Raw genomic sequence first — 57,671 nt, 5'->3', positions numbered from 1 at the left:
GCCTGGATCATCACTATCAATTGAGGGGTGTGGGCCTGCGAGTACAAGACGCCCAAGGTTTTGTAGTTGTTCTAGACGAGCTAAGTGCGCAGGGCGGGCAGCAAGGCGTTGTTCCAAAGTATTAACAGCATCTTCAGCGATAATAGCATAGAGCATAGTATTAGTCCTTATGGGAGTCTGAGGGTAGATCTTGCATATGTCGTGTTAAGTAGACACCTTGACCAATTAAAAACAGCACAGTCATTGTCAAGCTACCGAACACTTTGAAGTCGACCCAAATATCATGGAAAGTAAAAGCTACGAAGAGATTCGCCGCACCAGAGAAGATAAAGAACAGCACCCACGCAATATTCAGCCTTCTCCATATAGAATCGGGTAAGCTAAGTGCATGCCCCATAATGCGCTTAATTAAAGGTTGCTGACCAATAAAGTGGCTCCCTGCAAAGCCTAAAGCAAACAACCAGTTTACTACAGGTGCTTTCCACTTTAAGAAGGTTTCACTGTGGAAAGCTAAGGTTAAACCACCAAAAAACAAACACCCAATTAAAGTGAGCCATTGTCCTTTTTCTAAGCGGCGTTGTAACGCAAATAGGGTGCCATATACCACGAGTGAGCTCAAGATTAAAACTGCGGTTGCACTAAAGATGCCTCCCACAGGAAAGACCTGCCCAACCAGCTCAACATCTCGAGGTTCGAGCTTAAAGACAATGAAAAACAAGATAAGAGGGATAAAATCAATGAATTGTTTCACAGTACGCGCCATAACAGAAAGGAAACGGCATAATAGCAAAGACTACAGCAAGCGTAAGCATTGAAAATGGATATAGATCTACATTGCCACAGTACAGCATCCGACGGGGTGCTTACACCTCGTGAATTAGTACTACGCGCCCATCAGCAAGGGGTTAAGATTTTAGCTTTAACAGACCATGACACCATTGAAGGTTTACCCGCTGCACAAGAGGCGGCAAACGAAGTCGGCATAAAGCTCATTAATGGTATCGAGTTGTCTTGCATTTGGGGAGGGGCAACGATCCATATTTTAGGCTATGACTTTGCTCTTGATGACCCCTATATTGTTGAAGCAACCGAGTCATTGCACAAAGGTCGATGGTTACGCGCTAAAGAAATCGCCAAACGCTTAGCAGCTAAGGGTATGCCGAATACTCTTGCCGGAGCGCAAGCTGTGCAAGCTGAGCTCGGGGATAGTTCTAATGCACCGGCTCGACCACACTTTGCCCAGTATCTCGTTAAAGCAGGGCATGTACGTGATCATAGTGATGCTTTTAACAAATGGTTAGGGGCAGGCAAAATTGGGGATGTGAAGTTGCACTGGCCTTCATTGGCAGAGACTATGGCGACCTTAGTTAATGCGGGAGCTGTTATCAGCCTAGCTCATTTATATCATTACAAATTTACTCGCACCAAACGTCGATGTTTACTCAAGGATTTTGTTGATGCTGGGGGCCATGCTTTAGAAGTGGTTAACGGTATGCAGCTTGCTGAACAAGTCGGCACGCTTTCAATTCTTGCCCGTGAGTTTAATTTAAAAGTCACTGCAGGCAGTGATTTTCACTTACCACAAAAATGGTCTGAGCTGGGGCGTTATCGTGCAGTACCCGAAGATTTACCCCATTTGTTCGTACCAGCACAGATTTAATTAGTTAGCTATGAGGATATGACGATGAAGTTTTTTCAAATTCATGCAGAAAACCCGCAAGATCGTTTAGTCAAACAAGCCGTTGACGTAATTCGTAAGGGCGGAGTGGTTATTTATCCAACTGATTCATCTTATGCCTTAGGTTGCCGCTTAGGGGATAAAGCAGCTCTAGATCGTATTCGCCGCATTCGCCGCTTAGATGATAAGCATAATTTCACTTTAATGTGCCGTGATTTATCAGACCTAGGCGTTTTCGCAAAAGTTAACTCAACAGCTTTTCGCTTGCTAAAGGCCTATACACCAGGCCCTTACACTTTTATTTTGGATGCAACTCGAGAAGTGCCACGCATGGTCATGCACCCTAAACGTCGTACCATTGGTTTGCGTGTACCCAGTCATCCAATAGCTCAAGCATTGCTGGCTGAGTTAGGAGAGGCAATGCTGAGTGTAACTTTGATGATGCCGGATGCCAGTGAACCACTTAGCGATCCTTATGAAATTCGTGATTTACTTGAGCAACACGTGGATCTGATCATTGATGGTGGTTATGGCGGTATTGAAGCGTCTACTGTGGTTAGTTTTGTCAATGATCAACCCGAAATAATCCGTGAAGGTTGTGGTGATCCAGAGCCTTTTCGTGCGCAATAGTTTATTGAGTAAGGCATGACTCAAGCAAACCAAACAGTCAAAGCGGAAGCTGCTCAGTCTAAAGCTGAACAACTACCGCTAGCCTTAGTGTACGGTGAAAAATACACCACATTACCGATGGATTTATATATCCCACCGGATGCGCTGGAAGTAATCTTAGAAGCCTTTGAGGGGCCTCTTGATTTACTTTTGTATTTAATTCGTAAAGAAAATATTGATATCTTAGACATTCAAGTTGCTGACATCACCCATCAATATATGGGGTATGTGGAGCTGATGAAAGCTGTACGTTTAGAGTTGGCAGCTGAGTATTTGGTTATGGCGGCTATGCTGGCTGAAATCAAATCACATATGTTGCTACCACGCTCCAAACACAGTCATGTTAACGAAGAAGAGGATCCGCGTGCGGAACTGATACGTCGCTTGCAGGATTATGAACGTATAAAAGCGGCAGCAGAAAGCTTAAATGAAATACCACGCTTAGGGCGCGATACCTTTCTAGCAACAGCAGCTGCTCCTGAGATAAAACAGCGCCGGTTACTAGCTGATGTCGCATTAGAAGAGGTTCTGTTAGCAATGACTGAGATCATGCGCCGTGCAGATCTTTTTGAAAGTCACCAAATTATCCGTGAAACACTTTCGACTCGAGAGCGTATGAGTCTCATATTAGAGGTTTTAAGTGAAGGTCATTTTGTACCTTTTGAGCGCTTATTTACCATAGAAGAAGGGCGACTAGGGGTTATTGTAACCTTTATGGCTATTTTAGAATTGGTTAAAGAGTCTTTAATTGATCTCGTTCAAATTGACGCTTATAGCGATATTCATGTGAGGGCACGCAGTCATGGATAGTCTTGATTTTAATCAGCCTAGTAAGCTTGCTCTTGTGCTAGAAGCCTTGTTGTTAGCGGCTAGCAAGGCTTTAAGTGTTGAGCAAATCATTGGATTATTTGATGAAGATAGGCGTCCTAGTAGCCGCCAGATTAAGGCTGCTTTAAAGCAATTAGATTGTGATATTCAAGGGCGCTCATATCAGTTAATTGAAGTCGCTTCAGGGTATCGACTGCAAGTACGCGATCAGTATGCAGTGTGGGTAAGTCGTTTATGGGAAGAGCGGCCTCAGCGTTATTCAAGGGCAATGTTGGAAACATTAGCTTTGATTGCATATCGACAGCCAATTACACGTGGTGAAATCGAAGATGTGCGTGGTGTTGCGGTCAGCTCTAATATTATTAAAACTTTGCAAGAGCGTGAATGGATACGTGTCGTTGGCTATAAAGACGTACCGGGTAAGCCGGCTATGTTAGCAACTACTAAAGCTTTCTTAGACTATTTTAATTTGCGCGGACTGGATGAGTTACCGAATTTAAGTCAACTTCAAACTATGAAAGCAGAACACATGCAAAAAACGGAACAACCGAAAGTACAAATCTGGGCAGCAGAAGAGCCACAGGGCGCAGCCAGCGCCGAATTCAAGCAAGATACAGACAATGCATCACGAATAAGCTTTGGAACGCTTCTAGATGAGCTTGAGAGCATGGAGAGCAATTTGACTACAGACTTTCAAGACCTACAGAGTTCGAACATAGAAAACACATAAAAAAATAGTTAATTTCCAATTTTCTAAGAGTTTTCATATATGCTATAATCAATATTATGTTAAATAGGATGTATCAATAATAGTCATCAACTCCAATAGTGCTGCACTTTGCCACATGCCAAGCATCATATCAGCATGTTAAATTCAATCCTAAGACGACCTGTTTTGTAATGACTCGAGGATTAAGATGCGTTTAACTGCCCTAGCTTTCAGTATATTTGCTTTAACTTTTGCTGCTACTATACCTACTTATGCTACTGACCACACTGAACATGCTCGTAATGAGAAAAAAAATCAGGCCCAACAATACACTGCCTTGCATGTCGACGCAGCATGGTCACGAGAGCTTCCACCTACCGCAGCTGTTGGCGCGGCTTTCCTAACCATCAGTAACCCTACTGATCAAGCCGACCGTCTCATCCGTGCTTACAGCCCCATAGCTGCTGTCACTGAGTTGCATGCTCACATTCATCAAGACAATATAATGCGTATGGTTAAAGTTGATAACATCGAGGTGCCTGCCAATACTCAATTAATTTTGGTTCCAGGTGGTTATCACATTATGTTGATTGATTTAAAACAACCCTTAGTAGCTGGCGAGCAATTGCCACTCACTTTAGAATTTGAACACGCTGGTGAAATTGAACTGATTGTCAGTATTAAAAGCAGCGCCGCTGGAACATCAGCTGAGCAACATGAAAAACATATAGTGAATTAGTGAATCATGCTGAGCGCATGATTCACTAGTTTCTACCGCTCTATAATCAATGCTTTAACGGGTGACAAATAAAAACGGCGCATATTCTTCGCCGTTTTTATTGCTCTTAGCTATAAGAGCTAGTCCGTGCTTGGTGTGCGCATAGTGACAAATTCCTCAGCTGCACTTGGGTGAATACCAATGGTTTCGTCAAAGACTTGCTTAGTGGCTCCGGCTTTTAAAGCTACGGCTAATCCTTGAATGAGCTCTCCCGCATCCGGTCCAACCATATGACAACCCAATACTCGATCCGTCGCTTTATCTACAACCAGTTTCATAAAAATGCGTTCTTGTTGATCGGATAAGCTCAACTTCATTGGTCTAAAGCTGCTCTTATAAACATCAACATCATAACCTTCAGCTTTAGCATCTTCTTCACTGAGCCCTACTGTAGAGATGTTTGGAATACAGAACACTGCTGTTGGAATCAGATCGTAATTAACTGGTTTATACTCTTCCTTACGGAATAAACGACGTGCTACCGCCATTCCCTCTGCTAAAGCAACAGGTGTTAGTTGGATTCCGCCTGTTACATCACCTATCGCTAAAACACTTCTTTCAGAAGTTTGGTACTGATCATCCACTTCAATATAGCCACGATTATCCAGTTTCACCTTGACATTTTCCAATCCTAAATTATCAAGCATTGGGCGCCTGCCTGTTGCATAAAAAACACAATCTACTTCACTCGTTTGACCATCTTTGAAAGTGATTAACAAGCTATTATCATCTTGCTTATCAATACGTTGTACATCACAGTTAAAGCGAAGTGTCATGCCTTTTTTCAGCAATTCTTGATGTACATGTTCACGGACATCAGTATCGAAACCACGTAAAAACAAATCTCCACGATAGGCTAGCTGTGTCTCAGAACCTAAGCCATGGAATACCGAGGCGAACTCAACAGCAATATAGCCCCCACCAATAATTAAGACACGCTTAGGTTGCTCTTTTAAGAAAAACACCTGGTTTGAATCTGTTGCGTATTCACGACCAGGAATATCTGGAATTTGCGGCCACCCTCCTACAGCAATAAGAATGTGCTCAGCTGTATATTGTTTGCCTTCTACTTCAACGGTATGGGTATCAACAATTTTAGCGTGGCCATTAATTAACGTTACCCCACTATTTATCAGTAATTTTTTATAAATTTCATTTAAGCGCTCAATTTCAGTGTTTTTGTTACTGATTAAAGTGTTCCAGTTAAAACCTTTTTGCTCAACACTCCAACCAAAGCTACGACTTAAAGCAAACTCATCTTGGTAGTGTGCTGCATACACCATGAGTTTTTTAGGCACGCAGCCAACGTTAACACAGGTGCCGCCCAAGTAACGGCTTTCTGCAACCGCTACTCGAGCACCATAAGACGCTGCAAAACGGGATGCACGAACTCCACCTGAACCCGCACCAATGACAAACAAATCAAAATCATAGGACATACATTACACTCCAGTTCAGATGGCTCAACACAACATAAAATGATTATAGCTTTATCTTATTCAGAATCTGTTTTATAAAGATTTTCATAGCAAAAATTAGTTGCTTCAATATAACCTTCGACACTGCCGCAATCGAAGCGCTTACCTTTGAATTTATAGGCTAACACACAACCACTTTGAGCTTGCTTCATTAAAGCATCAGTAATTTGGATCTCACCGCCCTTGCCTGGCTCAGTTTCAGCAATGAGATCAAAAATATCAGGAGTTAAAATATAGCGACCAATAATGGCCATATTCGAAGGCGCATCTTCAGGTTGTGGTTTTTCTACCATCGAGGTCACTCGATAAATATCATCACTGATTCGTTCTCCAGCAATTACACCATATTTAGCTGTATCTTCATCAGGAACTTCTTGAATAGCAACAATAGAACAACGGAATTGCTTATATAGTTTAATCATTTGTTGCAAAACGCCATCACCTTCAGTGTTAATGCACAAATCATCGGCTAAAACTACTGCAAAAGGCTCATCACCGATTAAAGTACGACCTGTCAGAATAGCGTGCCCTAACCCTTTCATTTGAATTTGACGTGTATACGAGAAAGTACAGTTGTCAATTAAACGACGTACACCTTTAAGGTATTCCTCTTTATCGGTACCTAAAATCTGCTGTTCCATTTCAAAGCTGATATCAAAATGGTCTTCAATGGCACGTTTGTTACGTCCGGTCACTACTGCGATTTCTTTTAGACCTGCCTCTAGAGCCTCTTCTACACCATATTGAATTAATGGCTTGTTAACGATGGGCAGCATTTCTTTAGGCATAGCTTTGGTTGCCGGTAAAAAACGGGTGCCGTAACCTGCGGCAGGAAACAAACATTTAGTAATCATGACTTATCCTTGTGAAATAAATACGCATGTGTTGAAGCATGCCTTAACAAGCTGAGTTCCATGGCGAGAACACAGCCTTGCAAATAAAAAGCCCTATTGTAAACCAATAGGGCTTTTTACTACACGCTATCCTGTGAACTTACTAATCGTTGCTAGCAAAACCAAGAATGCTCAATAGGCTTAAAAAGAGGTTATAGATAGAAACATATAAGCTGATGGTTGCCATGATGTAGTTACGTTCTCCACCATGAATAATGGCGCTAGTTTGATACAAAATAGCAGCTGATGAGAATAGGACAAATCCCGCACTGATAGCTAATTGCAAACCTGAGATTTCAAAAACAAAACCAGCAACCATAGCAGCCAGTAAAACAAAAAAACCTACAGTAATAAAACTACTGAGAAAGCTCATATCTTTACGACTGATCAAGACAAAAGCAGATAAGCCAGTAAAAACAAAAGCTGTCATAGCAAAAGCTGAAGCAATGACACTCGCGCCGTTGGCCATACCCATATAAGCATTTAAGATAGGCCCTAAGGTGTAGCCCATAAAACCCGTTAATGCAAAAGTAGTGAGTAAGCCCCAAGCAGAGTTACGTAGCTTCATAGTTAAGAAAAACAAACCGTAAAAACCGATTAAGGTCAACATAATGCCAGGGTGTGGCATATTCATTTGCTGAGAAAAATAAGCTACGAGACCACTAAAGGCTAATGTTAACGCCAGTAGACCGTAAGTGTTACGTAAAACGGAATTGACTTCCGTTCGCACTGCTCTAGTGCTTTGTTCGAACTGATAGTTCTGTGGTTCACGCATCGTTAAACTCCAATATAAGTGTTCTGTTAGCCATCATAGCAATAATCTTATTCTTTATGCGAAAAAACATTTGACACAAAATATTTATCCGCTATTATAGCCCCCGTTGTTACGGAGGAGTGGCCGAGTGGCTGAAGGCAACGGTCTTGAAAACCGTCGATGGGCGACTATCCGTGAGTTCGAATCTCACCTCCTCCGCCATATTTAAAAGCCCTTGAGAAATCTCAAGGGCTTTTTTTTGTCTTTAGGTTTTATAAAACATAAAGACATTGGCTTTGAGTAGCTTTAGGAGTACTTAAGGAAAATACAGATTAAGAGCCGAATCAATAGATTACTGATTAGACTCATGGCCAACAGAAGATAAAAAGGAATAGTTAAAGACAAGAACAACTAAGAGTATTGTTGTTTACTATCTTCAAATCGAGTAAATGATAAGCAACAACGCTGATTACAGCTAAACCTGTATGCTGTAATCAGCGATACATCTGGTTTTACGAGCGTAAGGCTGCTCTAGTAATGATTTCTTTCATTTCTCGAACCGCTGAAGAGAAACCAACAAAGAGTGCGTGAGCAATAATTGCATGACCAATATTAAGCTCATTGATACCAGGTATGGCAGCAATAGGTTCAACATTATGATAGTGCAATCCGTGTCCGGCATTCACTGTTAGACCTTGCTTTAAAGCAAATTCAGCAGCTTGGCGAATCAATCGCAATTGATGCTCCTGATCTTCCGGCGTTATAGATTCCGAATAATGACCTGTATGCAACTCAATGGTCGTTGCACCAACGCGCTTAGCGGCTAAAATTTGCTGCTCATCAGCATCTAGGAAAATAGAGACTTCACATCCAACATTTTGCAAACGTTCAATCGCTGCAGCTAAGCGTGCTTCTTGAGCGACTACGTCAAGCCCCCCTTCAGTGGTTAACTCTTCACGAGTTTCAGGAACTAAGCAAACATTTTCAGGACGAATTTCTTCAGCCATGCTCAGCATTTCTTCAGTAACACCCATTTCAAAATTCATAGGTGTACGCATTACTTCACGTAAAACTCGGATGTCACGGTCTTGAATGTGACGACGGTCTTCACGTAAATGCACTGTAATACCATCGGCACCGGCTTGCTCTGCGTCTAATGCTGCTTTAACCGGATCGGGGTAAGACGTGCCGCGCGCCTCACGCACAGTTGCGATGTGATCAATATTGACACCCAATAAAATACGTTTTTTTAATTTCATTACCTTGACCCTTTCTGCACCAAAAATAACTCGCGACTCATGAGTGGCCGGCCACCTAAGTGGGCAGCTAAAGCTTGACGCATGAGGCGTTTTGCTGTGTGAAGTACGTTTTCCTGCTGCCAGTCTGCAGCTGTTAAAGCTAAAATGTCAGCACCTAAAAAAACACCCGGCTGTACTTGAGAAACAGAATCAAAACCGCTTTTAGGTACTAGACGATACAACATTTGCTCCTGAAGTGCCTGCCCCGAAATATCGAGTTCAAAAGAAAAACCATAACCGAGCTGCTCTAGTAAGCGCCATTCAAAGGTTCGTAATAATGGCTCTATTGGTAAGTTCTGTGCTAACCCTTGTATCGTAAGTATGTAGTGCTCAAAAAGTATCGGTTGCGGATCATTCAGTGGCAATAAGCGCACTAGCAACTCATTTAAATACATCGCGCAGAACAATCTCTGTCCTTGTAGCAAGTTAAACTCACCAGCAGGCTCTATACGACTGATTGTTTTTAACTCACTGCGTCCACGCAGTTCAATATCCAAAGGAGAAAAAGATCGTGCAACGCTACCAAGTTTACCGCGTGCACCGCGCAATACAGCGCTTAAGCGCCCTGCGGGAGTAAATACATCGAGCAGAGCACTCGTTTCTTTGTAGGGACGGCTGTGCAGAATAAAGGCTAAAGAAGAATGCATAGTGCAGCCTCTAGGGCAGTATGCGCTTCATTATGGGATCAGACACATACTTCCTTATAGGATCAATACTCTTGATAACCTAGAGAACGTAAGGCTCGCTCATCATCAGACCAACCACCCTTTACTTTAACCCACAGGTTAAGCATGATTTTAGAGCCAAACATGCTCTCCATATCTTTACGAGCTTCTTGGCCGATGCGTTTAATACGCTCCCCCTTTTCCCCAATAATTATTTTCTTCTGTCCGTCGCGCTCCACTAAGATCAGCGCATGAATATGTAGAATACGTCCTTCTTGTTTAAACTCTTCAATTTCTACTGTGATTTGGTAAGGCAGTTCTGCGCCCAGTTGACGCATAATTTTTTCACGCACCAACTCAGCAGCCAAAAATCGGCTGGAGCGATCAGTGATCTGATCTTCCGGATAGAAATGCTCGCTTTCAGGCAAGAAATTACTGACTAGCCGTTCCAGAGTATCTAAATTCTGACCGTGCAAAGCAGACATAGGTACAATTTCTGCTTGAGGGAGCTTTTCCGCTAGCCACTCAAGATGACTTAAGAGTTTGCTTTTATCGTCTAAACGGTCGGCTTTATTGACGGCTACAATCAATGGGCAAGATAGGTGCTTGATGCGATCAAAAACCAACTCGTCTTCTTCTGTCCAACGCATTCGGTCGACCACAAAAATAGCTACATCAATGTCTCTAAGTGCAGTAAGTGCACTCCGATTCATAAAACGATTGAGTGCTGTTTGCGCATTAGTGTGTAAACCAGGTGTGTCAACGTAAATCGCTTGCACCGGGCCTTCAGTTTTAATACCTAACATATTATGCCGAGTAGTCTGTGGCTTGCGTGAGGTAATTGCTAATTTTTGGCCAAGAATATGGTTAATTAAAGTTGATTTGCCCACATTCGGACGGCCAACTACGGCAACATAGCCGCAGCGGGATACTTGTTCAGTCATACTGATTTTTACTCTCTACCCCGAGCGCAACAAGTGCAAGTGAGGCTGCTACTTGCTCTGCTATACGACGACTAGCACCTTGTCCTCGGGTTTTCTCATTAAGTAAGCTCACCTGGCACTCCACGGAAAATGTACGACAGTGCGGTTCGCCTTGAATATCCACCACTTCATAGTGTGGTAGCTCGCTGCCACGGGATTGTAAAAACTCCTGCAATCGAGTTTTAGGGTCTTTATTCGTATCAACCAAAGTTAGCTCTGAAAACTGCTGTTCTAACCAACCCAATACCCGCTCTCGTGCGACCTCCATACTGGAATCTAGATAAATCGCACCAATGATGGCTTCTGTGGTATCTGCCAGAATAGATTCACGACGAAATCCACCGCTTTTTAATTCCCCTGAACCTAGGCGTAAATATTCACCCAAACCAAACCCCCTAGCTAAAATAGCTAAAGTTTCACCTTTTACTAAACGTGAACGTAATCGGGATAGTTGTCCCTCTTTTGCTTGAGGAAAGTGATGAAATAATGCTTCACCAGCAACAAAGTTTAAAATTGCATCGCCTAAAAATTCTAAGCGCTCATTATTACGTCCGGCATAACTACGATGCGTCAAAGCTAAAGTTAATAAGTTGACATCGTTAAAGGTGTAGCCAATTTTTCGCTGTAAAATCTGTAGTGGATCACTCACAGGGCACATACCCGTTATTGTTTATCAAAGGTTATCGCCTAATAGGCACTGGATCTATGCGCTGTAACTCACCAACGACGAAAGCGCACAAATTTATCGACAACAGTATACACAGGAGCGCCCGTTATTGAGTGTATTTGTGTGCATTAAATACCAGTCATATTGTTTATTCACTAACTGCTAGTGGATTAAACCGACACGGCTGAAACTTGGCAAGGTATTGAATTTTGGACCTGCCCAAGTTAACCAGATGGCAAAGGCCTTACCGACAATATACTCATCTGGAACCATACCTTGTAGCTCATAAGGAATGCTAGGATCGTCCCAATAGCGACTATCCTTAGAGTTATCCCTATTATCTCCCATCATAAAGTAATGTCCTGCAGGTACATGCCACTCTCGAGTAGGCTCGATACGTCGGCGCTGTTCTTTTCGAGTAAAATGTTCTTGTTCGCCAAGTAGTTCAGTATACAAACCAGCACTACCTAAACTGCCAGGCTCTTCACCTAAAAACCGCTCAGGAACAACCACACCATTAACCAGAATACGCTTATCTGCGGTATAGGTAATCACGTCACCGGGTAATCCAACCACACGCTTGATGTAATTGATGCGGGTGTCTTCAGGGTATTTAAACACCATGACATCACCACGCTTAGGATCGCTGACCTCGATAATTTTCTTATCAATGACAGGTAAACGTACACCGTAAGAAAATTTATTCACTAGAATAAAATCACCAACCTCAAGTGTAGGGATCATCGAACCTGACGGGATCTGAAAAGGCTCTACAATGAAAGAACGCAAAACAAATACCACAGCCAAGACAGGGAAAAAAGACTTCCCATATTCAATTAGTAGCGGCTCCCGCTCTAAACGCTGCCGGACTTGCTCATTGGGCGCCACTGCTTCTTGTTCATATTGAGCAATTGCTGCACGGCGACGGGGAGCAAAATATACCCAGTCGAGTAAGGCTAGAAAACCTGTTAAAAAAACAGCAATTACCAATATTAATGGAAAATCAAATGCCATGATTTAGTCATCCACTCTGAGTACTGCAAGGAAAGCCTCTTGTGGGATTTCAACATTACCCACTTGCTTCATACGCTTTTTACCTGCTTTTTGTTTCTCAAGTAATTTACGCTTACGACTGACGTCACCACCATAACATTTGGCCAATACGTTTTTGCGCAACGCTTTTACGTTGGTTCGTGCTACGATTTGACCGCCTAACGCAGCTTGAATTGCAACATCGTACATTTGTCTTGGGATCAGTTCACGCATCTTCTCAACTAACGAACGCCCTTTACTCGCCGCCTCATCGCGGTGAACAATTAAAGCCAAAGCATCCACTGACTCTCCGTTAATCAATACATCTAAACGCGAAAGCTTAGACGCTTGGTAACGATCAAAACTATAATCTAAAGAGGCGTAGCCGCGACTTACTGATTTAAGTCGATCAAAGAAGTCCATAACCACTTCGTTCATAGGCAGCTCATATACCACTTGTACTTGGCTGCCTAAGAAGTGCATATCAACCTGAACGCCACGCTTTTCAATACACAAAGTGATGACATTGCCCAAATGCTCTTGTGGCACCAGTATAGTTGCTTTAACAATAGGCTCACGCATTTCTTCAATCAGTGATGGGTCCGGCATACGTGACGGATTATCCACGTATAAAACCTCACCATTTTTCTTCACTATCTCGAAAATCACTGTTGGAGCGGTTGTAATCAAGTCTAAATCATATTCACGCTCTAAGCGCTCTTGAATGATCTCCATGTGTAACATGCCTAAGAATCCAATACGGAATCCGAAGCCTAAAGCATCAGAACTTTCAGGTTCATATTCTAAAGCCGCATCGTTAAGCGTAAGTTTTTCTAGAGCATCACGAAAATCTTCAAAGTCGTCCGCACTAACAGGGAATAAGCCTGCATATACTTGCGGTTTAACGCGTTGGAAACCTGGCAGCATATCCACATCTGGAGTGCTTGATAAGGTTAAGGTATCACCGACAGGTGCACCTTGAATATCTTTAATACCAGCAATAATAAAACCCACTTCGCCAGCTTTCAGCTCAGCTGTTTGGGTATGTTTAGGATTAAATAAGCCTACGCTGTCCACTTGATGGACACGCCCAGTAGACTTTACTAGGACTTTATCGCCCTTTTTAATCCGACCATGTTTGATACGCACCAAAGAAACAACACCGAGGTAATTATCAAACCAAGAGTCAATGATCAGCGCCTGTAACGGAGCATCAATTTCACCAACAGGAGGCGGAATCACTTGCACTAAACGTTCAAGTACCTCATCAACACCCAATCCTGTTTTAGCACTGCAAGTCACAGCATCAGTAGCATCAATGCCGATCACATGCTCAATTTCCTCTTGAACACGAATAGGGTCAGCTTGAGGCAGATCGATTTTATTTAGTACCGGCATGACTTCAAGACCTTGCTCAATAGCTGTATAGCAGTTAGCTACAGACTGAGCTTCAACCCCTTGCCCAGCGTCAACTACTAAAAGAGCACCTTCACAAGCTGCTAAAGAACGGCTGACCTCATAACTGAAGTCTACGTGGCCAGGCGTATCAATAAAGTTTAACTGGTAGGTTTTGCCATCGCGAGCAGTGTAATTTAAGGTCACGCTATGTGCCTTAATGGTAATGCCTCGCTCACGTTCGAGATCCATAGAGTCCAAGACCTGAGACGCCATTTCGCGTTCAGTCAAGCCACCGCACATTTGAATAAAACGGTCGGCCAGAGTGGATTTACCATGGTCGATATGGGCAATAATGGAAAAGTTACGAATATGACTCAAGTCGCTCACTGAACATCACTCTACAATTAAGTCCGTCGGCAGACTGCCAACAGAAAATAGTCAGAGAGTTTACCTGATTAGTGGCCTACAAGTCATCTATCCATCTCTGAAGAGCGAAAAACTCTTACATTCGGAGTGTATACAAACCCAAAACAGGTGCACCATCGAGACTACCCACTCCAAGGTTTAACTATCAAGTTTAGTCGTAATTTCTAAGTGTTGCAGCTTTTGTAACAAACTACCGAGGCAAAATAAACATTGTCAGATGTACCAACAACAACCAAAGCCTACTTGACCGATCTGATAATACATTTCATCCAGATAAAGTGGCAGTTCACCCATCTAGCCAATGGGTGAACGCAAGGAAGTTGAGAAAGAGTGCAGCGGTGGCAAAAGCTCAAGTCGTTACTGGTTCAGAACTCATTCTGCTTTTCACAAAGCAACTGAGCCATTCACCGCGCATATACAAGACATTTTAAACCAACCTTTTCACTTTACTTGGAAAGCAATATGAGCAGGATTAGGTTTTATTTTAGAAGCCAGCAATTTAGCTCGCGCCGACGAATAAAACTGATGCACTTGCCTAAGGTTGCTTATATACCCATTAAGAATTGCAACCTCATCTGTTATTTCTCTAGAAACCATCTATTGCTCGAAAAACTGCTATGCCAGAGTCTGCTGATATACCTAAGTTCATCAATATAACAACATTTTTCGACAGGAATGGCTTCACCTCCCTGCTTAACCTCTATTTATTTTGCCAGTTTAAAGGTAATGAAACTTGCACGCCCTTGTCGCAATACTCGCATAGAAAGTGAGCGGTTATTGGGCAAAGCTTTTGCTGTTTTAGTAAAACTTTTAGCTGAGTCGATCACTTGATTATTTAAGTGAGTTATTACATCACCGGGGCGTAAACCAATCATAGCCGCAACACCACCCTGTACTTCTTGAATCACTACGCCACCTTGCAAGTCCATTGTTTTTTTCTGCTCAACAGTCAAATCAATCACTGACATACCCAAGCGATTATCTTTGCTTGATGCAGTAGAAGTGCTAGCCATTTCCTGCCCTTCATCTTCACTTGGCAGAGAACCCACTTTAATTCTTAAGTTTTTACGCGAACCATCACGCATTACAACCAGATTAACTGTTGTACCCGGTTTAACTGCACCAATTAAGTGAGGTAGATCAGCAGACATAACGATCGGATGATCGTTCATATGCAAAATAACATCTCCTACTTCTAATTTCCCTTTGTCTGCTGGACCATCTTCTAACACCTGAACAACTAATGCCCCTGCTGGCTTATCTAAGCCAAACGACTCAGCTAAGTCTTTATTAACCTCTTGAATCACTACACCTAACCAACCGCGATCAACCTTACCTTTACTCTTTAGCTGATCAGATACGTTGAGTGCAACTTCCATTGGGATGGCAAAAGATAATCCCATAAAACCACCGGAGCGAGTAAAAATTTGCGAATTAATACCAATCACCTCACCCTTAAGATTAAACAGAGGACCACCTGAGTTACCTGGGTTAATAGCTACATCAGTTTGAATAAAAGGTACATAATTATCATTAGGTAAATTACGGCCCTTAGCTGAAACAATGCCTGAGGTTACTGAATGATCAAAACCAAAGGGCGAACCAATAGCTAAGACCCACTCACCAACTTTTAAATCTTTAGATTTACCTAATTTAACGGTAGGTAAATTTTTCCCATCAACTTTAAGCAAGGCTACATCTGTGCGTGGATCAGTTCCTACAAGTTTAGCCACCAACTCACTACGGTCTGCTAAACGCACGATGATCTCATCCGCATCAGCAATCACATGATTGTTAGTTAGCACGTAACCATCTTCTGAAATAATAAAGCCCGAACCTAATGACTGTGCTTCCCGTTGGCGCCCCTTGTTGCGACCTTGTGGAGCTCGAGGCATAGGAATACTGCGCTCAAAAAACTCACGAAAGATCGGTGGTAAACCTTCTAAGTCAGGAAGGCCATGAAACGCACCAGGTCCACTTTGAGCTTGCACAGTCTGGCGTGTACTGATATTTACTACAGCAGGCGCTGCTTTCTCAACTAAAGCCGTAAAATCAGGTAGTTGAGCTTGTGCAGATGGCATAAACAGCAGCATAAGTGTCATGCACGCGCTTACCCAAAACGAAGTTTTTTTATGCAACATAACTTTCTCCATGGCTATTTTAAACTTCAAGCACTGGGTTGAGTTTTACTTGCGCTTGAAGCACTACAGGCTGCATGGCTGCAGCATCTAGATAATGATCACTGTAATGGCGCACTCCAAAAGCTCCTGCTAAAAAACCTAAAGCCGCAGAAAAAATAATCCAAGGCTCAGAAACCTGCAGGGCCGATACAGCTAAAGCAGCAATAAACATTGTAAGCAAGGGCAACATATACACAATAAAAGCGCTGCGCACCAAAGTGTTTTCCGCTACGCCCAAGGTCACTTGATCGCCTTTCTTAAGTTTTAAATCCGAGCGAACTTTGATCATATGTGGCTTTTTATCGGCCGACAAAATAGTCATGATGCCTTGGCCGCAGGTGGTTTTAGCAACGCAACTGCCACATGTACTTTTACGTTGAGTTGCGACCCAAACTTCATCCTCATCCACACTGACCACAACCCCTGTCTCTTTAATCATCCTTACTTTCCTGATCTGATTGCATGGATAGTGCAATACGCTCTGCACTTCCGAGTGGAATTTCACCAACTACAGTAATCATTAGAGGGACTCGGTCGTGCATAACCCTTCTAGAAATAACCGCAGTAGGCCCAAATTGGTGTCGTCCACCTTCAATTTCAAGGTTATGAATTTTCTCATAAAATACTGAAAAATGTGCTAACCCATCAGAGTAGACTTGACTTAAAACATAACCATCATTATCCACTGAGGGACGATAATTGCTTCTTTGCAGAACAAATCCGGGTGGAACCCAAGACACATTTAAATCAGCACGCCCCATAGCAGTAGCAGCCCACTCAGGATCAGTAAGCTCTTGTTGAGTGTTGACAGGCAAACAATTAATGCTTGCCGTATTGCCTCTCTTTTGTTCGCTATCAGCTGGAAGGGGCTGAAATTGCACAAACTGGAAGCGCTCTAATAGTTGCCCCCGCTCGTTGAGCAACAGTGAGCGTAGAGGTACCGCGGTAGCTTGATCCAAGTAAAGCTCTACTGGATAACGATGTTGGTCATTAGGGGAAAATAATAGTACAGCTGTTGTGCGCCCTGCCGTACGCGTCTCCCCTAAGACTATTACGTCGTACCATTGGTGCAAAGGGTCTAGAGCAATATTGTGCGTAGGCCACACTTCTATGCTGTTGACCTTGTCAGCTATTGCGGCACTTATACAAGTCACTTGCCCATTTGTACGTACGACCTCATGAGCAGGACCATTCAACTGAAGAAAGTGTTCCGTTAACTGTCCAGTCGAGCTCGAAAAACGGGTCATTTCATGGGTTGAAAAGGTCCCTTTACGCTCATAAACAAAAGCACCTTGGTAACTTTGTGTACTTTGCGCTTCTTGCAAGCGTTGCAACCACTGCTCTACTGATACATCTTGAGCAGCAAATACACCGCCTGTCAAAGCAGCCCAGATTGCTACACTGGAACACAAAACCTTAAGTCGCATGTATTACTGACCTTCTAAACTAGCAGTACGAGCATAAGGCAGACCACTCTCTGATTTATTGACACTAGTTTGCTGCGCATGTTGACGTAAATAACTTGGCAGACGGCGCTCATACCAAGATTCTTGTCCTGTGGCCGCTTGTGCAACAGGTAGTGGTGTATTCGAAGCGTTATGACTTGCCAGAACAACAGGACTCGCAGCTGGGGTCATTGCTGGCAAGCGATGCTCCGTTTGCGTAAGCATAATATCTTGCTGCAATATATCTTGATTATAAAAACGCACACCTCCCAATACCGCCAAGGTTACTGAAGCTGCTACAGCGACACGTCCTAACCAAGAGATCTTTCGCGCTTTTTTTGTCTCTGAAGCTTGCAGTATAGGTTCTTTATCGATAGCGGCCATAATATTGGCAGATAAGTCCACTTGCGCACTGTAATTCTCATTATGCATAACTGCACGTGCAAGGTGGTAACGAGACCAGCTAGCACGCAGCTCTGGATCATGGCTAGCATTCAGCACACGGCGCAGCTCCAGTTCATCTGCCTCATTATCAATAAGTGCTGAGAGCGACTGTTTTAGAATGTCTTGACTCATGTTAGATTCCTCTTTTGGCTTGCGTTGCGCACTACTGGGCGTCTTGCAATAAGGGCCGTAAGGCTTTGTCCACAGCCTCACGTGCTCGAAAAATGCGCGAACGCACTGTACCGACCGGACACTCCATTACCGTTGCAATGTCCTCGTAACTCAGACCATCAAATTCCCGCAAAGTTAGTGCGCGGCGCAAATCATCAGGTAGCTGTTTAATACTCTCTCTGACAGTTTCATCTATTTCATCACGCAGCATTAAGCGCTCGGGGGATGCCATATCTTTTAAGCCGTGATCACCATCATAAAACTCAGCGTCATTCGCATCGACATCGCTGCTGGGCGGGCGACGATTACGTGATACTAAATAGTTTTTTGCGGTATTAATGGCGATACGATAAAGCCAAGTATAAAAGGCACTATCACCACGAAAATTCGCTAGCGCACGATAAGCCTTAATGAATGCTTCTTGAGTCACATCCTGAGCCTCATGAGGGTCATGTACAAAACGCACAACCAAACCTAAGATTCGATGTTGATACTTTAATACTAATAAATCGAAGGCCCGCTTATCACCACCTTGTACTCGCTTCACCAGCTGCTGGTCGTCATCTGGCGTCATGCAAAATCCCTAACGAGCCATCTCGCAACATGATTTCTAATAGCACAATCATTGTGCGCCATAATTTTTCTCCGCAATAAACATATACAGTACCCAGTTGGTGTCGAAAACTAGACCTATCACAACTGTGTTCTGCCCTCACTCTACTGTAACGTTTCCCACTTTTCTGCGTGTTGCTGATTAATATTTATCTATTGAGCTAGCAAGTGCAGTAAAAGTTCCCAGCATTGTCAGTATTATTAAAAAGCAAAGCAGCGCTATACTAGTCGACGTCTTTGCAGTGGATTGTTCTAATGAGCCAATATTACCAGTATGACGTTCTAATTATCGGTAGCGGTGCAGCAGGTTTGACCACTGCCTTGACGCTACCACAACATTTAAGTATTGCCGTATTAAGTAAAGGAAACTTATCCAGTGGATCTACCTACTGGGCTCAAGGCGGTGTTGCCGGAGTCCTTGATGAAACTGATACGATTGAATCCCACGTACAAGACACCCTGGTAGCAGGTGCTGGCTTGTGTAATGAAGATGCGGTGCATTTTACAGTTGAAAACAGCCGCAGTGCCATTGATTGGCTCATTGAGCAAGGCGTTCCCTTTACACGCAATGAGCCAAGCGAATCAACTAACAGTTTATTTGATTATCACTTAACTCGTGAAGGCGGACACAGCCACAGGCGAATTATTCATGCGGCAGATGCTACCGGAGCTGCTATCTTCTCAACTTTATTAGAGCATGCTCGACAACGCGAAAATATTCATCTTATTGAACAACAGGCTGCAATTGACCTGATTACAAGTAAAAAACTGAATCGTGACACTCAAACTGATGCGTGTCTAGGCGCCTATGTGCTTAATAGCGCTACCAATGAAGTGGACACTTATGCAGCACGATTCACTGTTTTAGCAACTGGAGGCGCTGCTAAAGTATATTTATACACTAGCAATCCGGACAGTGCATGCGGCGATGGTGTTGCCATGGCATGGCGTGCAGGTTGCAGTGTTGGCAACATGGAGTTCAATCAGTTTCACCCTACCTGTCTGTATCACCCTGAAGCAAAAAATTTCTTAATTACCGAAGCTTTACGTGGTGAAGGAGCCCATTTAAAACTACCTAATGGTGAGCGCTTTATGTCTCGCTTTGATAGCCGTGAAGAACTCGCACCACGTGATATTGTCGCGCGCGCCATTGACCATGAAATGAAGCGCCTTGGAATAGAATGTGTCTACCTTGATATCAGCCATAAACCGGCAGACTTTATTAAAGAACACTTTCCAACGGTTTACGAACGCTGTTTGTCTTTTGGTTTCGACATCACTCAAGATCCTATTCCCGTGGTGCCCGCAGCACACTACACATGTGGCGGTGTCGCGGTAGATCAACATGGTCACACCGACTTAGCCAATTTGTATGCAGTCGGTGAGACTAGCTTCACAGGTCTACATGGCGCTAATCGAATGGCTAGTAATTCATTGCTTGAATGTTTTGTATATGCACGAGCAGCCGCCAAAGATATAACACTCCTTGACTCACAAGTTCCTTTACCATCCGATTTACCACATTGGGATGCTAGCTTAGTTAGAGACTCAGATGAAGACGTTATTATCACCCATAACTGGGAAGAGTTACGGCGTTTTATGTGGAATTATGTTGGCATCGTGCGTACAAATAAACGTTTACTCAGAGCACTACATCGTGCTCGTTTGTTGGAATATGAAATCAATGAGTTTTATAGTAACTACCGTGTCAGTCGAGACTTGATTGAGTTACGTAACCTTGTTTTAGTGGCAGAATTGATCATTCGCTCAGCTATGAAACGAAAAGAAAGTCGAGGCCTGCATTATACTTTAGACTACCCCAACTTAAGTGATCAGCCTCAGGATACTATTTTGTCACCATTGCCGCGCGCCAACGCTGACGACTAAACCTCAAACGTACCCGCAGGCGACGATGGTCGTCTTGCGGTAAACAATCAGCTGGAAGTACAACTGCTCGATACAGTCGCTGCCCAGCAAAACGATAGCGCAGTAAAATCAATGTTGGAACAGCAATACTATCAGAGCGAAGCTGTATACACCTCCACCCCTGCTGTGCACACCAAAGCTGCCAACCAGTTTCAGTACTATATCGAAGACCTAATCTAAGTTTAGGAGTGGAATAGTGTAGTAAAATAAGCAGGTGTCGCAAGACATGCATGCTCAATAGTAACACTATTCCAAATTTTACCCCCCAATGGCTATTTGCTATAAAGACTGCAAAATAGCCTAGGCTAGAAATCAATAACACGGCCCATGACAGCCTTAAGGAAGGCTGCCAGAAACAGTGCAAATCTTGTTTATTTCGGTTTAGCATGTTCCAAAACTAATTCTACAATGCGCTTTAAGTCCGGATTATCAGGCTCAGAGCGCAGCATGCACCAAGCAAAAATATCTTGATCTTCACAGTCAAGTAAAGCGCGGTAACGTTCACGATCAGCTTCATCCAATTTTAAATACTGTTCTTCAACAAAAGGAACCAGTAGTTGATCTAGCTCCCACATGCCTCGACGGCTGTGCCAATAGAGACGTTTTACTTCGACTTCAGTAGACATGGTGCACTCCAAAAATTAATAGTATTAGTATAAGACAGGTTTAACAAAGACGCATGCGCTGACAAGAGGCTTTAAGCACTCTATGATAGACGCACGCATTATTAACAAGCGAGACAGTCATGACTGGTTGTGCAAGTTTTACAGTATTAAATCACGAAGGCGTTTTAGCCGTACGCGGCGCAGATGCTAAATCTTTCCTCCAAGGACAAGTCACCTGCAACCTTGCCTACATCAACGATGAGCGCAGCAGTTTAGGTGCACGCTGTACGCCAAAGGGACGCATGTTATCAAGTTTCCGTGTACTTTTAGAAAATGATGGCTATTTATTAGCTATGGATAGCAAGATTTTAATCGAACAATTGACAGAGCTGCAAAAATACGCAGTTTTTTCCAAATCGAAACTCACAGATGAAAGTGCGTTATGGAGTCGTTTTGGGCTGTTTAAAGCAGATGATGTTTTAGATACTTTAGGCATTGAGCTGCCAACTGAAATCAATAGCACTGTACACCACAATCAAATGATTGCAGTGCGTGTTTCTACCGACTTAGTAGAGCTATGGTGTAAATCTGATGAAGGCCCCTGCTTACGTAAACGTTTATTAAATCTATTACCGCAAGCCCCGCTTAATACATGGCAACTAGGATTGATTCGCAGTGGTATTGGTCACGTGACTTTACCTGTGCGCGAAAAGCTTATTCCACAAATGCTGAATCTTCCCGCTCTTGACGCCGTTAGTTTTAAAAAAGGTTGTTACACTGGCCAAGAAATCGTTGCGCGAATGCAATACCTGGGTAAGCTGAAGCGTCACATGTACCGTTTTAAATGGGTCGGTAACGAGTTACCTGAAATCGGTGCATCATTACTCTCTCCAGTGCATTCCAGCGCTGTCGGTGAGGTCATCAATGCCGCGGAAACTGAAGGTGGTATTGAACTATTGGCTACAGCGCTAGATGACGCTGTAAATGATGGTCGTATTTATCTAGAAGGCAATGAGAAAAACCTACTTGAGTTGCTAGATTTACCCTATAAACTTGATACTGAACGCGAAATTTTACGCTAAAAACTTATCTCTCATCATCGCACTAAAATGAAGCGCCCTACTGCCAATAGAAGGGCGTTTTTGGTTAGGCTGTACACTTAATATACGTACAAGACGTAGTTTTAATATGCAGCGGCTTCAAGGAATTAGCCGAAACCAACCTCCTCTATATATCTATATGGGTATAGATCTGCTGACTACAAAAGCATATTAGCCTTTCTCTGCTCCTAAATATCTTGAGCATGTCTTCATCACGATCTATTATCAAAATTGCATAAGACTTCGTACTTTTAGTGCAGGGATGGATAGCGAGGGCTGCGTAAGCAGCCCCTTAACAGACTGCTAAAGTCTTTGCAGTATAGGTTGGTACTGGTATTGTATACAGCATAATAAGGCACACCAAAATATTAAAAGTCCGAGCCCGAGTCCGAGACAGGCATGTGCCCCTGCTAAAAAGAGCGTGGTGTGTTTTTGTCTGCTTTTGATATGCATCCCTACACTAAGGGCGCAGGTAAAGAGCTTGGGCTGCACAGTCAAACCTTACAGTGCATTACAGGTGAGTATGTCACACGCCGCAAGCAGTTTAATAAGGTGCGGCTGAACTGGCGCAAATCAGGCGGTGTACGCCGCTCACTGGGCTGGATACCCGTCAATACCGGTGCAGCTCAATGGAAAAACGGGCAGGTCTACCATAATGGCCACTACTTCAAGGTGTGGGACAGCTACGGCCTGAGCCAATATAAATTCCGCTCTGGTAGCTTCAACGAAGATGCCCGTGGCCGCTGGTACTTTAATGTAGTGGTTGATGTGGAGGTTGAGCCAATCAAAGACCAAGACCGTATTGGTATTGAGCTTGGTTTGACCGATACTGCTACCTGTTCGAGTTGTGGCAGCTTGCCCGAATCGAGGCCGAAAGGTATCGCAGGACTTGAAATAAGAGAATGGACGTGCAGTGGGTGTGGTGTCACCCACGATCGCGATATCAACGCGGCACGTAACATTCTCGCGGCCGGGCATGGTCGTCTAGCAGTAGGAATCCCTGTCCTTTAGGTCGGGGAAGATGTCAATCTTTTAAATATTGCTGGAGCAGGACAATGCAAACAGTTTTACAGATCAACTTTCCTTTTAAGGGGCCTTTCGGCCCTGAAATGAGTCAAGCAATGAAAGCATTAGCCGAGTCTATTGCTACAGAACCTGGACTACTCTGGAAAATATGGACAGAAAACGCACAAACTCAAGAAGCTGGCGGCTTATACTTATTTAGCGATGCAGAATCTGCACAAAGTTACTTAAAAATGCACAAAACTCGCTTAACAGCTGCTGGTATTACAGATATTAAGGCCAAGCTATTCAATGTAAATGCTCCCTTAAGTAAAATTTGTAAAGGTCCCATTCAATGAGTACCAGTAAATTAGATCAAATTCTTGCTCATCACTATAAAGAACGTGAAAGCGGTTATCGCCATAAAGCACTGAAAATGTACCCACACATTTGTGGGCGCTGCAGTCGAGAGTTCAGCGGTAAGGGCTTAAGTGAGCTGACAGTACATCACCGCGATCATAATCATGATAACAATCCATCGGATGGTTCGAATTGGGAATTATTGTGCCTGTACTGCCATGACAATGAACACCAGCGTCAAGTTGATCAGCATTATCAAAAAGAAGAACTTGCTGGTAAAAAAAGTCCGCAACAAACTTTTAAAGGGTTGTCCGGCTTAGCTGACTTATTAAAGAAAAAAGATAACCAATAAAGATCAGCGTCATTCTACAGTAAAGTTAATACCCCTAAACTTGAGCATGTGGAAGATGCTTAATAAATTATTATGGAAAAGCCATCAATTTGACTATATAGTCATACCGAGAGCGATTGTTTTGGTAATGCTCCATTAGAAATAACAAAGCATTAAAATTAGCGAATAAGGAATGCTCATATGAAAAAAATTATTGCCAGTATCGTTTTAGCTTCTGCATCTACTGCTGCCCTAGCAAATCCGGCAGGTTGCGGCCTCGGATCAACAGTAATTTTCCCTGATGCCAACGAGTGGCACGAATATGTCTTGGCAGCTACAACCAACGGCACCTCAGGTAACCAAACCTTTGGTATGACCTCAGGTACACTGGGTTGTGAAGCCGCTAATGGACCACTGAGTTCTGCACTCATGTTTATGGATGAAAATATGGATCAACTAGCGGCTGATGCTGCTATTGGTCAAGGTGAAACCCTTGCTGCTCTCGCTGAAGTTATGGGCGTTGAGCCACAAGACACCCCTACTTTTAACCGTGTAATTCAATCCAACTTTGATGCACTATTTAGTACGGAAGCAACTTCTGCCTCTGCATTTGAAGCTATGACAGCTGCCATGGCGCAAGATAAAGACCTGCAGAAGTACTTAGGTTAATATTCTTAACAGAATATCAAGCCCGCTTCGGCGGGCTTCTTTCATTATTGCTGTTGAATAAGGTGTTCAGCATGATTGCACGCTCCTTAGTTGCAGGCGTTATTCTTTTTCCCCCCGCAATCTTTGCTGATAACACGCCTTTACTGTCTCATGAAAAGCTCACAAGCCTTGCTGCTCACCAGCAATGGGCGCATCTTTTACATTATCGTAACCACACATTTACAGGGCGTTATATTAGTCAAAATGATAGTCCAAATTTCTTTCTATCTCCGAATGGTAAAAGCTCACTCACGAATGAGCTAGAAGCAAACTTGCAAGCTTTTATGCAAACCAACTTAGCGGATAATCAATCAGCTCAATGCCGATTCCCTGCCCGTTATTATTGGTTAAAACAGCAATTACCAGAGTTAAATATGCAAGACCAACCGTGCTCTGAGTTCCAAAAGTGGCAACAAGAATTAAATACTGATCACTTAACTTTAATTTTTCCAGCTTCGCATATTAACTCACCCTCATCCATGTATGGTCATACACTCATTCGCTTGGATAAAAAAGATCCACGCAGCAACAAATTGTTAGCACATAGTGTCAACTTTGCTGCTAACCCTGACCCTAATGACAATGAAATTGTTTTTTCTTGGAAAGGTTTAACTGGCGGGTATCCAGGAGTAGTATCGGTATTACCTTACTATGCAAAAACCAATGAGTACTCTCACATGGAGTACCGCGATATTTGGGAGTACAAACTTAATCTAGATAACGTAGAAACCAATCAGTTTGTGCGTCATATCTGGGAAACTAAAGATACGTTTTTCGACTATTTTTTCTTTGACGAAAACTGCTCTTACCGCTTGTTAGCACTACTTGATGCAAGCTCTGAACGCATAGATGTCACCGATGATTTTACTTTTACAGCTTTGCCCGTAGATACAATTCGTGCATTACAACAGCGCGGCTTAATTGGTGAAACGGAGTACCGGCCTTCAGCGGCTAGCGAGATGGAACATAAAAGCCAACAGGCCTCAAAACAAGTGTTGAGCCAAGCTCGGCGACTTGTTGAGCAAACAGAACCGGTGACTACCACCGTGCCAGGGTTAAACCAACAAGACACCCTTCAGGCTTTAGAATTGGCTTATGCTTATGCACGCTACTTGGCTGTCCAGAAAAAACAAGCCAGCCCTGTATTACGTCAGCGCACTTTAGAAATATTATCTGCCCGGGCCAAGTACGCCGAACCAACTGCATTCTCGCCAATTTCTAAACCGAATCATCGAGATGATGAAGGTCATTTAAGCCAACGTTTACAAGCGCAAGCTGGTACGACTTTTTCTGATGAACATAAACATTCAAATAAAGATCGTTTAGGTTTTGTTGATCTGAATTACCGCGCAGCCTTCCATGAGGTAATGGATCCACCACAAGGTTTTGTCCCAGGCTCACAAATTCAAATGGCTAATGTAACTCTACGCTTATGGGAAGGTGGTAAAGCTCGTTTACAGCAACTGCAAGTAGTCGATATTTTATCATTAAGTGAGCAAACCTATTTTCAGCGACCTATTGCATGGTCTGTCAGTGGCGGGTTAGATCGTTTTATTGGTTCAGAAGCTGGACTCTATGGTTATTTACATACTGGCTTTGGAAAGGCCTGGCTCACTCCAGTAGGACGTTTTTATACTTTAGCCCAAGCACATCTAATGGCTGACAACCAATTTGATAAGGGGGCTCAACTCAGTGTTGGCCCTCGTCTTGGTTGGTTATGGCAAGGTGAACAATTTCAAGCGCAACTAGAAGCAAACTGGCAAAGATTTAGTTGGTTAGATAAAACAGAGCGTACAACAATTAAAGCTAAACTAGGTTGGCGTTTAGCAACCAATACACAAATTAAGCTTGAAGCAAGTAGTCAACACTTTAAACTCAGCGATCAAATGAGTGAGCAATATGAGGTTAAACTTGGTCTTAATTGGTATTACTAACACTGTGATAGATAAGATTAAGCGACTGAGCTCAGCATTAAGTGCAAACATCTGTCTAATCTTGAGCATTTCTTTTTTATCTGGATGCACCTCACTTTCAACTTTATTTTTCTATCCACAACGCAGCTTGGTTGCTACCCCTCAAGAAGCCCAACTTGACTATCAGAACGTTTGGCTAAGGGCTACCGATGGTACTCAATTACATGCTTGGTGGATACCTGCTCAAGGTGACGTTACTGACACCCGAACGATGCTGTTATATATACACGGTAACGCAGAAAACATCTCCACCCATAGCCGCAGTATTTATTGGCTCCCCCAACAGGGAGTCAGCGTTTTAGCACTAGACTACCGTGGATTTGGTGCCTCATCAGGTCAAGCCAAACTGCCTGATGTGCTGCAAGATTTAGAAGCCGCAGTGGTTTGGATGAAGCAAGAATACCCTAATAAAGAACTGATGATTTTAGGTCAAAGTATAGGTTCTGCTTTAGCCATAAATTTTGCTGCACAAGCTGCAGACAAGTATCAAGTACAAGGCTTGATTTTAGATGCAAGTTTTACTGGTTTTGCTACAGCTGCACGCAGTGCCATGAGTCAAAGCCTACTCGGATGGTTAGTATGGCCTTTTACAGTCTTAATCCCTAGCCAATGGGATCCAATCAAGCATGTAGACAAGATTGACCTGCCTGTATTATTGATGCACAGTCCAACAGACAATATCATCCCTTACCGGCATGGTAAAAAACTCCATAAGCGATGGCAGCAAGCCTATCCAGAACAACAACTGTGCTGGTTGGATGCTAAAGGTCGTCACGTAATGTCTTATGCCTTCCCTGAGTTAAAACAAGCAACTTTAATATTTATTACACATAAAAACTGCGCGTTCACCCACTCAAAATCTGCCCTTCTCAAGCCTTAAGAGTTTTGGATGAGTAAACATGCGCGTAAAGATGCAGTCTCACCAACGATCATTTAACGCTAAGAGTCTCACTCACTGGGTGGGTGATGTAAAAGTTCAATGCTTCTCTATAGTGGATAAAGGTACTTTTCAGTTTGATCTAAAAATCAAATGTTTTTCCCAGTCATCAGCTGCCACATCTAACTCGCTGACCATGCGTCCAATACGTGAAATGCCTTCAGCGTGTACAGCATCTGCATTACCGCAAACCAAATGATGCCAAGGGAATAAGTCTTTCCCTTCATGGACTAAACGATAAGCGCAGGTCGTTGGCAACCAACGAAAAGCATCTGTTTGATCAGCTGTCAATTGAATACAGTCGGGTACAAAGCTTTTACGTTGGCTGTAATTACTACAGCGAGCAGTATCTAAATCAAGCAACTTACAAGCAATCTTAGTGTAATAAACACCACCATCATCTTCGTCTTCAAGCTTTTGCAAGCAGCATAAGCCACAGCCATCACACAATAACTCCCACTCTTCTTGAGTGAACTCTTCTAAGGTTTTGCGCTTCCAAAACGCTTTAACAACTGCTGCCATTTCTCTACTCTACCTATCGCTAATACCGTGTTTAAATACTTAAATTAAACGGGATGACACTCAATTCGGATACGCGCCTTAATAACAGCTGTACTAAAACGCACCGTTAAGTGTGCCACCCCTTTGGCCATCACTTGCGCCTGACGAGTACGCGGAGTCTCTGGCCCATTGCTAAAACGTGCCTTACAGATAACATTGTGCTCACCAAAATTATGCAAAGACAAGGATGCTGTGTTGTTCCCTAAATCCAATGTTTGTACTTCAATTTCTGTGCCGTTAAGCTGTTGCTGGACCTCAATAGGAAATGCCAAAGCAGCCACTGGCAGTAATAAGCCACCTAAAAATATCAGTGCTCTCATATCATTCTCTTTGGTTAGTGCATCGATACAGTCTACCCTATGGGCAGACTATATCGAGTTATGGATAAGAGAAAGATTAAAAACACTTTTTCAATGAGCTCTAACATTTAATATCAACGATTTTATGGGTCTTCCTTTCCATTAGCGCAACACTTAGTCAGTTATGCAGATATTTAACACCCTCACTTACACCCTTAATAACTTAATGTAGGGAGCAACCATGTTGGTTGCTATTTTAGGCTTGGGCATACTCTTTATAGCCTCATTTAAATTTATGCCTATACTGAACATTAAACAGGAATTATTGAAGCTTGGGCGCTCAAAAAAGGAAGCGCTAGTACCGATGAAGTCAACCCTTTCTCAGCCCCTCCTTGAAAGTGTTGATCACTTTAGTGATTTTAGGCGGTATTCTGCGTATTAGTGCTGCAGTACAAACCGCAGAGCCTTTCCAATGTGCCTGTTTACATTTCAGCTAGTCTTTATATTCTAACCACTTATGCTAGCGCTATTCCTACATGTTTTGTTTTAGTCTGCTTTATGCTGATCACGCTGCTGTGGATGGCTTAGCCGGAGCAGCGATAAATTACTCTTGTGCATTTCGAAGTGGCTCGAAAAATCTTTTATAATGAAGTTGAATTAGGCAGCGCCGGTATTGCATAAGTGACAGGTACTCACAATAATTCGGTGGGGTGAGGCTTAATTGGAATGATCAGTGATTTAGTTGTCTGCACAATAAACGGCTTAGCTATCATTTATTCAGGTGTCAGCAAGCCATGGCCCTACGAAACCGAACGACTTTACTCTTATCAAGCCCCATAGTCATAAAATTGACCAATGAGTATTTTCTCAACGTAAAGCTGCAATAAAAAATCATTAAGTACTGGTAAAACTTAAAGCGGATGCTGGCAAGAGGATTTTACGGTAGCATTCGCCTTTATGATTGTTTTATTCGACTGATTGGAACCCTGCATGATTGACCGTCTTACTTTACTGCGCCCTGACGACTGGCATATTCACCTACGTGATGGCGCGATGCTAAATACTACCGTAGCTGATGCATCACGCACCTTTGCGCGCGCCATTATTATGCCCAACCTGGTCCCGCCCGTACGTAACACAGCCGAAGCCGAGCAATATCGCAAACGTATTTTACATGCACGCCCGACTAACAGCACATTCGAACCTTTGATGGTTCTTTATTTAACAGACCAAACTACGCCTCAAGACATTAAAGCAGCTCAAGCTAGCGGTTTTGTTCATGCAGCCAAGTTATACCCCGCTGGTGCAACTACAAACTCTGATTCTGGTGTAACTCAGTTAGAAGCTATCTATCCTGCTTTAGAAGCTATGAGTGACCTGGGAATGCCACTGCTAGTTCATGGTGAAGTTACTCATTCCGATATAGATATTTTTGATCGTGAAAAACGCTTTATTGACGACCAATTAATTACTTTGGTTGCTCGCTTTCCAAAGTTAAAGATTGTTCTTGAGCATATCACTACTGCTGATGCTGCAGAATTTGTACGTTGTGCAAGCGACCATGTAGCAGCAACTATTACCGCACACCACTTGCTCTACAACCGTAACCACATGTTAGCCGGAGGTATCCGCCCTCACTTTTACTGTTTACCCATCCTTAAGCGAAATATCCATCAAGAGGCTTTGTTAGATGCGGCAACCAGTGGCTCGAATAAGTTTTTCTTAGGTACGGATTCTGCGCCACACGCACAAAGTGCTAAAGAAGTCGCCTGTGGCTGTGCGGGGTGCTATACCGCTTATGCTGCAATTGAGCTTTATGCAGAGGCTTTTGAACAACGCAATGCTCTCGATAAGCTAGAAGGCTTTGCCAGTCATTTCGGGCCTGACTTTTATGGTTTACCAAGAAATACGGAGCATATCACCTTGATTCGTGAACCATGGAAAGCACCGACCACTTTAAAGTTTGGCGAACAACATCTCATACCTCTTCGTGCTGGAGAAGCCATACAGTGGCGCTTACAGGAGGGGCAAGCATGAGTCAAGATATTTCGGATTATGCACGTGATTTTTTAGGCAATGAAAATAACGGCCAAGAAAAAAATGGTAATAACAACGGGTTAAAGACCCCTATGGCGCGTCGTTTTCGTGGTTACTTGCCAGTAGTAATTGATGTAGAAACAGGTGGTTTTAATAGCGCTACTGATGCCCTGCTAGAAATTGCCGCAGTAATTCCAGCAATGGATGATGGCGGATTACTCTATGCTGAACACAGTCTGTTTTACCGCGTGGAACCTTTTACTGGGGCAAATATAGAACAGGCAGCACTGGATTTCACCGGTATCAAACTTGACCATCCATTACGCATGGCTGTATCAGAAGAGCGCGCTTTAGCGGAAATTTTTAAAAGTGTTCGTAAATCTCTAAAAGCCAGTGGTTGTAAACGCGCTATTTTAGTTGGTCATAACAGCCACTTTGATCTAGGCTTTTTAAATGCAGCAGTTGAGCGCTGCGGTATTAAGCGCAACCCTTTCCACCCCTTCTCGAGCTTTGACACTGCAACTTTAGCCGGGCTAGCTTATGGTCAAACAGTGTTAGCCAAAGCCTGTGAAGCCGCGGCTATCAATTTTGACAGTCGTGAAGCACACAGTGCCCGATATGATACTGAAAAAACAGCCGAATTGTTTTTTGCTATTGTAAATCGATGGAAAGAAATGGGGGGATGGGACGATTAAACTAAAGATATTCAAGCCTCTACTAGAGGCTTGAATATTTGGATACTGGCAATAAAAAAGCCGTAAGCATTACAATATGCTTACGGCTTTTTGGTTAGGTTTTTCAATTAAATTGGCGGAGGAGGTGAGATTCGAACTCACGGATAGTCGCCCATCGACGGTTTTCAAGACCGTTGCCTTCAGCCACTCGGCCACTCCTCCGCAATAATGGAGGGCATGATAATGCACTGTTGAAAAAAAATCTAGCCCTACTACCTTAAAATCATCATCGTCACTTAAAGCGCCGCTCAATTCCCTTTTCGACCAAAATTTTCGCAGAAATTTCTTCTACGGAAAAATGCGTCGTATTAATAAAATTGATATTTTCACGCTGGAATAAAGATTCCACTTCCCGCACTTCAAACTCACACTGCGCATAACTGGCATAACGACTATTAGGCTTACGCTCATTACGAATCGCTGCTAAACGATCAGCATCAATGGTTAAGCCAAACAGTTTATCTTGATAGGGTTTCAAAGAAGCTGGAATTCTCAGGTCTTCCATATCATCTTCAGTTAATGGGTAGTTCGCCGCACGAATACCATATTGCATTGCCATATAAAGACACGTTGGAGTTTTTCCACAGCGAGAAACACCTACTAAAATAATATCAGCACTGTCGTAATGCCGAGTACGTCCACCATCATCATTATCTAATGCAAAATGGACCGCCTCAATACGCTCCATATAGTTCGCACTGTGGGTGATCGAGTGTGACTTACCAACGGAATATGACGAACGATCATTGAGCTCCTCTTCCAATGGCGATAAAAAGCTTGAGAAAATATCCACCTTAAATGCGTTGGCAGTAGCTAAAATATCGCGGATTTCAGTATTGACAATGGTATCGAAGACAATTGGTCGCATCTTTTCAGTATCCGCAACCTCATTAATTTGCTGTACCATAGCCTGTGCTTTTTCGACACTATCAATATAAGGTCGAGTTAAACGGCGAAAGTCGATATTATCAAATTGAGCCAGTAAACTTTGCCCTAGCGTTTCGGCAGTAATACCTGTTCCATCTGAAATAAAAAATGCTGTACGTTTCATAATTTGCCAAAAGCCTTAAGTCGTGAAGTTTTCTCAGTTATTATAAGCAGGTTTTTTGCCAGACATATTGTCCGGCGACATTGTGACCCATATTCCCCAAACAAGGCCAATATATTATTAACTGGTCTTTTTTCAATACAAACGTGGAGAGATCACCTTGGTTGAGTACGTAGTTTCCCTCGATAAGCTCGGTAACCATGATGTTGAGCGTGTAGGGGGCAAAAACGCCTCCCTAGGCGAAATGATCAGCAACCTTACAGGCGCCGGTGTTTCAGTTCCCGGTGGCTTTGCTACCACAGCTCAAGCTTACCGTGACTTTATTGATGCCAATAACTTAGATGCCCGCATCCATGATTTACTGGACAGTTTAGATACAAACGACGTCAACGCCCTTGCCCAGGCAGGCACACAAATTCGTCAATGGATTCTAGACGCAGATTTTCCAGAACAACTGGACACAGATATACGCAAAGCCTTTGCTGAAATGGCAGATGGTAATGACAACATGGCAGTAGCGGTTCGTTCCTCTGCAACAGCTGAAGACTTACCTGATGCATCTTTTGCCGGACAACAAGAAACCTTCTTAAACATTCGCGGTGTAGATAATGTGATCTATGCAGCCAAAGAGGTTTTTGCTTCTCTATTTAATGACCGTGCTATTTCGTACCGTGTACACCAGGGTTTCGAGCACCGTGATGTTGCCCTCTCTGTAGGTGTACAACGTATGGTTCGTTCTGAAACCGCCGCAGCCGGTGTGATGTTCACCTTAGATACTGAATCAGGCTTTCGCGATGTTGTCTTTATCACAGGCGCGTATGGTTTAGGAGAAACCGTTGTACAAGGTGCAGTAAACCCAGATGAGTTCTATGTGCACAAACCTACTTTGGCCGCCGGCCGCCCAGCAATCCTACGTCGCAATCTTGGAAGTAAAGCGCTCAAAATGATTTACGGCGCCGATGCTAGTGCTGGTAAGTCCATTGAAACCATTGATGTTGATCCAACTGAACGTATGCGCTTCGCCTTAACTGATGAGGAAGTAACAAATTTAGCTAAACAAGCAGTGATCATTGAACAACATTACGGCTGCCCGATGGATATTGAGTGGGCTAAAGACGGTGATGATGGCAAGCTCTATATTGTGCAAGCACGACCTGAAACAGTTAAAAGCCGCAGTAACCTGAATGTCATGGAGCGCTACTTGTTGAAAGAACAAGGGAATGTCCTAGTTGAAGGTCGCGCCATTGGTCAGCGTATTGGTGCTGGTACCGTACGTGTGATTAACGATATTGCCGAAATGGATAAAGTACAAACAGGCGATGTATTGGTTTCTGATATGACGGACCCAGACTGGGAGCCGGTAATGAAACGAGCTAGCGCCATTGTAACAAACCGTGGTGGTCGCACCTGCCATGCTGCAATTATTGCTCGTGAACTCGGCATTCCCGCCGTGGTAGGTTGTGGTAATGCCACATCAGTTTTGCAAGACGGACAAGGTGTTACGGTGTCTTGCGCTGAAGGTGATACAGGACTTGTTTTTGACGGTGAGTTAAATTTTGATGTACGCACCAACTCTGTTGAAGCGATGCCAGAAATTCCGTTCAAAATCATGATGAACGTAGGCAATCCTGATCGAGCCTTCGATTTTACTCAGTTACCGAATGAAGGTGTGGGTTTGGCACGCCTAGAATTCATTATTAATCGTATGATTGGCGTCCACCCTAAAGCCCTCTTGAACTTCGACAGCCTGCCAGCTGATCTGAAACGTAGCGTAGAGAAACGCGTTGCCGGTTATGCGAGCCCAGTTGATTTTTATGTGGATAAATTGGTTGAAGGTGTCAGTACTCTCGCTGCTGCATTCTGGCCTAAAAAAGTTATTGTGCGTTTGTCTGATTTTAAATCTAACGAATATGCGAATCTGATTGGCGGTAAGCTCTATGAGCCAACCGAGGAAAACCCAATGCTTGGTTTCCGTGGTGCTTCACGCTACATCAGTGAGTCATTCCGTGATTGCTTTGAATTAGAATGCCGTGCTATGAAGCGGGTGCGCGATGAGATGGGGTTAACCAACGTCGAATTGATGGTGCCTTTCGTGCGTACAGTCAATGAAGCTGCGCAGGTTGTTGAACTACTTGGCGAATATGGCCTGAAACGTGGTGAGAATGGTTTGCGTGTAATCATGATGTGCGAATTGCCATCCAACGCCCTATTGGCTGATGAGTTCCTTGAGCACTTCGATGGTTTCTCCATCGGTTCTAACGATATGACTCAATTAACACTTGGTTTAGATCGTGATTCAGGTGTCATTGCACACTTATTTGATGAACGTGATACAGCAGTTAAAAAGTTACTATCAATGGCTATTCAGGCTTGCAATAAGGCTGGTAAGTACATTGGTATTTGCGGTCAAGGCCCATCAGACCATCCAGACCTTGCACGCTGGCTAATGGATCAAGGGATAGAGAGCGTCTCTCTTAACCCTGACTCCGTATTGGATACTTGGTTTTTTCTTGCAGAAGAAAACTGAATAACTCAGTAGTCATACACGCCTGCACACTCTTGAATAAGTGTGCAGGCATGCCCTCTCCCACTACATACTTTTACAGTAATCTCTCAGAAAATTTTAGTCGATATTTATAAACTGGTCAGTTATAAAGATCGAACTCCATATAACCATATGCTAATTTGTTACTTCTACCTAAGCCGATGTTATGCGACCATTAACGCATAAACTTAGGAGTTATTCTCATGAGAAAATTATACGCCAGCTTGGCGTTTTTTTTGTGCTCGCTGTTTAGCCATGTGCAAGCTGAAAGCTTTGCCCCCTTAATTGAAGCAATAGAACTTTCTACGGCTCTTAATGACAATATAGCAATACAGCTTGTAGACATTCGCAGTCCTGAAGCCTTCGCTAGTGGGCATATTAATGGTGCAATATCAGCACCTTATGCTAAATGGCGCGGTCCAGCACATAACCCCGGCCAGCTATCTGAGGATTCATACTTTCAACAACTACTTCGAGAACTAGGTCTAACTCATCAGAAACCAATAGTAATCTATTCCACCGGTGCTGATGAAACGGATTTTGGCGCTACAGCTCGTGTGTACTGGACGCTAAAATATCTAGGTCTTACTCAACTGAGTATACTGAACGGTGGCTTACAGCAGTGGGTAAAAAACGAAAGCAACCTCACCACTGAAACCAAACAACCGCAAACTAGCACAATTGAAGTGCAAAGCAACCCAAAGTTAGTGATCTTTAAAGATGAATTGCTGGAAAAAATTACCCAGCGTGATAATACTTATCAACTGCTAGATGCGCGGCCTCCGCTATTCTTTCAGGGTCAAGTTAAGGCTCCCACGGCTAGCACGGGTGGTACTATCGCCACTGCGCAAAACACCCCGTTTGAACAATGGTTTAATAAAGATGACACTCGAGTCCGTCCCGCTGCTGAAATTAAACAACTAGTGCATGAGCAAGGCTTAGACTATGCACAAGAGACCGTATCTTTCTGTAACACTGGGCACTGGGCTGCGACCAACTGGTTTATCCTATCGGAGATTGCTGATTTGCCCGGCGTACGCCTTTATCCCGCCTCTTTAGCGGAATGGACACAAAGCCCTGCGAGCCTACCTATGGAAAACACGCCAAGTCGTTTAGAACAAATTAAAGCTAAGTTTTCACAGCTAGTGAGTCAATAACATGAAGAATCGTTTAGCTTTAAGTGCAATTTTTATAGCCTTTGCGGTGTTTTTATTTTGGTTTGTTTCTATTCGGCAAAGCCTACTGTTTATTGTAGGTATAGGGTTAGGAGCAGTATTAGCAGGCGCACGCTTCGGCTTTACTACCGGATGGCGCAACTTGATTGAAAAACGCGATGCCAGTGGGGTTTTTGCTCAGCTCTTACTCTTAGCCATTGCTGCGGCCTTCTCAATGCCGTTATTGGCCAGTTTCCCAACTGAGCTTAATGCTGCTTTAGGTCCACCTAGTATCAGCCTTTTGGTCGGTGCTTTGGTATTTGGTGGAGCCATGCAAATTGCTGATGGCTGCGGTTCCGGTACTTTGTACAAAGCCGGCTTAGGTATTCCATTAAATATGGCCATCTTACCGGTGTTTGCTTTGGGTAGTTTCCTTGGCTCAGCCCATTTAGGCTGGTGGCTGGATTTAGGCCATACTCAGCCGATCGGGCTAGTCGATAAAGTGGGTTTAAGTAAGGCCTTAGGTATAACATATCTAGGCTTGATCTTAGTTGGCCTAGCTGCGTGGTGGTGGTCGAAAACTAGTGGTGTATCCCGTAGTATATTTAATAAAACGTTAGTCATAGGTGCTGTCCTCATCGCTTTACTAGCGGTATTAAATCTAATTATTGCCGGCCAGCCTTGGGGGGTCGTCTATGGCTTTGGCTTGTGGGCTGCAAAAATTGCTCATGCTGGCAATTTATTTGATCCGACAGTCAACGCATTTTGGAGTCAACCGGTGAATGCCACTGCTTTGGAGCAATCAGTATTTTTGGACCTAACGTCAATTACTAATATTGGTATTTTAGCTGGTGCACTCTGGATTTTTTCACGCAACAAAACAGGTAAAGCCAACAAGCTCAATACTCAGCAGTGGGTCGTCGGAATTATTGCTGGTTTTTTATTGGGTTACAGCTCACGCTTAGCTTTCGGCTGTAATGTTGGTGCTATGGTCAGCGGCATATCTACCGGCAGTATTCACGGTTGGATTTGGGTTCTAATGGCCTTCTTAGGCTCACTGATCGGTGTGCGTATTCGCCGTTATTTTGGATATTGAACTGATATGAGTTATTTACGTATTGTGGCTTTTTGGACTTTACTCATTGGCTTCTTTGTGTGGGACTGGAATCACTCTCAACCGGTTAACCTACGTCTAGAGGCGCCAATTATTGCTATAGGTTCAGGCCAAACCCCTTCCGGCGGTCATTGCGCAACTTTTTAAATAACCATACATGAGTATAACTCTTGACTCACAGCTGTAGCGGAAACCGAGTTCGCTGCAGCTGTGGACTTGAATCTGCAGTTAATTTTCTAGGGTTAATCCATCACCTGTACTGCCGGTGAAATTTGCTTACTACCAACAGCAGGCAATAATTTACCCTCTTGGTAGACTGAAACAAACAAATCTCCTTCTTTACCGTCTGACGCGATAGTAAGATGCACACGGGCACCTTGCATTTTTGCTTCAACAAGTTGTGCTGGCTGTTCATCAATCCATGCACGACCATTAAGCATCTGAAATTCCTGCTGTAACTCAACACGATAAAGCTGACCTTGTGCAGTTAGCCATTCCCAAGTTCCTTGGATTTGCGCCGGTACATACCACTTATAAAGATACACATCACCAAATGCACGCTTAGCGTCAGGTTGCCATTGCCCCATATTAAACGCGTGCGCAATGATTCGAGTACCCGGTTCTAGTTCAGTCAAAATGCGCTTCTTTAATTTCACGTTCAGCGACGGCAACAAATAAAGCGTCACAACAGTAGCTTCACTAAAATCGACACTGAGCAAATCATCCTGAATAAATTTTACTCGATGCTCAACGCTTACTGTCCTAGCTAACTCATTAGCTTCAGTAATGCGTCGAGGATCCATATCGATACCCACAGCATGAGCGCTATAGCCCATTGCTGCAGCCACCGGAATGCGACCATCACCACAGCCTAAGTCATATACGATGTCCTTCTCTGTGACTGCTGCCATTTTCAGCATCGCCTCAACAACAAGCTCATCACTTGGTACAAATATGACATCAAGCTCGGCATCCACTTTGGAAAAACCCTCTTCAAATGACAATTCACTAAACAATAAAGTTACCTAATTTATTAACACTAAAATCAATACAGCAATGCAGTAAAAGCAGCTGTCTCTCAAGTTTTTAGCTACATATTTCTGCAATAGCCCATGAAATACTACTATTGTATACAATATTCACCCCGTTAAGCCTAGTTACTTATTTACAGCAGATCAATCCCGCTACTAATTTGAAGCCACTGAATAATATATGAGTCATGGCTCCTATAAAAAAAGCGCTCATATGAGCGCTTTTTTTATAGGATAATGGCCGGTACAGTCTTAAAAACTATCACCAGGTATACGCACCCAACCTTCCATTAATACGCGTGCACTGCGGCTCATAATAGCCTTCTTCACAACCCACTGACCATTTTCCTGAGCAGCTTCAGCACCTACACGTAAAGTACCGGATGGATGACCAAAGTTAACCGACTGACGATCTTCGCCACCCGCAGCTAAATTCACCAAAGTGCCAGGAATAGCTGCAGCAGTACCAATAGCAACTGCTGCAGTTCCCATCATCGCGTGATGCAACTGCCCCATAGATAATGCGCGAACCAACACATCAATATCTTTAGCTTTAATTTCTTTACCACTAGACGCTGTGTAGTCAGCTGGTGGCGCAACAAAAGCCACTTTAGGTGTATGCTGACGTGCAGCAGCTTCAGCTACATCTTTGATCAACCCCATTTTTACCGCACCATAGGAACGGATCAACTCAAACTTCGCTAAAGCTTCTTTGTCACTATTGATTGCTGACTGGAGTTCTGTGCCTGTATAGCCAATATCTTTCGCATTCACAAAGATAGTTGGAATACCCGCATTGATCAGTGTCGCTTTTAAAGTACCTACACCAGGCACTTCAAGATCATCAACCACGTTGCCCGTAGGGAACATTGCCGCATCATCACCATCGCCATCAGCTGGATCTAAAAACTCAATCTGAACTTCAGCAGCAGGAAAGGTCACACCGTCTAACTCAAAATCACCGGTTTCTTGTACTTTACCATTGGTAATAGGCACATGAGCAATAATAGTTTTTTCAATATTAACCTGCCAAATACGTACAGTGCAGATACCATTCTCAGGAATTTTATCTGCGTCAACCAAACCATTAGAGATAGCAAAGGAACCAACTGCAGCAGTTAAGTTACCGCAATTACCACTCCAATCAACAAATGGCTTATCAATGGACACTTGGCCGAATAAATAATCAACATCGTGATCAGCACGGCTGCTTTTAGACAGCAATACCGTTTTACTGGTACTGGATGTTGCACCACCCATACCATCGGTTTGCTTACCGTAAGGGTCTGGGCTACCAATCACACGCAGCAATAAATTATCACGTGCTGCACCTGGTTTTTGTGCAGCTTGCGGTAAGTCATCAACACGGAAGAATACGCCCTTGCTGGTACCACCGCGTAAGTAGGTAGCTGGAATTTTAATTTGTGGGACCTGACTCATAATGCAATCTCCCTAATTTCAATATGAATAATGCAGTAAGCGCAACAAGCGCTGACTAGAAAATAAGAACCCGCTAAACAAGGATCACTCGCTTAGCGGGTTCAAGGATACAATTATGCGCAGTTACGCATCTGCACCTTCAGCTGCGAGGAACTCTTGAGCAAAGCGTTGTAGAACACCACCTGCTTTGTAGACCTCAACTTCTGCTGCTGTATCTAAGCGACTGAGCATCGGCACACGTACGATCTCACCATTAGCACGAGTGATAATCAGAGTCATTGTGTTACCTGGCTTCAACTCACCTTCTACATCGTAGGTTTCAGTGCCATCTAGACCTAAAGTCTTACGCGTTGTACCTTCTGCAAACTGCAGCGGTAACACACCCATACCAATCAAGTTAGTACGGTGAATACGCTCAAAACCTTCAGCGGCAATCACTTCAACACCGGCTAAACGTACACCTTTAGCTGCCCAGTCACGAGATGACCCCTGACCATAGTCAGCACCTGCAACAATAATCAGCGGCTGCTTGCGCTCCATGTAGGTTTCAATAGCTTCCCACATGCGTGTAACTTCACCTTCCGGCTCAATACGCGCCAATGATCCCTGACGTACATTACCTGCATCATCTAGAACCATTTCGTTAAACAGTTTCGGGTTAGCAAAGGTAGCACGTTGTGCGGTGAGGTGGTCACCACGGTGCGTTGCGTAAGAGTTAAAGTCTTCCTCTGGAACACCCATCTTATGCAAATACTCACCCGCCGCACTATCCATCATAATCGCGTTGGATGGCGACAAGTGGTCAGTAGTGATGTTGTCACCTAAGATCGCCAAAGGACGCATGCCTTTCATTGTCCGTTCACCAGCCAGTGCACCTTCCCAGTATGGAGGGCGACGGATGTAAGTACTCATCGGACGCCAGTCATACAGAGGACTTGGTGATTCAGTGATCGAACCTAAATCAAACATTGGAATATAGATTTGATTGAACTGTGAAGGTTTCACGTTCTTTGCAACAATTGCATCAATCTCTTCGTCTGTTGGCCACAGGTCTTTTAAAGTGATTGGATTGCCGTCTTTATCGTAACCTAAAGCATCTTTTTCAATATCAAAGCGGATCGTACCAGCAATCGCATAAGCAACAACTAACGGTGGTGATGCCAAGAATGCTTGCTTAGCATATGGATGAATACGGCCATCAAAGTTACGGTTACCAGAGAGTACCGCTGTAGCATACAAATCACGATCAATGATTTCTTGTTGGATCTTAGGATCTAAAGCACCACTCATACCGTTACACGTAGTGCAGGCAAAACCAACAATACCAAAGCCTAGCTGCTCAAGCTCACCCAACAAGTTTGCTTCTTGCAGATACAACTCTGCAACTCTTGAACCCGGAGCAAAAGAAGTTTTGACCCACGGTTTGCGCTCAAGACCTAACTCATTGGCCTTGCGGGCTAGCAATGCTGCGGCAACAACGTTACGAGGGTTGCTGGTGTTAGTACAGCTGGTAATTGCAGCAATGATCACCGCACCATCTGGCATCAGACCTTCTTCTTTTTTCCACTCGCCAGCAATTCCTTTGGCAGCTAAGTCGCTAGTTGACACGCGTGCATGCGGGTTTGATGGTCCTGCCATGTTGCGGCCGACTTTTGAAATATCAAATGTTAATACGCGCTCATACTCAGCAGTTTCTAAACTGTCAGCCCAAAGTCCAGTTGTTTTAGCGTAATTTTCAACCAACTGCACTTGCTCAGGTTCGCGACCTGTCAGTTTCAAATACTCAATAGTTTGCTCATCAATATAGAACATACCAGCAGTCGCGCCGTACTCTGGGGTCATATTGGAAATCGTTGCACGGTCACCAATAGACAATGTAGCAGCACCTGGACCAAAGAATTCTAAGTAAGCACCAACCACACGCTCTTTACGTAAAAACTCGGTCATTTCCAACACGATATCTGTTGCTGTAATGCCTGGCTGACGCTCACCAATCATTTTTACACCAACAATATCAGGTAGACGCATCATAGATGGTAAGCCCAACATGACTGTCTCGGCTTCTAAACCACCTACTCCAATCGCAATCACGCCTAAAGCATCTACGTGTGGAGTGTGGCTGTCAGTACCAACACAGGTATCAGGGAAAGCAATACCATCACGCACCTGAATCACCGGAGACATTTTCTCCAAATTGATCTGGTGCATGATGCCGTTACCAGCAGGAATCACATCAACATTTTTAAATGCTGTTTTCGTCCACTCAATAAAGTGAAAACGATCTTCGTTACGGCGATCCTCAATAGCACGGTTCTTTTCAAATGCATCAGGATCATAACCGCCACATTCAACAGCCAGTGAGTGGTCAACGATCAACTGGGTTGGAACAACTGGGTTCACTTTCGCTGGATCACCACCCTGCTCAGCGATCGCATCTCGCAGGCCTGCCAAGTCAACCAGGGCTGTTTGTCCTAAGATATCGTGGCAAACAACACGGGCAGGATACCATGGGAAATCTAAATCTTTTTTACGGTAAATTAGCTGTTTTAGCGAATCCGTAAGCTCACTTGGCTCACAGCGACGTACTAAGTTCTCAGCTAACACGCGTGAAGTATAAGGGAGCTTAGCGTAAGCACCCGGTTCAATGGCATCTACCGCTTCACGAACGTCGTAGTAATCGAGCGCTGTGCCGGGTAGTTTTTTACGGAATTCGGTATTCATAACGTTTTTAAATCCCTCAAATAGAGATGGAGAGCGCTATACACTTAACCAAAGAAACCAGCTGCGTAAAAACACAGCTGGTTATTTGATGAGCTTAAACTCTCAAGTTTTTAGCGCTTATCAATTGCTGGAACTGAGCGCTCATCTTCACCGATGTATTCAGCACTTGGGCGAATAATGCGGTTGTTAGCGCGCTGCTCAAACACGTGTGCAGCCCAACCGGTGACGCGTGAGCACACAAAAATTGGTGTGAACAATTTGGTTGGAATACCCATAAAGCGATAAGCAGATGCGTGGAAGAAGTCAGCGTTCGGGAACAAGCGCTTCTCTTCCCACATGAAGCTTTCAATGGCTTCTGAAACAGGGTAGATAACAGTGTCACCCACCTCATCAGCCAACTTCTTGGAGTAGCCTTTAATCACTTCGTTACGTGGGTCTGAATCACGATAGATTGCATGACCAAAGCCCATAATCAAATCTTTACGAGCAATCATAGCGCGCAACTCTTCAACCGCCTCTTCTGGTGAGCTGAAGCGGTCAATTAAGTCCATTGCTGCTTCGTTTGCACCGCCGTGTAAAGGACCACGCAGCGAACCAATTGCACCAGTGATGCACGAGTACAAGTCAGACAAGGTTGATGCACATACACGACCAGTAAAGGTTGACGCATTAAACTCATGCTCTGCATAAAGAATGAGAGAAACGTTCATTACTTCACGGTGCAATGCATTTGGCGACTTGCCATGCAATAAAGCCAAGAAGTGGCTACCAATATCTGGCTCGTTACTGGTGCACTCGATACGCTTACCTTCATGGCTGAAGTGATACCAGTACAGCAAAATAGCAGGGAAAGTAGCAAGCAAACGGTCAACGACGTCTAGTTGCTCATCGAAGCTCATTTCAGGCTCTAAAGTACCCAGTACTGCAGTACCAGCACGCATCACATCCATCGGGTGTGCGTCAGCAGGAATACGCTCTAGAACTTCTTTCAAAGCTTGTGGCAAATCACGCATGCTATGTAAGCGCTTCAGATATGCATCGAGCTCGCTTTGAGTTGGTAAGTGACCGTAGAGTAGCAAATAAGCTACTTCTTCAAAGTACTGGCAGTTTTCAGCCAAATCGCGAACATCGTAACCGCGGTAAGTTAAGCCTGCGCCCTCTTTACCAACAGTACATAAAGCTGTTTCACCAGCAATTTGACCACGCAGACCTGCGCCGCTCAGTACTTTTTTCTTAGCTTCAGCCATTACGTTCTTCCTTATACTTATATTGTTTATCATCAGACAATGGACGATGGACAACTTATCTTTAAGTTAGCTTTTTTTCTGTGCAAACAAAGCGTCTAAGCTTTGCTCAAAAGCGTGATAGTTGATGCGGTCATAAAGTTCCATGCGCGTTTGCATGGTGTCAATTACATTCTTTTGTGTGCCATCACGACGAATTGCAGTGTAAACATTTTCTGCTGCTTTATTCATAGCACGGAAGGCAGACAGTGGGTACAGTACTAAACCAACATTTGCTTCTTTCAGTTCGTCAACAGTGAAGAGAGGTGTCGCACCAAACTCAGTGATGTTAGCTAAGATCGGGGCATTTACACGATCAGCGAACAACTTGTACATTTCTAACTCGGTAATAGCCTCAGGGAAAACCATGTCCGCACCTGCTTCAATGCATGCTGCTGCACGGTCAAGTGCTGAGTTCAAACCTTCAACTGCTAGGGCATCAGTACGAGCCATGATGACAAAGCTATCATCGGTACGCGCGTCAACGGCTGCCTTAATGCGGTCTACCATTTCTTGCTGAGTAACGATTTCTTTATTCGGGCGGTGACCACAACGCTTAGCGCCCACTTGGTCTTCAATATGGACAGCTGCAGCACCTGCTTTAATCATTGATTTAACAGTACGCGCGACGTTAAATGCTGAAGAACCAAAACCGGTATCAACATCGACTAACAGTGGCAGATCACACACATCAGTGATGCGACGCACATCAATTAAAACATCTTCTAAGCCAGTAATTCCTAAATCAGGCAGACCCAGTGAGCCTGCAGCAACACCGCCACCGGATAGGTAAATGGCTTTAAAGCCTGCACGCTGAGCTAATAAAGCGTGGTTAGCATTAATTGCACCGATTACTTGTAGTGGGCTTTCTTCTACAACCGCATCACGAAAGCGTTGACCTGGGGTTTTACGACTCATAACTTACCTCGTAAGGACTGGATGGTGTCATTAGCACCTTGATAATGACGCTCAACATTACGCCGCGATGCAGCGATATGACGGCGCATAAGTAACTCAGTTAACTCGCCATCGCCGGCAGCGATAGCGTCTAGAATACTGTGATGTTCTTCAAATGCTTGTTGGGGACGATTTGGCGTAGTCGAATATTGAATTCTATACATACGCACCAACTGGTAAAGTTCCTCAGTGAGCAGCTTCACCAATGTTTGATTACCGCTGCCCTGAATAATTTTATAGTGAAAATCATAATCTCCCTCCTGCTGATAATAACCAACCCCAGCCTGGAAAGAGGCATCACGCTCATGGGTGTCAAGCACTTTGCGCAACTGATCCACTTCAGCTTTACTCATGCGCTCAGCCGCTAAACGCCCAGCCATACCTTCTAAGGACTCTCGGATTTCATAAAGCTCAATCAGTTCTTTATGCGAAAGAGATACGACACGCGCACCCACATGTGGTACACGCACTAATAAACGCTGCCCTTCCAAACGGTGAATAGCTTCACGTAACGGGCCACGACTGATGCCGTAAGTGCGCGCCAATTCTGGCTCAGAGATCTTGCTACCAGGCGCAATGTCACCACAGACAATTGCTGCCTGAATACTGCGAAACACCTGTTCTGACAGTGTTGCAGAGTCTCCAGTTATCAGTGCTGTATCACCTACGCCTTGGGCCATAGTGTTGACACCTTGTCTTATTGAATACCTGAAAGCTACATTCAGTACTCAGTTATGTCAACAATCTGCTGCTTATTGTCGACAATATTCAGACCAAGGTCGCATAAAAATTAGCTATTAATCTGTGAACTTACCTCCCCTCGTTAGGCTCTAATAGGCTTAACGCACAAGTTCTGCCTAGCTTTAAACAATAGCAGCATATGATTACATGGTTATTTTTGGCATTGACCATTAGAATAGCCACTCCGTGACTTTCCCTTTCCTTTTTTTTGGCTATTAAATTGCCCGTATGGACTAGGAAATTGGTAAGGTTACATATCATTAATAGTGTATTTGCGAGTGTTATGAGACTTTATATTTCCACCTTACTCTGTTGCCTCCTCTTCTTATCACCACTAACAGTAGCTGATGAGAAGCAGATCTTTGGTTTAAACGAAGATGTGTATATTGCTGATATTGATATGCATATGTCGGCAAAACTGGATACCGGAGCAAAAACAGCCTCTCTCAGCGCTCGAGATATCGAACAATTTAAGCGTGACGGTGAAAAATGGGTACGTTTTTACTTAGCACTGGATGAATCTCACGAGCATGCTTATGAGTTACCCTTAGCACGCATCAGTCGAATTAAGCGCCGCTCTGGGGACTATGATCCCGAAGAAGACAAAAGTTACACGCCACGCCCAGTTGTTAACATGTCCGTTTGCATAGGCCGTACGCTGCAAACTATTGAAGTAAACTTAACAGACCGCAGCACTTTCCAATATCCTTTTTTGATTGGTTCAAAAGCATTAAAGAAGTTTAAAGCCCTTGTTGACCCAAGCTTGAAATACTCTGTGGGCAAACCACAGTGTGAAACCGAAGACATCTCCACTGCCATTGCTGAGTAATGACCATGCGCTCCTTGACACTGCACTTAAGAATACTAATCGCACTCTGTGTCATCATTGGGATATCAGTGACCGCCTATCAAATTTATATTTTAGGCATCCCTGTATCTGCCGATGAGACTGATAACCTTTGGAATATTGACGCTAAGGTTGAGTTTAATGCCAGCGGTCGAGTACCAGTAAAACTACAAATGTTTGTACCACCACTCAATCAAGATTATGTCAGTCTCAATGAAAGTTTTATTTCCAACAATTACGGTGTAAGTGTTAATGCGCGCGACACAAATCGCTTAGTAACTTGGTCTGCACGTCGCGCCCAAGGCAAGCAAACTCTCTACTACCGCATGGTAATGACTAAACGCTACAGCTCGGAAGATGTTAAAAGCAAAGGCCCTATTTACCGTGAAACTCTCCCTGTAGAAGGCGCTGAAAAGATCGCTGCAGAAGCTTTGCTCGCCCCCATACGTCAACACTCCGCCGACGTAGAAACCTTTATTAGTGAGACCATAAAACGAGTCAATGATACGGACGATGATAATGTCCGTTTACTCTTAGGTGGTGACACTTCAAGCGAGCGTAAAACCGACGCAATTGATTTACTACTTTCGATTGCACACGTACCTATGCAACGCTTACACACCATTCGCTTACAAGGTGGGATTGCGCAAGAACCTGAGCTCTGGTTACGCAGTTACAATGGTAAAAAATGGCTTTATTTTAACCCCCTATCTGGCGCTCAAGGTTTACCCAGTGACCGTATGATTTGGTGGTTAGGTGATGAGCCTTTGGTAAGCTTAGAAGGCGGCAACAAAGCCCGAGTAACTTTCACTATCAACAACAGCGAAATGAACGCCATGCGTTTAGCTCAACTCACCAGTGAAAATACTGAGGCGGGCTTTTTAGATTACTCTCTCTACGGCCTTCCCTTGCAAACTCAGCAAACCTACCAAGTAATGATTATGATTCCACTTGGAGTTATGGTGATTTTAATTTTACGCAACTTAGGTGGTTTGCAAACCTTAGGTACCTTTACTCCGGTACTGATTGCCCTAGCCTTTCGTGAAACACAGCTGGGCTTTGGTATTCTGCTCTTTACGATCATCACCTCTCTTGGCTTGGCCTTACGTTCTTATTTAGAACACCTAAAGCTGCAAATGCTGCCACGTCTCTCTGTGGTCCTCACTTTTGTGGTGGTATTGATCGCAGTAATCAGTTTATTCAGTCACAAACTTGGTTTAGAACGTGGTTTATCAGTATCACTTTTCCCAATGGTGATCTTAACCATGACAATTGAACGACTATCCATTACTTGGGAAGAGCGTGGCGGTAACCATGCCTTCAAGGTTGCTATAGGCACGTTATTCGCTGCAGCTTTGTCTCACTACCTAATGAGTATCCCTGAGCTAAACTACTTTATTTTTACCTTCCCTGCGGTGCTACTCATTATGGTTGGTTTTATGCTGGCAATGGGGCGTTATCGCGGTTATCGCTTAACTGAGCTGTTCCGCTTTAAAGCCTTTTTAAAGGATTGATGACATGTTCGGTTTAATCAAAACCTGGCGCGAACTAAGTACACGCGGGATCATGGGAATTAACCGCCGTAATGCTGACTACGTACTCAAATACAATAAGCGCCGCTTATACCCTGTGGTAGACGATAAAATCCTCACTAAAATACGTGCCATTGAAGCCGGCATCAATGTACCTGAAATGTATGGCGTGATTTCAACCGAAAAAGAAATCAGCAAACTAGACAGCATTCTTGCAGGTCGCAATGACTTTGTTATTAAACCCGCTATGGGTGCCGGGGGGGATGGTATTTTAGTGGTAGCTGATCGCTTTGAAGACCGCTTTAAAACAGTTTCTGGAAAAATCATTAGCCATGAAGAAATTGAATATCAAATCTCTAGCATCTTAACCGGCTTATACTCTTTAGGTGGTGCGCGAGACCGTGCATTAATTGAGTATCGCGTCACCCCTGACCCTCTCTTTAAAAGCATCAGTTATGAAGGTGTACCGGATATTCGCATCATTGTTTTAATGGGTTACCCCATTATGGCCATGCTACGTTTACCTACGCGTCAATCTGGAGGCAAAGCCAACCTACACCAAGGTGCTATTGGAGTGGGTGTAGATCTCGCTACAGGTCTTACACTACAAGGGACTTGGCTCAATAACATCATCAACAAGCACCCCGACACCAGTAATCTTGTAGCCGGTGTACAGCTACCCAACTGGGATGGTTTTATGAAGCTTTCAGCAGGCTGTTATGAACTCTGCGGTTTAGGCTACATTGGTGTAGATATGGTTCTAGACCAAGAAAAAGGTCCATTGATTTTAGAGTTAAATGCTCGACCTGGTTTAAATATTCAAATCGCTAATAATGCAGGCTTGACCTTGCGCGCTCATACTGTTGAGAAACATATTGCCGAACTTAAAAAGAAAGGCATCAGTCAATCGCCAGATGAGCGTGTACGTTTTTCTCAACAACACTTTACTAGCACACCTCCTTCAAACAACTGAATAAGGCCCCTACGCTAAGCCACGCTTTATGCCTGTCTTAGCGTGACTTAAGTATTATGTCCCATTGTCAGCTCTTCCCTCTTGCTTACCAGCCCAATCCTGCCCACTACTTTCAACAAGTGCATGATCAAGCCGGTGCTATACTCTTAGACTCGAGCCAACCTGAAAGTCAACGTGGACGCTTTGATATTTTAAGCGCTTGGCCTTTAGCGCAATTGAGCCCGCACCCTACAGAGTCATTAGACACATTTCGTCAGCGCTGCCAATCCTTAGTAAAACAACTCAGTATTTGCCAAACCCCTGACGGTCTTGAGTTGCCATTTACAGGAGGGTTAATCGGATATTTAACCTATGATTTTAATCATCTTAATCAAACTGTGGAAACAGAAGGTTTAGCCGGTGCTACTGTAGGCTTATATAATTGGGCAGTTATCAGTGACCACCAACAAAAGCAAAGCTGGTTAATGTGCCACTGCAGTGTTACTACCGAGCGTTGCAATGAATTACTAAACCTCTTTACAACCAACTTTCAGTCCATCCTTTCCAACACACCCTTTAGTTTAACCAAGGCATTTGCTGCACGCATTAACGCGCAACGCTATCAGAACGACCTAAAGCGCGTTTATAATTACATTACGGCTGGCGATTGCTACCAAGTCAATTATACGCAACGCTTTAGCAGCCAATACTCAGGGGACGCTTGGCAAGCTTATAGCAGCCTGCGTGCGCGCTGCCCAACACCTTTCGCTAGTTTTATACGGGTCAATAGTCAGCAGGCGATTATCAGCTTATCACCTGAACGCCTGATCCAAGTACATCAACGCAAAGTTGAAAGCCGCCCGATCAAAGGAACGCGCGCGCGCGGAACAACCCCTGAGCAAGACCAAGCATTAGCTCACGAACTACGAACCAGTGCGAAAGATCAGGCTGAAAATTTAATGATCGTGGACTTATTACGCAACGATTTAGGTCGTTTTTGCAGCACTGGTAGCGTGCACGTACCTGAGCTCTTTGCTTTAGAAAGCTACCCAAATGTGCACCACATGGTCAGCAGTATCACTGGGACTTTAGCTGAGCAATACGATGCGCTAGATGTGTTGATCGGCAGTTTTCCTGGCGGCTCCATCACTGGAGCTCCAAAACTCCGCGCGATGGAAATTATCAGCGAATTAGAAGCAACTCAGCGCAGTATTTATTGCGGCAGCATCTTCTATTTTGATAATCGCGGTGAAATGGACAGCTCAATTACCATTCGCACCTTATTAGCCAACCATGGTGAAATCAGTTGCTGGGGCGGCGGCGGGATCGTATATGATTCAAACCCTGAGGAGGAGTACCGTGAGTCCATACAGAAAGTACGCGTACTCATGGATACTTTAGAGGGGTTATATTTGGCTCACTAATACAGATGCGTATTAATTAAATAAGCCCCAATAATGGCACTACTTAAACATACAAAAGCGAATAAAATCGCTTTACAGGTGAAGCGTTTAGCAACTTTATCTTCAACAAAATCAGACAATATATAAGGCCGTCCTGCCGCTGGCTTGCCTAAAAAATACTGCATTTCAGACTGAGCAGCCTTTTGCCAAGCGTACTCGCTGAGTTGTCTATACCTATCTACTTCCAAATTTGGTGACGGTGACGCTTTCTCTGTTATTTCTCGGCTATAAAAATCGCCAATAGCATATAACGTATCATGCAAGTGCAATCTATGCTCTATATAACGGTAGCTTTTGTTACCGCGTAAGGCTAACCCTAAAAATTTTTTACGCTGAGGCTGCCTTTGCGGGTGTGCAGTTGCACCATACCAAACTACTTTTGTTTGAGTAATCACCTCAGCCCCATGCGGATCAATCCAACACTCCCCTGTACCATCATTTAAACACAGCAAACTAGTACTGCGTCGAGCCGCAACTCTACGCCACTTTCGCTCACCTTTGTCATTCTTCTCCTCTCGATCGATTCGGTACGACCACCACACACAAGGCTTAGCACTTAGCGGTGCCTGCAGCTCCCCAAGCCCTTCACTTAATTGACCATATAACTCTACATAGCCTTGCGCTGCAGAGCGTATTTTAGAGGTAGGCGTATCCCTCAAGTACCGCGCTTTATTATAATTGTGAATACTTGCCCAGCCGCTACCAAAAGTGGCGGCACTCATCCCTATTAACAAGACGCCCAACCCAAAGATATCCATTAAAATCAGCCAAAGAGATTTTTAATGTCAACATCTGTGACTTCACTATTACTAAAACGCAATAATTCAGCTGGAATGAAATTAAAAAACCGAGCAACAATGACATCTGGAAACTGCTCAATCCTCACATTGTTCAGATTTACGGCTTCGTTATATAACTCACGACGATCAGCAATAGCATTTTCCAGACCGGTGACACGTTGTTGAAGAAACTGAAAACTTTCATTAGCTTTCAGCTCTGGATAGTTTTCAGCTAAAGCAAAAAGCTTACCTAAGCCAGCTCTAAGACCTGTTTCAGCACTACCTAACGCATGAATATCGTGCTGCTCACGGGCATTTGAAACTGCATTACGTGCATTAATGATCGCCTCTAGGGTTACTCGTTCATGCTGCATATATTGTTTACAAATTTCTACCAACTTAGGTAATTCATCATGACGCTGTTTGAGCAGCACATCAATGTTTGACCATGCCTTACGAACGCCATGTTTAAGACGCACTAAAGCGTTATATAAACTGATAGCCCATGCCAAAATCAACATCACTGTAACTAGTACACCAATTAGGACCAAACTCATAGGACAACTCCACAGCGCGGTAAAAAGGGAATGTTAGTCGCTTGGGCGACTGGGTACTAGGGTGTCTAACCAACAGAATGCTAGTTAAAGGAACCCTTGGCTATAAAAAGAATCAAACTTATGATTACTTATACTGACAACTCTTTCACCGACCAGATTCCCCATTATGCGTAAACAAAAAAACTCGGAAACTGAGCCCAATACTGGCCGGATTGAGCCCAAACTGAACACCTCTGAGGCTCATTATAACGTGCTCTTTAACAGCCCAACAGCAGCTGAAACAACTCTACACCCCCCCCATGACCGAAAAGCTGTCGGCCTTTTGTCGATACTCACAGTGATCCTCATTTGTACAGTAGGGGTTTTGACATGGTGGAGTTATGAGCGTATTCAATTGCTAGAGCAGCAACTCATCGCCACACAAGAAAGTTTCGCAAAAGTAAATGAAATAGCTATACAGCAAATCAGTACCATTACTGGTCAAGTAAATACCAATGAAAATCACCTCTTGAGTGATATAAAAAACTTACAAAAACGTCTAGCACAGCTAGACAGCACTGCAAACCACGAGATTAAAGCATTACAAAATCATCTCAGATTACTTGAAGCACAACTGACTACGTTAAACAGTACTGTGACTCAAGCTTTAGAGCATAATACAAGTCTACTGAGTCAAGTGTCCGAGCAAAAAAAATTACTTACTGGACTAACCCTAGCCCATCAAACAGATCAAAAGAAGTCAATGCAGATCCAGTCCCAGCTGGAAACACAATGGAAGAAGCAGTCTGAAGTATTAACGCAACAGCAAGACAAATTTGGCCAACTCACAAAACGCCTACAAACTCAGCAAAACCAACTAGCTCAACTCAGCGAACTGAATAAGCGCTTCAATCACTTCACAAAAAAACTGGGAACCTTAGAACAAAACATTAATCAAGATACTGCCATTCAAGATGATGGTATAGCTCGCTTGCAGCAGGATATTTTAATCTTACGTACTGAATTAGATAACCGACCAATTTCATCCACCACCTCACAAACTGTACCATCACTTGCAGATTTTGATGCCTATCGCGCACAAACCAACCGCACTATCAGCACATTACAACAACAAGTACGCAATCTACAAAAAAGCATGCAGTAAATGCATGCTTTTTGTAATCAATTACGCTTCCTTAAGGCATTGAATCATCAACAACACCTCAGAACATTATTGACTCTCGGTATGATTATCCTAAAACAAACAAATTCTTACGCAGTCACAGGTTTAAGTGCCTTTTTACAACTCAGTACGAGCTGATTGTTTTTGACACTCACTTTGGCAACTCCACCATTATCAGATAGCTCACCAAATAGAATATGCTCAGCTAAAGGACGTTTAATCTGCTCTTCAATTAAACGAGCCATTGGGCGTGCTCCCATATCTATATCGTACCCATGCTCTGCCAACCACCCACGCGCAGCTGGGGTAACATCCAGCTCAACACGCTTATCCTCCAACTGTGCTTGCAGTTCAGTGAGAAATTTATCCACCACCGACTCCAAAGTTTTGGGACTTAAGCGACTAAACTGAATAATACCATCTAAACGGTTGCGGAATTCCGGACTGAAGGTTTTCTTTAATGTTTCCATTGCATCAGTGCTGTGATCTTGCTTAGAAAAGCCTATAGAAGCACGGGATGCATGCTCAGCTCCTGCATTAGTGGTCATCACTAAAATAACATGCTTAAAATCTGCTTTACGCCCATTATTATCAGTTAAGGTACCGTTATCCATCACCTGTAAAAGTAAGTTAAAAACATCAGGATGTGCTTTCTCGATCTCATCTAAAAGCAACACGCAATGTGGTTGCTTGTTAACAGCCTCTGTAAGCAACCCACCCTGATCAAAACCTACGTAACCCGGCGGTGCTCCAATTAAGCGAGACACCGTATGACGCTCCATATATTCCGACATATCAAAGCGCAGCAACTCAACCCCTAAAGAGCTGGCTAATTGTTTTGCAATTTCAGTTTTACCGACACCTGTCGGACCTGTAAATAAGAAAGAGCCAACAGGTTTATTCGGTGATTTCAAACCAGCTCGAGACAATTTAATTGCTGTAGCTAGCGCTTCAATCGCAGGCTCTTGACCGAATACTGTCAAACGCAGGTCACGCTCCAAATGACGCAGCTGCTCCTTATCAGAATTGCTCACTTGCCGAGTTGGAATGCGAGCTATTTTGGCAACGATCTGTTCAATTTGTGCCACATCAATAGCTTCAACACGCTTTTGCCCAGACTGCAGGCATTGATACGCACCGGCCTCATCGATCACATCAATCGCTTTATCTGGCATATAACGGTCGTTAATGTGCTTAGCAGCTAATTCCGAGGCTGCACGTAAAGCGGCATCTGTGTATTTAATCTGATGGTGAGCCTCAAAATGACTTTGCAAGCCTTGTAAAATACGGTAGGTATCTTCAACCGAGGGCTCTCCCACATCCACCTTTTGGAAGCGACGAGCCAAAGCACGGTCTTTTTCAAAAATTTCGCGAAACTCTTGATAGGTCGTAGAGCCCATACAGCGAATTTCACCGGAAGAAAGCAATGGCTTCAATAGGTTTGAGGCATCCATCACTCCTCCAGACGCTGCTCCAGCCCCGATAATCATATGAATCTCATCAATAAACAAAATGGATTTAGGCCGCTTACGCAGTTCACCTAGCAGTGATTTTAAGCGCTTTTCAAAATCTCCACGATACTTAGTACCAGCTAGTAAAGCACCAAGATCTAAAGAGTAGACAACACTATCCAATAAAATATCAGGTACATCACCATCAACAATACGACGCGCTAAGCCTTCAGCAATAGCTGTTTTACCTACGCCTGCCTCACCTACTAATAATGGGTTATTCTTACGACGACGTGCTAAAATCTGCGCAACACGCTCTAGTTCATATTCACGGCCAATCAGTGGATCTATAAGGTCCTGTTTCGCCAGTTCATTTAGATCTTGAGCATAGGCTAACAAAGGATTGTTGGACTTATCCTGTTGACGCTCATTCACTTCACTATCGTGCTCAGCCGCATCCATCTCTTGCGCAGTACTGCCAGCTCCATGAGATAAATAACTGACTAAATCTAAACGCTGAATATTGTGAGAGTTAAGTAAGTACACCGCATGGCTATCAACCTCACTAAAGATCGCCACAAGCACACTGGCACCACCCACTTCGTCTTTACCTGAGCTCTGTCCATGAAAGACCGCACGTTGCAAAACACGTTGGAAACCAATCGAAGGCTGAGTATCCACCTCCTCAGCACTGTCGGGCAATAAAGGCATGTTCTCATCTAAAAAAACACGTAATTCTTGACGCAAAGACTCCAAATCAACGTTGTAAGCCCGTAAAGCTGTAGCAGCCTCGCGATTATCCAGCAAAGCTAATAAGAGGTGCTCAACCGTCATATACTCATGTCGACTGACCCGAGCATCTTTAAATGCTAGGTTGAGAGTGACCTCGAGCTCTAAATTCAACATGTTTTCACCTCATTAAAATAGCGAGTAGATTCAAACGTCTTTTTCGATTTCACACAATAGCGGATGTTCACACTCCCTTGCGTATTCTATGACCTGCTGAGCCTTAGTTTCCGCAATATCGCGTGTATACACACCGCAAACAGCCTCCCCTTGTTGGTGTACCGCAAGCATGACTTGCGTAGATTGCTCACGACTCATTGCAAAATAAGTCTCTAGCACCTCAACTACAAAGTCCATTGGCGTGTAGTCATCATTCAGCATAATGACGCGATACATAGGTGGTGGTTGCAGTTCAGGTTTAGCTGGCGCAACAGCCAAACCATCATCATACTGCTCTAAATGATCGGGGTTTAATGGATTAACAGTCATATTCCGCTACACTATAAACCTTAATAAATAATATCCACCTAATATACTATGTTTTAGTTTTTTTCGCTTGAATAGACAACAAACCAACACGTAAGGATGACTCCAAATTACTAGCTTAATTCACCCTGCCTATACAAAACTAGGAACTACCCCCCCTTCTACTTCTATAGGTAACATCTAAATAACCGCATAAAACTATATTTTTGTAGTGAACTACAATTGCAGCCTACTCACGCAAATCACGCAAAAACTGATCCTCTCTTGACTTCTCTCGATCAAAACTGGCCCTTGTTGCGTACAGCTGACAGTTCTATTTTGATACTCACATCCTTAGTTAAATGATCCCCACCTTTTCTATACCCCCAATCGACCCCTCTCATCTCTTGTTGTTTTCGCATACAATACACACACTTCACAGCCGACTGATGAGGCTGAAATCTTATTCCAGAGTTTAAACCCTTTATGAATACCCTAAACCGCCGCTTTTCTGTTGCACCGATGATGGACTGGACTGACCGCCATTGCCGCTATTTTTTACGTCTTATTACTCAGCGTGCACTGCTTTATACAGAAATGGTTACTACTGGCGCCTTGATTTTTGGTGATACTGAGCGTTTTTTGCGCTACAACTCAGCAGAGCACCCTATAGCATTACAACTAGGCGGCAGCAACCCTAAAGATCTAGCCACCTGCAGCAAGATGGCTGAACAAGCTGGTTACGATGAAGTGAATCTGAATGTAGGCTGCCCTAGCGACCGTGTACAAAACAACATGATCGGGGCCTGCCTGATGGGACATCCCCAATTAGTAGCAGATTGCGTTAACCAAATGCAAGATGCTGTAGATATCCCTGTTACTGTTAAACATCGGATCGGGATCAACGGACATGATAGTTATGCACAACTCTGCAACTTTGTTGGCACTGTGAGCGAGGCCGGCTGCACCAGTTTTACTATACATGCACGTATTGCAATTCTGGAAGGTTTATCACCTAAAGAGAATCGAGATATCCCGCCATTACGCTATGATGTAGCTGCACGGTTAAAAGCAGACTTCCCTCATTTAGAGTTCATCCTCAATGGTGGAATTAAAACACTCGACGAGTGCACAGAGCACTTACAAACCTTTGATGGCGTTATGATAGGGCGCGAGGCATACCACAATCCTTGGATGCTGAGTGAGTTAGACCATCGCCTGTTTGACGATGAGCAACGCCCTATTACTCGCACATCAGTACTGGAACAGTTGCGCCCTTATTTAGTTGAACAGATGGAGCAGGGTCTGAAAGCAACCTATATCACTCGGCATATTTTAGGTATTGCACAGGGTTTTCCTGGCGCCCGTCGTTTCCGTCAATTATTGTCTGCTGATATTTACAAAACTGATAATCCTATAAAGGTTTATGATCAAGCCATTGCCGTGCTCGATGGCCGCTAATATACACGCAGCAATTGCATCTCTTGCATCTCTCAGTTATGTTCTTTTAACTTTTCCGCCCCAAATGTGGCCCGTTTAATATGACTTCAAAACTCGAACAATTAAAACGTTATACTACTGTAGTTGCTGACACTGGTGATTTTGATGCTATTGCGCGTTTACAACCTGTGGATGCCACTACAAACCCTTCTTTATTATTAAAAGCTGCAGACTTTCCACGTTACGGAAAACTACTGGAGCAAATTCGCAAAGAATACTCCGGTAACCCTCAAGCAGCGACAGAGCAGTTTGCAGTGGCAGTAGGCCAAGAAATTTTATCTTTGATTCCCGGTCGCATTTCTACTGAGGTTGATGCACGCTTATCTTTCAATGAGAAAGCTACTTATGACTCTGCCTTACGCTTGATTGAGCGATACGAAGAACAAGGCATTAATCGTAACCGTGTGCTTATTAAAATTGCAGCAACTTGGGAAGGAATTCAGGCCGCACGCCGTTTAGAGC

The 57,671-nt window shown here is 43.8% G+C and carries 57 protein-coding genes and 2 tRNA genes (2 of these 59 running past the window's edge); 27 read left to right on the top strand and 32 right to left on the bottom strand.

Going from position 1 to position 57,671, the window contains the following annotated elements; all coding sequences use genetic code 11:
* Together TOI97_RS05185 and TOI97_RS05180 are read right to left on the bottom strand one after the other, a co-directional pair.
* Window positions 1-156, bottom strand: the 5' portion of a protein-coding gene (locus TOI97_RS05185) for a YciI family protein (RefSeq protein ID WP_321553054.1). It extends 147 nt beyond the left edge of the window; the window shows 156 of its 303 coding nt (coding positions 1-156); it begins with the start codon at window positions 154-156; its stop codon lies beyond the left edge, outside the window.
* Between the two features lie 4 nt (window positions 157-160).
* On the bottom strand, window positions 161-751 hold the full coding sequence (locus tag TOI97_RS05180; protein ID WP_321553053.1) for a septation protein A: 591 nt from the start codon (window positions 749-751) through the stop codon (window positions 161-163).
* A gap of 66 nt (window positions 752-817) precedes the next feature.
* Here TOI97_RS05180 and TOI97_RS05175 point away from each other — a divergent pair, with 66 nt between their 5' ends.
* The 5 genes from TOI97_RS05175 to TOI97_RS05155 all read left to right on the top strand — a co-directional run bounded on the left by TOI97_RS05175 (window position 818) and on the right by TOI97_RS05155 (window position 4,623).
* The gene (locus TOI97_RS05175; protein ID WP_321553052.1) at window positions 818-1,660 is read left to right on the top strand and encodes a PHP domain-containing protein; all 843 of its coding nucleotides are present in this window, start codon (window positions 818-820) and stop codon (window positions 1,658-1,660) included.
* 24 nt (window positions 1,661-1,684) lie between these two features.
* Window positions 1,685-2,308 carry an L-threonylcarbamoyladenylate synthase gene (locus TOI97_RS05170; RefSeq protein WP_321553051.1) on the top strand — a complete coding sequence of 208 codons (624 nt, stop codon included), beginning with the start codon at window positions 1,685-1,687 and terminating at the stop codon, window positions 2,306-2,308.
* 15 nt (window positions 2,309-2,323) lie between these two features.
* On the top strand, window positions 2,324-3,157 hold the full coding sequence (locus TOI97_RS05165; RefSeq protein ID WP_321553050.1) for a segregation and condensation protein A: 834 nt from the start codon (window positions 2,324-2,326) through the stop codon (window positions 3,155-3,157).
* Window positions 3,150-3,905 (top strand): SMC-Scp complex subunit ScpB, encoded by a 756-nt coding sequence (gene scpB / locus TOI97_RS05160; RefSeq protein ID WP_321553049.1) that lies wholly within the window; start codon window positions 3,150-3,152, stop codon window positions 3,903-3,905. The genes TOI97_RS05165 and scpB overlap by 8 nt, the downstream gene beginning before the upstream one ends.
* Before the next feature lie 187 nt (window positions 3,906-4,092).
* Window positions 4,093-4,623, top strand: a complete 531-nt coding sequence (locus TOI97_RS05155; protein WP_321553048.1) for a copper chaperone PCu(A)C — start codon at window positions 4,093-4,095, stop codon at window positions 4,621-4,623.
* A 119-nt stretch (window positions 4,624-4,742) separates the two neighbouring features.
* Here TOI97_RS05155 and gorA read toward each other — a convergent pair whose 3' ends face one another.
* The 3 genes from gorA to TOI97_RS05140 all read right to left on the bottom strand — a co-directional run bounded on the left by gorA (window position 4,743) and on the right by TOI97_RS05140 (window position 7,808).
* The gene (gorA, locus tag TOI97_RS05150; protein WP_321553047.1) at window positions 4,743-6,101 is read right to left on the bottom strand and encodes a glutathione-disulfide reductase; all 1,359 of its coding nucleotides are present in this window, start codon (window positions 6,099-6,101) and stop codon (window positions 4,743-4,745) included.
* 56 nt (window positions 6,102-6,157) lie between these two features.
* On the bottom strand, window positions 6,158-6,994 hold the full coding sequence (galU, locus tag TOI97_RS05145; protein ID WP_321553046.1) for a UTP--glucose-1-phosphate uridylyltransferase GalU: 837 nt from the start codon (window positions 6,992-6,994) through the stop codon (window positions 6,158-6,160).
* Between the two features lie 142 nt (window positions 6,995-7,136).
* On the bottom strand, window positions 7,137-7,808 hold the full coding sequence (locus tag TOI97_RS05140; RefSeq protein WP_321553045.1) for a Bax inhibitor-1/YccA family protein: 672 nt from the start codon (window positions 7,806-7,808) through the stop codon (window positions 7,137-7,139).
* 113 nt (window positions 7,809-7,921) lie between these two features.
* Between TOI97_RS05140 and TOI97_RS05135 the strand changes: the two genes are divergently transcribed.
* Window positions 7,922-8,009: transfer RNA gene (locus tag TOI97_RS05135), tRNA-Ser, on the top strand.
* 290 nt (window positions 8,010-8,299) lie between these two features.
* On the opposite strand, the gene pdxJ is transcribed toward TOI97_RS05135, so the two are convergent.
* The 11 genes from pdxJ to rpoE all read right to left on the bottom strand — a co-directional run bounded on the left by pdxJ (window position 8,300) and on the right by rpoE (window position 19,070).
* Complete coding sequence (gene pdxJ, locus TOI97_RS05130) at window positions 8,300-9,046, bottom strand: pyridoxine 5'-phosphate synthase (protein WP_321553044.1); 747 nt, start codon at window positions 9,044-9,046, stop codon at window positions 8,300-8,302.
* Window positions 9,046-9,732, bottom strand: coding sequence for a DNA repair protein RecO (gene recO, locus TOI97_RS05125; RefSeq protein WP_321553043.1), 687 nt, complete (start codon window positions 9,730-9,732; stop codon window positions 9,046-9,048). Before recO ends, pdxJ begins: the two co-directional genes overlap by 1 nt.
* A 62-nt stretch (window positions 9,733-9,794) precedes the next feature.
* Window positions 9,795-10,694, bottom strand: a complete 900-nt coding sequence (gene era / locus TOI97_RS05120; protein WP_321553042.1) for a GTPase Era — start codon at window positions 10,692-10,694, stop codon at window positions 9,795-9,797.
* Window positions 10,687-11,382, bottom strand: a complete 696-nt coding sequence (rnc, locus tag TOI97_RS05115; RefSeq protein ID WP_321553041.1) for a ribonuclease III — start codon at window positions 11,380-11,382, stop codon at window positions 10,687-10,689. Before rnc ends, era begins: the two co-directional genes overlap by 8 nt.
* Before the next feature lie 180 nt (window positions 11,383-11,562).
* Window positions 11,563-12,414, bottom strand: coding sequence for a signal peptidase I (gene lepB / locus TOI97_RS05110; RefSeq protein ID WP_321553040.1), 852 nt, complete (start codon window positions 12,412-12,414; stop codon window positions 11,563-11,565).
* A gap of 3 nt (window positions 12,415-12,417) precedes the next feature.
* On the bottom strand, window positions 12,418-14,217 hold the full coding sequence (gene lepA / locus TOI97_RS05105; RefSeq protein WP_321553039.1) for a translation elongation factor 4: 1,800 nt from the start codon (window positions 14,215-14,217) through the stop codon (window positions 12,418-12,420).
* Between the two features lie 743 nt (window positions 14,218-14,960).
* Window positions 14,961-16,358 (bottom strand): DegQ family serine endoprotease, encoded by a 1,398-nt coding sequence (locus TOI97_RS05100; protein ID WP_407651320.1) that lies wholly within the window; start codon window positions 16,356-16,358, stop codon window positions 14,961-14,963.
* Window positions 16,359-16,416: 58 nt separating this feature from the next.
* Window positions 16,417-16,875: a SoxR reducing system RseC family protein gene (locus TOI97_RS05095; RefSeq protein WP_321553037.1), complete on the bottom strand. Its 459-nt coding sequence runs from the start codon at window positions 16,873-16,875 to the stop codon at window positions 16,417-16,419.
* Window positions 16,868-17,863 carry a MucB/RseB C-terminal domain-containing protein gene (locus TOI97_RS05090; RefSeq protein WP_321553036.1) on the bottom strand — a complete coding sequence of 332 codons (996 nt, stop codon included), beginning with the start codon at window positions 17,861-17,863 and terminating at the stop codon, window positions 16,868-16,870. Before TOI97_RS05090 ends, TOI97_RS05095 begins: the two co-directional genes overlap by 8 nt.
* Before the next feature lie 3 nt (window positions 17,864-17,866).
* Window positions 17,867-18,457, bottom strand: a complete 591-nt coding sequence (locus tag TOI97_RS05085; protein ID WP_321553035.1) for a sigma-E factor negative regulatory protein — start codon at window positions 18,455-18,457, stop codon at window positions 17,867-17,869.
* A 31-nt stretch (window positions 18,458-18,488) separates the two neighbouring features.
* Window positions 18,489-19,070 (bottom strand): RNA polymerase sigma factor RpoE, encoded by a 582-nt coding sequence (gene rpoE / locus TOI97_RS05080; protein ID WP_321553034.1) that lies wholly within the window; start codon window positions 19,068-19,070, stop codon window positions 18,489-18,491.
* A 293-nt stretch (window positions 19,071-19,363) separates the two neighbouring features.
* On the opposite strand from rpoE, the gene nadB reads away from it, so the two are divergent.
* Window positions 19,364-20,995: an L-aspartate oxidase gene (gene nadB / locus TOI97_RS05075; protein WP_321553033.1), complete on the top strand. Its 1,632-nt coding sequence runs from the start codon at window positions 19,364-19,366 to the stop codon at window positions 20,993-20,995.
* On the opposite strand, the gene TOI97_RS13305 is transcribed toward nadB, so the two are convergent.
* Window positions 20,955-21,422 carry a protein YgfX gene (locus tag TOI97_RS13305; RefSeq protein WP_407651315.1) on the bottom strand — a complete coding sequence of 156 codons (468 nt, stop codon included), beginning with the start codon at window positions 21,420-21,422 and terminating at the stop codon, window positions 20,955-20,957. The genes nadB and TOI97_RS13305 overlap by 41 nt on opposite strands.
* A complete protein-coding gene (locus TOI97_RS05070; protein WP_321553032.1) occupies window positions 21,406-21,660 on the bottom strand; it encodes an FAD assembly factor SdhE in 255 nt (84 codons plus the stop codon). Before TOI97_RS05070 ends, TOI97_RS13305 begins: the two co-directional genes overlap by 17 nt.
* Window positions 21,661-21,779: 119 nt before the next feature.
* Here TOI97_RS05070 and ygfZ point away from each other — a divergent pair, with 119 nt between their 5' ends.
* The 7 genes from ygfZ to TOI97_RS05035 all read left to right on the top strand — a co-directional run bounded on the left by ygfZ (window position 21,780) and on the right by TOI97_RS05035 (window position 27,993).
* The gene (ygfZ, locus tag TOI97_RS05065; protein WP_321553031.1) at window positions 21,780-22,721 is read left to right on the top strand and encodes a CAF17-like 4Fe-4S cluster assembly/insertion protein YgfZ; all 942 of its coding nucleotides are present in this window, start codon (window positions 21,780-21,782) and stop codon (window positions 22,719-22,721) included.
* Window positions 22,722-23,171: 450 nt separating this feature from the next.
* Complete coding sequence (locus TOI97_RS05060; protein WP_321553030.1) at window positions 23,172-23,750, top strand: zinc ribbon domain-containing protein; 579 nt, start codon at window positions 23,172-23,174, stop codon at window positions 23,748-23,750.
* Window positions 23,751-23,794: 44 nt separating this feature from the next.
* Window positions 23,795-24,100 (top strand): monooxygenase, encoded by a 306-nt coding sequence (locus TOI97_RS05055; RefSeq protein ID WP_321553029.1) that lies wholly within the window; start codon window positions 23,795-23,797, stop codon window positions 24,098-24,100.
* Window positions 24,097-24,453 carry a YajD family HNH nuclease gene (locus TOI97_RS05050; RefSeq protein WP_321553028.1) on the top strand — a complete coding sequence of 119 codons (357 nt, stop codon included), beginning with the start codon at window positions 24,097-24,099 and terminating at the stop codon, window positions 24,451-24,453. Before TOI97_RS05055 ends, TOI97_RS05050 begins: the two co-directional genes overlap by 4 nt.
* Window positions 24,454-24,633: 180 nt before the next feature.
* Window positions 24,634-25,101, top strand: a complete 468-nt coding sequence (locus tag TOI97_RS05045; RefSeq protein WP_321553027.1) for a DUF3015 family protein — start codon at window positions 24,634-24,636, stop codon at window positions 25,099-25,101.
* A 71-nt stretch (window positions 25,102-25,172) separates the two neighbouring features.
* Window positions 25,173-27,074, top strand: a complete 1,902-nt coding sequence (locus TOI97_RS05040; RefSeq protein ID WP_321553026.1) for an Lnb N-terminal periplasmic domain-containing protein — start codon at window positions 25,173-25,175, stop codon at window positions 27,072-27,074.
* A 61-nt stretch (window positions 27,075-27,135) separates the two neighbouring features.
* The gene (locus TOI97_RS05035) at window positions 27,136-27,993 is read left to right on the top strand and encodes an alpha/beta hydrolase (protein WP_321553025.1); all 858 of its coding nucleotides are present in this window, start codon (window positions 27,136-27,138) and stop codon (window positions 27,991-27,993) included.
* 129 nt (window positions 27,994-28,122) lie between these two features.
* On the opposite strand, the gene TOI97_RS05030 is transcribed toward TOI97_RS05035, so the two are convergent.
* Window positions 28,123-28,572: a YcgN family cysteine cluster protein gene (locus TOI97_RS05030; protein WP_321553024.1), complete on the bottom strand. Its 450-nt coding sequence runs from the start codon at window positions 28,570-28,572 to the stop codon at window positions 28,123-28,125.
* Window positions 28,573-28,616: 44 nt separating this feature from the next.
* A complete protein-coding gene (locus TOI97_RS05025; protein ID WP_321553023.1) occupies window positions 28,617-28,931 on the bottom strand; it encodes a 3-phosphoglycerate kinase in 315 nt (104 codons plus the stop codon).
* 969 nt (window positions 28,932-29,900) lie between these two features.
* Between TOI97_RS05025 and pyrC the strand changes: the two genes are divergently transcribed.
* A complete protein-coding gene (gene pyrC / locus TOI97_RS05020) occupies window positions 29,901-30,947 on the top strand; it encodes a dihydroorotase (protein WP_321553022.1) in 1,047 nt (348 codons plus the stop codon).
* Between the two features lie 92 nt (window positions 30,948-31,039).
* Window positions 31,040-31,642, top strand: a complete 603-nt coding sequence (gene rnt, locus TOI97_RS05015) for a ribonuclease T (protein ID WP_407651319.1) — start codon at window positions 31,040-31,042, stop codon at window positions 31,640-31,642.
* A 113-nt stretch (window positions 31,643-31,755) separates the two neighbouring features.
* Here the strand turns inward: rnt and TOI97_RS05010 are convergent.
* Window positions 31,756-31,843, bottom strand: a tRNA-Ser gene (locus TOI97_RS05010).
* A gap of 70 nt (window positions 31,844-31,913) precedes the next feature.
* Complete coding sequence (gene ppsR / locus TOI97_RS05005; RefSeq protein WP_321553020.1) at window positions 31,914-32,732, bottom strand: posphoenolpyruvate synthetase regulatory kinase/phosphorylase PpsR; 819 nt, start codon at window positions 32,730-32,732, stop codon at window positions 31,914-31,916.
* Between the two features lie 157 nt (window positions 32,733-32,889).
* Between ppsR and ppsA the strand changes: the two genes are divergently transcribed.
* From ppsA to TOI97_RS04985, 4 genes are all read left to right on the top strand, one after another.
* Window positions 32,890-35,256 carry a phosphoenolpyruvate synthase gene (gene ppsA / locus TOI97_RS05000; RefSeq protein ID WP_321553019.1) on the top strand — a complete coding sequence of 789 codons (2,367 nt, stop codon included), beginning with the start codon at window positions 32,890-32,892 and terminating at the stop codon, window positions 35,254-35,256.
* Window positions 35,257-35,477: 221 nt separating this feature from the next.
* Window positions 35,478-36,431, top strand: a complete 954-nt coding sequence (locus TOI97_RS04995; protein ID WP_321553018.1) for a sulfurtransferase — start codon at window positions 35,478-35,480, stop codon at window positions 36,429-36,431.
* Window position 36,432: 1 nt separating this feature from the next.
* Window positions 36,433-37,524 carry a YeeE/YedE thiosulfate transporter family protein gene (locus TOI97_RS04990; RefSeq protein WP_321553017.1) on the top strand — a complete coding sequence of 364 codons (1,092 nt, stop codon included), beginning with the start codon at window positions 36,433-36,435 and terminating at the stop codon, window positions 37,522-37,524.
* A 6-nt stretch (window positions 37,525-37,530) separates the two neighbouring features.
* Complete coding sequence (locus TOI97_RS04985) at window positions 37,531-37,689, top strand: hypothetical protein (protein WP_321553016.1); 159 nt, start codon at window positions 37,531-37,533, stop codon at window positions 37,687-37,689.
* 95 nt (window positions 37,690-37,784) lie between these two features.
* Here TOI97_RS04985 and TOI97_RS04980 read toward each other — a convergent pair whose 3' ends face one another.
* From TOI97_RS04980 to TOI97_RS04955, 6 genes are all read right to left on the bottom strand, one after another.
* Complete coding sequence (locus tag TOI97_RS04980) at window positions 37,785-38,546, bottom strand: class I SAM-dependent methyltransferase (protein WP_321553015.1); 762 nt, start codon at window positions 38,544-38,546, stop codon at window positions 37,785-37,787.
* 279 nt (window positions 38,547-38,825) lie between these two features.
* A complete protein-coding gene (prpF, locus tag TOI97_RS04975) occupies window positions 38,826-40,013 on the bottom strand; it encodes a 2-methylaconitate cis-trans isomerase PrpF (protein WP_321553014.1) in 1,188 nt (395 codons plus the stop codon).
* Window positions 40,014-40,136: 123 nt separating this feature from the next.
* Complete coding sequence (gene acnD / locus TOI97_RS04970; RefSeq protein ID WP_321553013.1) at window positions 40,137-42,734, bottom strand: Fe/S-dependent 2-methylisocitrate dehydratase AcnD; 2,598 nt, start codon at window positions 42,732-42,734, stop codon at window positions 40,137-40,139.
* 110 nt (window positions 42,735-42,844) lie between these two features.
* Complete coding sequence (gene prpC / locus TOI97_RS04965) at window positions 42,845-43,981, bottom strand: bifunctional 2-methylcitrate synthase/citrate synthase (protein ID WP_321553012.1); 1,137 nt, start codon at window positions 43,979-43,981, stop codon at window positions 42,845-42,847.
* Between the two features lie 66 nt (window positions 43,982-44,047).
* Window positions 44,048-44,935 (bottom strand): methylisocitrate lyase, encoded by an 888-nt coding sequence (prpB, locus tag TOI97_RS04960; protein WP_321553011.1) that lies wholly within the window; start codon window positions 44,933-44,935, stop codon window positions 44,048-44,050.
* Entirely contained in the window at window positions 44,932-45,654 is a 723-nt protein-coding gene (locus tag TOI97_RS04955; protein WP_321553010.1) for a GntR family transcriptional regulator, read from the bottom strand. Before TOI97_RS04955 ends, prpB begins: the two co-directional genes overlap by 4 nt.
* A 344-nt stretch (window positions 45,655-45,998) precedes the next feature.
* Between TOI97_RS04955 and rloA the strand changes: the two genes are divergently transcribed.
* From rloA to pabB, 4 genes are read left to right on the top strand one after another with little or no spacing between them, the layout of a single operon-like run.
* Complete coding sequence (gene rloA, locus TOI97_RS04950) at window positions 45,999-46,544, top strand: retropepsin-like aspartic peptidase RloA (RefSeq protein ID WP_321553009.1); 546 nt, start codon at window positions 45,999-46,001, stop codon at window positions 46,542-46,544.
* A gap of 5 nt (window positions 46,545-46,549) precedes the next feature.
* Window positions 46,550-48,076, top strand: a complete 1,527-nt coding sequence (gene rloB, locus TOI97_RS04945; protein WP_321553008.1) for an osmotic stress tolerance membrane protein RloB — start codon at window positions 46,550-46,552, stop codon at window positions 48,074-48,076.
* Window positions 48,077-48,080: 4 nt separating this feature from the next.
* A complete protein-coding gene (locus tag TOI97_RS04940) occupies window positions 48,081-49,067 on the top strand; it encodes an alpha-L-glutamate ligase-like protein (RefSeq protein ID WP_321553007.1) in 987 nt (328 codons plus the stop codon).
* Window positions 49,068-49,123: 56 nt separating this feature from the next.
* Window positions 49,124-50,470 (top strand): aminodeoxychorismate synthase component I, encoded by a 1,347-nt coding sequence (gene pabB / locus TOI97_RS04935; RefSeq protein ID WP_321553006.1) that lies wholly within the window; start codon window positions 49,124-49,126, stop codon window positions 50,468-50,470.
* Here the strand turns inward: pabB and TOI97_RS04930 are convergent.
* On the bottom strand, window positions 50,467-51,267 hold the full coding sequence (locus TOI97_RS04930) for a GIDE domain-containing protein (RefSeq protein ID WP_321553005.1): 801 nt from the start codon (window positions 51,265-51,267) through the stop codon (window positions 50,467-50,469). The two genes, pabB and TOI97_RS04930, sit on opposite strands and share 4 nt — an antisense overlap.
* A 5-nt stretch (window positions 51,268-51,272) precedes the next feature.
* A complete protein-coding gene (locus TOI97_RS04925) occupies window positions 51,273-51,845 on the bottom strand; it encodes a LemA family protein (RefSeq protein WP_321553004.1) in 573 nt (190 codons plus the stop codon).
* Window positions 51,846-52,011: 166 nt separating this feature from the next.
* Between TOI97_RS04925 and TOI97_RS04920 the strand changes: the two genes are divergently transcribed.
* On the top strand, window positions 52,012-52,989 hold the full coding sequence (locus tag TOI97_RS04920; protein WP_321553003.1) for a hypothetical protein: 978 nt from the start codon (window positions 52,012-52,014) through the stop codon (window positions 52,987-52,989).
* A gap of 107 nt (window positions 52,990-53,096) precedes the next feature.
* On the opposite strand, the gene clpA is transcribed toward TOI97_RS04920, so the two are convergent.
* Both clpA and clpS read right to left on the bottom strand, forming a co-directional pair.
* Window positions 53,097-55,364, bottom strand: coding sequence for an ATP-dependent Clp protease ATP-binding subunit ClpA (clpA, locus tag TOI97_RS04915; protein ID WP_321553002.1), 2,268 nt, complete (start codon window positions 55,362-55,364; stop codon window positions 53,097-53,099).
* A 30-nt stretch (window positions 55,365-55,394) separates the two neighbouring features.
* Window positions 55,395-55,733, bottom strand: coding sequence for an ATP-dependent Clp protease adapter ClpS (clpS, locus tag TOI97_RS04910; RefSeq protein ID WP_321553001.1), 339 nt, complete (start codon window positions 55,731-55,733; stop codon window positions 55,395-55,397).
* A gap of 462 nt (window positions 55,734-56,195) precedes the next feature.
* On the opposite strand from clpS, the gene dusA reads away from it, so the two are divergent.
* Window positions 56,196-57,170, top strand: a complete 975-nt coding sequence (dusA, locus tag TOI97_RS04905; protein ID WP_321553000.1) for a tRNA dihydrouridine(20/20a) synthase DusA — start codon at window positions 56,196-56,198, stop codon at window positions 57,168-57,170.
* A gap of 80 nt (window positions 57,171-57,250) precedes the next feature.
* On the top strand, window positions 57,251-57,671 hold the 5' end (the start) of the coding sequence (gene tal, locus TOI97_RS04900) for a transaldolase (RefSeq protein ID WP_321552999.1). The gene runs 497 nt beyond the window's last position; the window shows 421 of its 918 coding nt (coding positions 1-421); it begins with the start codon at window positions 57,251-57,253; its stop codon lies beyond the right edge, outside the window.

The sequence above is a fragment of the Denitrificimonas halotolerans genome, from assembly GCF_034259425.1.
Lineage (GTDB): Bacteria > Pseudomonadota > Gammaproteobacteria > Pseudomonadales > Pseudomonadaceae > Denitrificimonas > Denitrificimonas halotolerans.
The sequence above is the reverse complement of the archived record's forward strand: the minus strand, read 5'-3'. Positions and strand labels throughout refer to the sequence as shown.

Coding starts and splice junctions, on each gene's coding strand:
- TOI97_RS05175 (WP_321553052.1), top strand. CDS start 818: ATGGATATAGATCTACATTGCCACAGTACAGCATCCGACGGGGTGCTT.
- TOI97_RS05170 (WP_321553051.1), top strand. CDS start 1,685: ATGAAGTTTTTTCAAATTCATGCAGAAAACCCGCAAGATCGTTTAGTC.
- TOI97_RS05165 (WP_321553050.1), top strand. CDS start 2,324: ATGACTCAAGCAAACCAAACAGTCAAAGCGGAAGCTGCTCAGTCTAAA.
- scpB (WP_321553049.1), top strand. CDS start 3,150: ATGGATAGTCTTGATTTTAATCAGCCTAGTAAGCTTGCTCTTGTGCTA.
- TOI97_RS05155 (WP_321553048.1), top strand. CDS start 4,093: ATGCGTTTAACTGCCCTAGCTTTCAGTATATTTGCTTTAACTTTTGCT.
- gorA (WP_321553047.1), bottom strand. CDS start 6,101: ATGTCCTATGATTTTGATTTGTTTGTCATTGGTGCGGGTTCAGGTGGA.
- galU (WP_321553046.1), bottom strand. CDS start 6,994: ATGATTACTAAATGTTTGTTTCCTGCCGCAGGTTACGGCACCCGTTTT.
- TOI97_RS05140 (WP_321553045.1), bottom strand. CDS start 7,808: ATGCGTGAACCACAGAACTATCAGTTCGAACAAAGCACTAGAGCAGTG.
- pdxJ (WP_321553044.1), bottom strand. CDS start 9,046: ATGAAATTAAAAAAACGTATTTTATTGGGTGTCAATATTGATCACATC.
- recO (WP_321553043.1), bottom strand. CDS start 9,732: ATGCATTCTTCTTTAGCCTTTATTCTGCACAGCCGTCCCTACAAAGAA.
- era (WP_321553042.1), bottom strand. CDS start 10,694: ATGACTGAACAAGTATCCCGCTGCGGCTATGTTGCCGTAGTTGGCCGT.
- lepB (WP_321553040.1), bottom strand. CDS start 12,414: ATGGCATTTGATTTTCCATTAATATTGGTAATTGCTGTTTTTTTAACA.
- TOI97_RS05100 (WP_407651320.1), bottom strand. CDS start 16,358: ATGACACTTATGCTGCTGTTTATGCCATCTGCACAAGCTCAACTACCT.
- TOI97_RS05095 (WP_321553037.1), bottom strand. CDS start 16,875: ATGATTAAAGAGACAGGGGTTGTGGTCAGTGTGGATGAGGATGAAGTT.
- TOI97_RS05090 (WP_321553036.1), bottom strand. CDS start 17,863: ATGCGACTTAAGGTTTTGTGTTCCAGTGTAGCAATCTGGGCTGCTTTG.
- TOI97_RS05085 (WP_321553035.1), bottom strand. CDS start 18,457: ATGAGTCAAGACATTCTAAAACAGTCGCTCTCAGCACTTATTGATAAT.
- rpoE (WP_321553034.1), bottom strand. CDS start 19,070: ATGACGCCAGATGACGACCAGCAGCTGGTGAAGCGAGTACAAGGTGGT.
- nadB (WP_321553033.1), top strand. CDS start 19,364: ATGAGCCAATATTACCAGTATGACGTTCTAATTATCGGTAGCGGTGCA.
- TOI97_RS13305 (WP_407651315.1), bottom strand. CDS start 21,422: ATGCTAAACCGAAATAAACAAGATTTGCACTGTTTCTGGCAGCCTTCC.
- TOI97_RS05070 (WP_321553032.1), bottom strand. CDS start 21,660: ATGTCTACTGAAGTCGAAGTAAAACGTCTCTATTGGCACAGCCGTCGA.
- ygfZ (WP_321553031.1), top strand. CDS start 21,780: ATGACTGGTTGTGCAAGTTTTACAGTATTAAATCACGAAGGCGTTTTA.
- TOI97_RS05055 (WP_321553029.1), top strand. CDS start 23,795: ATGCAAACAGTTTTACAGATCAACTTTCCTTTTAAGGGGCCTTTCGGC.
- TOI97_RS05050 (WP_321553028.1), top strand. CDS start 24,097: ATGAGTACCAGTAAATTAGATCAAATTCTTGCTCATCACTATAAAGAA.
- TOI97_RS05045 (WP_321553027.1), top strand. CDS start 24,634: ATGAAAAAAATTATTGCCAGTATCGTTTTAGCTTCTGCATCTACTGCT.
- TOI97_RS05040 (WP_321553026.1), top strand. CDS start 25,173: ATGATTGCACGCTCCTTAGTTGCAGGCGTTATTCTTTTTCCCCCCGCA.
- TOI97_RS05030 (WP_321553024.1), bottom strand. CDS start 28,572: ATGGCAGCAGTTGTTAAAGCGTTTTGGAAGCGCAAAACCTTAGAAGAG.
- TOI97_RS05025 (WP_321553023.1), bottom strand. CDS start 28,931: ATGAGAGCACTGATATTTTTAGGTGGCTTATTACTGCCAGTGGCTGCT.
- pyrC (WP_321553022.1), top strand. CDS start 29,901: ATGATTGACCGTCTTACTTTACTGCGCCCTGACGACTGGCATATTCAC.
- rnt (WP_407651319.1), top strand. CDS start 31,040: ATGGCGCGTCGTTTTCGTGGTTACTTGCCAGTAGTAATTGATGTAGAA.
- ppsR (WP_321553020.1), bottom strand. CDS start 32,732: ATGAAACGTACAGCATTTTTTATTTCAGATGGAACAGGTATTACTGCC.
- TOI97_RS04995 (WP_321553018.1), top strand. CDS start 35,478: ATGAGAAAATTATACGCCAGCTTGGCGTTTTTTTTGTGCTCGCTGTTT.
- TOI97_RS04990 (WP_321553017.1), top strand. CDS start 36,433: ATGAAGAATCGTTTAGCTTTAAGTGCAATTTTTATAGCCTTTGCGGTG.
- TOI97_RS04985 (WP_321553016.1), top strand. CDS start 37,531: ATGAGTTATTTACGTATTGTGGCTTTTTGGACTTTACTCATTGGCTTC.
- prpF (WP_321553014.1), bottom strand. CDS start 40,013: ATGAGTCAGGTCCCACAAATTAAAATTCCAGCTACCTACTTACGCGGT.
- acnD (WP_321553013.1), bottom strand. CDS start 42,734: ATGAATACCGAATTCCGTAAAAAACTACCCGGCACAGCGCTCGATTAC.
- prpC (WP_321553012.1), bottom strand. CDS start 43,981: ATGGCTGAAGCTAAGAAAAAAGTACTGAGCGGCGCAGGTCTGCGTGGT.
- prpB (WP_321553011.1), bottom strand. CDS start 44,935: ATGAGTCGTAAAACCCCAGGTCAACGCTTTCGTGATGCGGTTGTAGAA.
- TOI97_RS04955 (WP_321553010.1), bottom strand. CDS start 45,654: ATGGCCCAAGGCGTAGGTGATACAGCACTGATAACTGGAGACTCTGCA.
- rloA (WP_321553009.1), top strand. CDS start 45,999: ATGAGACTTTATATTTCCACCTTACTCTGTTGCCTCCTCTTCTTATCA.
- rloB (WP_321553008.1), top strand. CDS start 46,550: ATGCGCTCCTTGACACTGCACTTAAGAATACTAATCGCACTCTGTGTC.
- TOI97_RS04940 (WP_321553007.1), top strand. CDS start 48,081: ATGTTCGGTTTAATCAAAACCTGGCGCGAACTAAGTACACGCGGGATC.
- pabB (WP_321553006.1), top strand. CDS start 49,124: ATGTCCCATTGTCAGCTCTTCCCTCTTGCTTACCAGCCCAATCCTGCC.
- TOI97_RS04930 (WP_321553005.1), bottom strand. CDS start 51,267: ATGGATATCTTTGGGTTGGGCGTCTTGTTAATAGGGATGAGTGCCGCC.
- TOI97_RS04925 (WP_321553004.1), bottom strand. CDS start 51,845: ATGAGTTTGGTCCTAATTGGTGTACTAGTTACAGTGATGTTGATTTTG.
- TOI97_RS04920 (WP_321553003.1), top strand. CDS start 52,012: ATGCGTAAACAAAAAAACTCGGAAACTGAGCCCAATACTGGCCGGATT.
- clpA (WP_321553002.1), bottom strand. CDS start 55,364: ATGTTGAATTTAGAGCTCGAGGTCACTCTCAACCTAGCATTTAAAGAT.
- clpS (WP_321553001.1), bottom strand. CDS start 55,733: ATGACTGTTAATCCATTAAACCCCGATCATTTAGAGCAGTATGATGAT.
- dusA (WP_321553000.1), top strand. CDS start 56,196: ATGAATACCCTAAACCGCCGCTTTTCTGTTGCACCGATGATGGACTGG.